Consider the following 57,671-nt stretch of genomic DNA (forward strand, 5'->3'; position numbering starts at 1 on the left):
TTTGGATAACCAATAATGAAACCCTGCCCGAAGGTTATGTCGCTCAGCGTCTGGCTGACTGTCAGTTTGTTGTCGCCGCTTCTCCGGAATATTTGGTGAACCATAGTACGCCTCATCACCCTCATGATCTGAGCGAACATAACTGTTTGATTTACCGAAGCTGGGAACGCGATTACACCAGCTGGGCGTTTGCGAAACCCCAACAGCATTTGAATGTTAAAGTGTCGGGCAATTACTCGGTCAATTTGGCAGAAGCGGTCCGTGATGCTGCTGTCGCAGGGTGGGGAGTCGCCTATCTAGCCACGTATTTGATTGGCGACGAATTCAAAACAGGTCAGTTGATCCAGCTTTTACCCGATTGGCTACCCAGTCAGAATATGCCGTTTTACGCGGTTTACCCGAGCCGCCGCTACCTATCAACGAAAACGACGGCGGTGATAGAGTTTATTAAACGCAGAATTGGTTTCCCCTGTTATTGGGATGAACAATTGGCCGCCTACCTTCGCCGACCTAACCGTTAACAGTACGATTAACTTTTTCTGTTTTCATAAACATCTTTTCCAAATGAAAAATAACCAACGACGCAAACGTTTATCTTCATGTAAAACAAAGTCTTATTTGGTTGGTGTTTGTTTGTACTATTGAAAATACACTTCATTAACAACTTAGATTTGCATCCGATTTTTATCTGAATATTATCCCTCGCCTTCTTCATCTCTCTTTTAAATCGGAACTCTTTATGAACTCGATACTTGGCATTGTGGCGGTGCTGGTCGTTGCTTGGCTATTTTCCACCAACAGGCAGACAATCAATCTTAAAACGGTGTTACTTGCTTTTGGTTTGCAGGTAGGGTTTGCACTACTTGTGCTTTATGTACCTTGGGGCAAGGAAGCGCTAAACAGCGTAACAAGTGTCGTCTCTAACCTGATAAATTATGGTCAAGAAGGCATTTCTTTTTTGTTTGGTGGTCTTGCAACGGGTGGATTCACGTTTGCCATTCACGTGTTAGGGATCATCATCTTTTTCTCAGCATTGATTTCAGGCTTATATCATATTGGATTCATGCCAAAGTTAATCAATCTCATTGGAGGGGCGCTGCAAAAGCTGCTGGGTATAGGCCGTGCAGAATCCTTGTCAGCGACCGCCAATATTTTTGTCGGTATGATTGAAGCCCCGTTGGTGGTTAAGCCTTATCTACGAGGCATGACGGACTCTCAATTGTTCGCCGTGATGACCGGTGGCCTTGCTTCTGTCGCTGGGGGAACCTTGGTGGGCTATGCTGCACTGGGCGTCGATTTAAACTTCCTTATCGCTGCCGCTTTTATGTCTGCGCCCGCAGGGTTACTGATGGCAAAAATTATGGTGCCAGAGACGCAGAAAATCGATGCTAACGTTGAGGTAGAACCTGAGGACGTTACCCGCGCGACCAATGTGGTTGAGGCGATGGCTGATGGTGCGATGTCTGGCCTGCGCATTGCTGTGGCAGTGGGCGCTACGTTACTTGCTTTCATCAGTGTGATTGCGATGCTTAATGGTTTACTGGGCTCGATGGGTAGTTTGGTCGGAATGGAATTGAGCTTTGAATTGATCCTTGGCTATGTGTTCGCACCGGTTGCTTGGTTATTGGGTGTACCGTGGAACGAAGCGATGACCGCTGGTTCATTAATTGGAAGTAAAGTTGTCGTCAACGAGTTTGTTGCTTTTATCCAGTTAATGGAAGTGAAAGATCAACTGAGTGAGCATTCGCAGGCGATTGTCACCTTTGCGTTGTGTGGATTTGCCAATGTATCCACGATGGCAATGCTGATTGGTGGCCTAGGGAGTCTCGTTCCTGAACGACGCAGTTTTATTTCGACCTATGGTTTTCGGGCTATTGCTGCTGGTGTTATGGCGAACCTAATGAGCGCTTCAATTGCGGGTGTTATATTGAGTTTCGCGTAAAGAAGTAAAGCCGCTTAAGTGATTAAGCGGCTTGTTATGTCATGTTTTCAAGTGTGGTAATGTGACTGAGAGCTTCTTGATTACTTGTTCCACATACATCAGGACAGGGTTTAAATTGATGACACACTTGGGGACGTTCTGGTTTACCGAATAACTGACACAAATTGTTGCTGTTGAGTTGAATACACCTTACACCCGCAGGCTTGCCTTGTGGCATTCCCGGGATAGGAGACGAAATACTGGGTGCAATACAGCAGGCTCCGCAGCCCAATCGACATTCCACAATTGATATCCTCATTAAAATCACCGCGCGATACTAACAAAAAAAACAACGAGTGGCAGCATAAAACCGATGAGGGTTAGGTCAAACAGTTCTCCCTTACATTGTTAATAACAAAAATGTCATCTATGCTTTTTAGTTAGGTAAGCGCTTTGATGATAACAGCGCCTAGGAGCCGAAACTGGGGTGGGTCATATGGCTGGTCCAACGAAAAAAAATGGCATGAACGGTGTCCTGATCTTTGTCGGGGTGCTCGCTTTTGCTCTGATTGGCGTAGGGATAAATTCCATCCTCACCTACCAGAAAGAGTCGGCACAACAAGAGCTGTATGGGTTGTGGCAAGAGTCCGATGTTGCGTCATATTCGGCGAATACGTTGCATGTTACGGATGAAGGTATCTATTGGAATGAAGATTTGGTGAGCACCCGTTACGACTTTGATGGAGAAATCCTTAAATTTAGTCTCGGTAACAAGCAGCAGCAATTTTACCTAGACTTATTGAAAGGTCGGCTTGTTCATCTCAACGGCAACTATAAAGCGAAATATCTTAAGCATTCGTCACTTGCGTATGCCCATTCGAGACGTACTCTGGGTCGCTGAGTGTTTCATGGCCACCCATTGGGCCACAGGCCAAACTTTAGAGTTGAAATTGTTGCGCCTTAACGGTATAAAATGCCCCCATTGTCCGATACGAAAATAATCGTTATGAACCAGCCATTTTGGGAAAGCAAATCACTAGAGCAGATGAACGAGCAAGAGTGGGAATCACTGTGTGATGGCTGTGGTAAATGCTGTCTCCATAAACTGATGGATGAAGACACGGATGAAATTTATTACACGAATGTTGCTTGCAGTTGGCTCAACAGCTACACCTGTTCGTGTAAAGACTACCCAAACCGATTTTCATCTGGGGAAGAATGCACCAAACTGACCCGAGAAGATATCGATGACTTTACTTGGCTACCTCATACTTGCGCGTATCGTTTATTGGCCGAAAAACAGGCGCTGCCTGATTGGCACCCTTTGATTACGGGTTCCAAAACCGCCATGCATGCCGCCGGAGAAAGTGTGCGTAATAAAGTGGTGTATGAAATCGATGTGATCAGCTGGGAAGACCACATTTTGAATCACCCTAACCGAGACTAGGCGCAGTAAGGTATACCAAGGCTTTGCTGGTACTCGCTTAATCAGTATTTATCAATATTACGAAAATGTGTGGACATAATGTCGACGCTTAGTCATAGCGAGAACCACTATAATCTTCCAACAAACGCAAAATAAAGTACTAGAGGCTGGCGTTGACCAGAGCCTGAATATAGCACTGTAGTGTTTTCGCTCTTTGTTCTACTTGACTTGGCATTGGCATACTACTGATCTGACTCATAAAATCGATGTTGAGAGTCGCCAGAGCACCAGCTAACTCGGCCAAAGGCAATGTCCATGCGTGGTTTGGGAAAGCATGGGCAAGTTTTTTCTCTATCATTTCGCTCAGTCTGAGTTTGAGCATTCGAACGGCTTGCGGCCAATCGCTGCCAAGCTGATAAGCCATCGTTGGCCGCCTTCCCGCTTTTTTTGCCGCGCTTTGCGCGGTTTCTATCAAAGATAAATGTGGCTCACAACGTAGCCAGTCTTCCTGAGTTCGAAAACTGTTCAAATACACTTCAAAAAATGCATCATGTACTTCAACAAACACATCCAACTTTCTATTGAAGTGACGATAAAACGTTGTTTTTCCGACACTAGCTTGAACAATGATGCTTCGTACCGAGATATTGTAATAGTCCTTGTTCTGCATTAATTCATGAAAAGCGCTCAAAATACGCTCACGGCTTGGTTGAGTGTTCTGAATCATGCAAAGTCCCAAGGGGGAAATAGAGAGGAAGTATAAAGCGTAGCTCGTCGCGATGACAAGGTTACAGGTACATTCTGGTACTTTTTTGCTCAATCGTTCCATTCGGAACCAAGCTGAACAATTGTCCCTTTGTCGGTGATATTTTTCTATGTAGATTGGAAGCTGGTTTATTCTAGTCTGGAGTCTTTATGGGTTATTGTTTCAATCGTCGACGTTTTATTCAATCGTTAGCCATGTCATCTGCGGTCGGTGTTAGTGGTTTGGCCTTGTCATCTATTGCAAAAAGTGATGAGCGATTAGATAAAAATAGGGGTTTAAGCCATCCAGTGTCGTTGGACGCCAATAAGATCAACATCGGCATCTTCGTTTACCCAACCGTCACTATGCTCGATGCGTATGCTCCGTTGCAAGTGTTGGTCGCTAGTCAGCAATTCAATGTTTTTACATTCAGCGAAACGGGAGGAAGGGTACCTTCGGACGCAAATGTGGACTTACTGCCTAACTATGGTTTTGACAACTGCCCAGATATTGAGGTGTTGATCGTCCCTGGGAGTGCCAATCCCATCGGGCAGATGACAGAGCCTAACGTTTTGTCTTTCCTACAGCGGGTAGGGAAGCAAGCCAAATACATCACTTCAGTTTGCACGGGGGCCCTAATCCTTGCAGAGGCAGGTTTATTGGACGGTTACACCACCACGGTGCATTGGGCTTATGCTGAGGTCTTGAAAAAGTATCCCCATGTTACCTATGTAGACCAACGAATTGTTAAGGATCGTAACCGTATTAGTGGCGGTGGCATAACGGCGGGTTTGGATTTTGCGATTACTTTGGTGGCCGAACTGGCCGATACTTATCAAGCCCAAGCGTTAGAACTTATACTAGAGTATGATCCCCAACCACCCTTTAAAACGGGTAATCACAACTCGGTATCAAAAGAATTAAAACAGGTGGTTCAAGGTAAAGTACATGCGCTTGCGAAAGATTTATTCATATAGATGTTGGGTACAGTAATAAACCCAATCAGATATAAATACCGCTGACGACATGACTTAAAAGTGGCACAAATCATAGTGGAGGTGAACCTAAATAGAATATGCAATAGCGGAATTATAAATATCCATCGTTGTAGAGAGTCAGCCAGAAAAATATGAACGAATATTGGGCAACATATTTCTGGAATTGCGCTGCTGTCTATGTAAAATAGGACGCGCCTAATACAGATACTATCCGAAAAAACAGGCTCAGTTGAAGAAGATCTTTATCAAAAAGGATTGATTAATAAGTAGTGTCTGATATTTTTCGGTGTCACCAAGGTTTCCAGGTTCATCAGAGCCTAGTTTCAAGAATCACTTGTTGCACGAGGTCAACATAATGACCAAGGCGTCAGACTGTTGTCGATAATATTGAGGAATTTGATGTTAGAACGTTTTGAGCAACACCCAAAATCAGATTTGATTATTTTTTTAGTCTTCTCTTTCTTAGCGTTTTGGATGCACCATCTTAGTCAATCTGCCATATTGATTTATTCTTTGAAACCCGTAGAAGTTTTTTTACATGAAGCATCTCACGGGCTTGCAACCTTACTTACTGGTAACCAAATCGAGAGCTTACATCTTGACTGGCGCGGCGGGCATGTCGTATCTCGTTTTCTGGGGGACAGCAGACTAGAGAGAATTATCGTTGCTTTCAGCGGTTACGCCGGCGCATCTTTTTGGGGGCTTTTGATATACGCGACAAGTGTGTATTCAAGTAAGATGATCAGAGTTCTTCTGCTTATGTTGAGTGCCTGTTCCTTCTTCCTTGTTGATGGTTTAATGACGGGACTCATTTTAGGTTTTGTTATTGTTCTGTTTGCCTTTGGCTGGTATTTCGATCGAGCTGGGAATTACTTTTTAAGATTTCTTGGTCTCTTTGTTATGCTCAATTCGATTTATTCTCCGACCTATCTTTTTTCTTACCATCAGACGGGCGATCATGTGTCTCTCAGTCAGTTGTCTTTTTTACCCTCTTTCGTCTTTATTTTGATTTGGGTAGCGATTGGGCTCTACACTTTGTGGCTGGCGTATCGTCTCACTCTGTCTAAATCAAAAACAGAGAGTGCCTCTGCTCGGACTTTAAAGGTGTCGACGTTCAAGTAATCGTGGTGGATGTATAGAGTACCTGAGATCTAGGGTGTTGTGCTTAAAGTCCTTTTTCCACTTTAGCGAGCCATTGAGGGATGTGTTGTTGGTACCAGTGAATACATTTTACTTTGTGTGGATTATTGCGCCCGACCAGTATATTGGTGACTTCAATGATCAACCAAGCTTTGGCTAGGATAAGTTGTTTTACCAACATGTGACCAGAAACTTGTGGGTTGTATAGCGTATACTGGCCGACCATCCATTCATAGTCATCAAGTGAACCTAGCCCTTTGATGAGCGGCGCCAAGTCAATCGCAGGGCTGCCAAAACCAAACCGCTCCCAGTCAAAAAGCACCAGTTCACCGTTGTGCTTGACCCCCCAATTCCCTTGATTCGTATCGCCGCTAACCAGTCTCTGAGATGAGAATAAATCTTGGCTGAGGTGCTGGATTGTTCGGAGGCTGTCATTGGTTATTTGCGGTAAATTCAACGAGTTCAGAGCTAAATCTGTGTTGCTCTCGGTCCAGTGATGTTGTTTAAGTGGGTGTGTTGGCTGGAAATCAGATTGGTGAATTCGAGCCAGCTGTTCAAAGGTCAGATTTTGGGCCAGTAATTCATCGAGTGTTATGGTGTTAGGAATATACTCGATATATAAGTCATCACCTTTAACATCCAGTAGTCTGGGTGTGTTGACACCATCGAGTTGAGGAGCAGAAAACTGGTAAAAATTCAGCTCCACCGGGCTGGCCCCTTGCTTGCGAATACAAGACTTACCGTTGATATCGACAACGGTGACCTGTGCTGGGCCCATTTGGGCTAGATTGGCTGTCATTATTGTCGATTTATTTCCTGTTGTAGGCTGGATCTGTTTTGGTGGTCCTATACCCAACGCTATTGAATATAATTGCGTATGCTACCGACCCAATAATCTTGAGTCAAGTTCGTCTGCCTTGGAGACCGGTTTTTCCTCCTGCGTTTAAGCCCACTTCTCGTTCTCGCCAAGGCGTGCGTCGTTGGCTTACCTTAGTCAGCTGGGTCCTTGATATTCAGCGCGTACAGAACGAAGACAGTTAAGACACCCTTTATGGCTACTTGAGAAAAAACTGTCTTAATACCCTAAAAACAAAGTCCCGATGGCGGAGAATAAAACGATTTTTTGGCAATCGTGAGCTTGAATATAGGACGGTTTTTGCCTTCGAGAAGGTGAGAAAACCCTCGTGACCATGATAATGCCCCATCCCTGAATTGCCGATCCCTCCGAATGGTGCATCGTCGGCTGCGACGTGCAGTGTGGTGTCATTGATCGCCACACCACCACTATGAGTTTGCTGAAGTAGGGTATTAATGACGGCCTGATCCTTCGACATAATGTAAAGAGCTAATGGTCGGTGTCTGTCATTGATGTACTTTACCGCTTCGGCAAGCGTCTCGTATGTCAGTATGGGTAAGATTGAACCAAAGATTTCTTCTTTTAAGATTTGCATATCCTGAGTCAAGTTTGTCACAAGGTGAGGATAGACCCGCCGCCCGCGATTGTTTTCGATCTCTTTGACCGGATGAAGTGTGCCTCCCTTGGCTTTGGCGTCCTCCAATAAACGCATCAACCTTGAATACTGATGATCGGAAACAATATGAGTTTGACCATTTTGGTTGGTGCCATGGATATGATATTCGTGATAACGAGCAATAAAAGCCTCGACGAATTCCGTTTCACGATCTTTAGGAACAAAGACATAATCAGGAGACACACAAATTTGACCAGAGTTGATAGATTTACCCAAAATGAGAGCATCAACCGCGATGTTGATATTAATATTTGAATCTATGATGGCCGGCGACTTACCCCCCAATTCTAGGGTCACGGGAGTTAGGTTGTCTGCGGCGGACTTTGCGACAAGCTTACCCACTTCTGAGGAGCCAGTGAAGAGCAAATGGTCGAAGGGTAAGGCGGAGAAGGCTGCCCCAATGTCTGCTTTGCCTTCGACCATTTTAATATGATCAGTGACGGTAAGTAATATCCGACGCAGGACCTGATTCGCATGTGGGGTGAACTCACTCATTTTAATCATGACGCGATTGCCGGCTGCAATCGCCTGAGTCGCCGGCCCTAACGCTAAGAAAAACGGAAAATTCCAAGGAGTGATTATCCCAACAACCCCCAGTGGCTGATAGTGTACTTTGATTTTAGAGGGGCTGAGCAAGAGACCGGAATGACGTTTCGAGGGTGCCATCCATTTTTTCAGGTTCTTGAGGGCGTAATTGATCCCAGAAATGCTTGGCAGTATGTCGGCGATCAAGGTATCGAATTCACTCCGATATCCATAATCCTGTTGAAGAGCGTCATAGATGGCCTGTTCGTTGGCAATAATGGCAGACTTCAGTTTTTTTAGGACCGCAATACGTTGATGGTAGTTGGGCGAAGGGGACCTGCTGCATGCGTTCTTTAGCTCAAAAAAGGCGTGTTGAAATGGCTTCTGTGTGACTTTTTCTATCATTGACATAATCAGTCTCTTTAGTGGATTAAGCCACGTTCACTCCAGTGGCACTCTGGGTAATAAAGGCCATGTGTCTAATGAGCCTTATTGGTGAATTTTTCAATCCGTTCCTTTTACCTGCTGTCATTAGCGTGTAGAGCACCCCAAAAGCATTTTCACCGGAGGCGAGGCCATGACGGTTAAAATATCTGACGCGCCGATGTTGAAAACGCAGTCGCCAAGCTTCTTCTGGAAAGTGGGTGTACTTCACAATCCGGTCTGTACATTCTGTTCCGTGTGATAACGAAATCAAAAGCGTTGAAATAGTGTCAAGGTTGGTCGCCACCAAAACGTTAAAAAGACGTGCTTACATGTCCGCCAAGTCACTGAATTAAAGCACGCTTCTTTAGAGCCATATCTTTTGTATAGAGATTGTCTTGATGGTGAGACCTTACATCTTATCAAACACTACACTGTCGTTTCATTTAGTCAACTTTGGCTTCACATAAAATCATTTAAGTTAAAATTCAATGATTTTTTAATATCATAAGCCATAAAAAGATTAACCTTTAAGGTTTAAAATAAATTAGTAGCCTAAATAAACCCAAAATCCAAAACCAAGCACCATATACCCCCCAAACCACCACCAAAGCCGTTTGTAAACCGTGTAGATTGAGCCAATGAAAAAACCAGGGATCATGGCGACAATAGATATAGAATCAAATAGGTTTTGAGAAATGAGTCCCGTTGGTTTTTTACCATCACCACTATATTCATACGTATCATCACGTAAAAAACCATCAGGGATGGGATCTATACCAAAAACCACACCCAGCCATGTTAATCCTAAAAAAAATAAAGGGATTAACAACAAGGAATATCGAAAAATTTTACTCATAATTCAAAATCTATTTTTGTTATAAATGGCTGATACCCGCACCCATTAAAATGTTGAAGCAAATACCAAGATCGAAAGCCTTCCAATTGTTCATACTGCTTTAAACCATCATTTAAATCGTGATTAATATCATTAGTGTCTAATCCAAAATGGTCCTGAATTTCATACTTAAACATTCCTCTAACTTGATCTCCTTTGTATTCAAGTTGTTCAACATAAACACGTAATGACCAAATATCGTGAACAGTAAGCACTGTCCCGTTATAAAGATCTTTCCCACTTGGACTTGTATCAAATTTAGGCAGCGGCTTCCCCTTATCACTCATCATATATCGACTCGAAACACTAACGATATCATCAGGCAATTTTCCATTTTTAAGATTATCTTCTAAGCATTTTTTTAGGGCTTCGTGAAACTTTTCTCGGTCGTCTCGTGCTCTTTAAGTGCATTGGTTAACAATGGGTTGCTGTAATATCCCCCCCTCGTTACGCTCAAATTTATTCACCATTTCAAAAAAATTGCGTTCGTTTCCCCTTTTGATGAAAAACCTCTCCCAAAAAGCAAATCATCAGCCAAACTCCGCATCCGCTTAAAATGCTCGCTTGCTGGTAATTTAAACTGATCTTCTGTGATGACATCATATCCTCTTGATGGAGAATAATAGGTTTTGTTCTTAAATGGTTGCGTAAAACCATAAGATTCGATATGAGAACGCTCTTCATCCCCAAAAGTCATATCAGGCGCATCAAAATCATCCATTTTCTTTTGTGTTTCATAAACCAATAGCGGGAAATTGCCTTCAACTGGTAGCCACTGCTCTTTGGAGGTCGTTTCTTGCTTTTCTTTCTCCATCGCTTCTTTTTGTGCTTGCTTTTTCGCCTTCATCTTTTGGGTCTTAGGCGAGATGAGCGGGTTATTCAGCATTTCTCTTTGTTTTTCGGTTTGCGCCTCAAACATGGCGACCGCTTCCTCATAGGTCGTCGTCGTACTTGGATCAGACCAATACATCGATCGGGAAGGAGGGAAAGGGTAGTTATCTTTAGCCATAAATCAGTTGCTCATTATTTTATTTAACAATGAGCATATCAAAATTAGTCATCGATTAGAAAAAGGAGAGGTATTATTATGATCTTATGTCAACTCAAAGTGATGTGTCTTTCGGGCCTTTGCCAGTGTGAGTGGTCAGGCGCACAAAAAAGCGCTCGGGACCGAGCGCTTTTGATTTTGCTCATCTTTCATCGAGCGGAATGTGCGAGTCCACTCTAAGAAATGACGCTTGTTATTTAACCTGTTCTTTGATGTATTCCCCCAGTTCTGAGTGATGCATGATCTTAGACACAGGAATAATCGATTCAGCAGGCCCCCATGCAAAAACATTGACGGGTGTATGGGTGTGTGTGCCAGTCCCCCAAACAATGTTTTGGCCAGTTGCTTGTTCACGGGCGAGTAGGTTGCCACGGTCGTTGTAGGGGAAGAAAGCATCGAAGTCGTTAATCGCAGGAATTTTCTCTGCTGAAAGGTATTTGTGGCCTGCAAGTTGGTACGGGTTCGGTTTGCTTGCTAGCACCTTAGCAGCTTGACCGGATGTGATCGGGAAGTCTGTATTCTTGTTGACTAACTCAGCAAATTTTGCCGCGGTTTGTTGATTATTGTCCAGCTTTTGAAATTCGTCGACAATGCCGTAGTAGCTCTTCTTCTGGTTATAAAGACCGTCTAGGATTTCGAACGCACCAAAGTTAAAGTTGGGCGCGTAGTTGCGAGTGGAGAAGGCTTCCCCTTGACGCGCTTGTGGCTTCGGTAAGTCTTGGGAAGAATAACTGAAGCCAAATGAGCCTGTTTCGTGGTCTGCGGTTACTATCACTATGGTATCGTCACGACCTTTCGCCCATTCATAAACCGCATTAATGGCCTCATCGAACTTAAGCAGTTCATGTAGCATGGTTCCGGCGTCATTACTGTGGCCAGCCCAGTCTATCTGGCCTCCTTCTACCATCAAGAAAAAGCCATCTTTATCCTTAGAAAGGATATCGAGAGCTTTATTGGTCATTTCTTTTAGGCTTGGCTGTGTGCGGTTTGGATCCGTCTTACTCATGCTGTAGGCGATGCCATCATTCATTCCAGAATAGGAAAAGAGGCCCAGCAGCTTGTCCCCTTTTGCATTGGCCATCATGTCGCGGTTAAACGCCAGTGTATAGCCTTGCTGTTGCGCTTCAGTGAGAAGGTTGCGGTCGTCTTTACGTTTGGATTTTAAGTAAACATCCCCTTGAGTGAGACGTTCAAGCTGCTGATAGGTGGTGCCTTTGTCGTTCGTGGACTTCGGGATCCAGTGACGTAGCCCTCCTGAGAGCATGACATCCGGCCCTGTTTTGAGCATATCTGAGGCGATGTCATTTTCCAAAGAACGGTGCGGCTGATGCGCTGCAAAAGCGGCCGGTGTTGCATGGGTTAAGCGCGTATCAGAGACTAGCCCGGTGGCCTTGCCCATTCTTTTGGCTTTTTCTAAAACCGTTTCGATATGATGCCCTTGACCATCAACCCCGATCACTTCCGAACCCGTGTAGACACCGGTTGAAAGCATGGTAGCAGAACAGGCTGAATCAACAACGATGGCATCTTCCGGATGGGTAAGAGATGAGCCGATAACCCCTTCCTGAGCAATCTTGAATAGGGCGGTAGAGTGACCTTGATAAACTGAATGAGGAGCATTGTTGGCATACGTTTCAAGTAAACCAACCTGCTGGGGGCCCATACCGTCGCCAATCATGAGAATCACGTTGTTAATTTGTGCAGAAAGTGCGTTGAAAGAGAAGGCTGAAGTCGCCACTGTCGCGATGAGAGTTTTCGTTAAGTATTTCACCGAATTATCCTTATTTATGAAAGCGTCCCGATTAAATCACTGTTACATTTCATATTTGTGTCATCAATGAATTAATTTGTAATGTTATGGTGACATAGGGTTTTTGTGGGATATGGCATGAAAAAAGCCCGTAAAAATGAGAGATATATTAAGAGTGGGTAGGGAGCGTGATGGGAATGGCAAACACAATCAGAGCGCGATCTGAATATTGGGATTCAAATGGAATGCCATACTTTAACGGCATCTTGGACAGACGCTAGAAAGTGAGGGCGAAGTGGTAAGAGTTGAACGCAGAAAACCGGACGTCAGCCGGTTTTCAAATAAGGGCAAGAAGTATTCCGCCTACCGTTGCCGCAGCGGAAAGATATTGCCCCGCTGAGTATGCGCCATCTTCCTCTTCTTTTATTTTGTCAGGTTGGTCTATGCCCAAAGCACCATGTGCAAATGATTCAACTTTATCGCCAACGGTTTTGTCTTCTTTGGCTTCTTTATCGATCTCTTGCAATGCGGCAAGCAAGGCTTTTCCTTCCTCGGAAAGTGTCACTTTATTCTGCTCAACTTTAAGAGGAGCCGGGCCTTTATCGGGGCCGCTTGTCGCTGTTTGAGGCTTTACCTGCTGGGCTGGCGTCAGCTTAGCTGGCTCCATTCCTACTGGTGTCATCGCGATCTCCTTACATCATCCTTGTTAGTGTATCGACCATGAAAAGTAAAACTTGACAAGTTTTGTATGAATTTTATGCAAGCACAAAGTGTGCCTGTTTTTTAAGTGCCAGACAAAAACCTGTTCAAAAAGTGGAGAATACGTCACGTGAATGAATAAATACCGAAATGACCGCGACGAATTTTGACCAAAAATTATGCAGTTAAACTAGCGCCATATTAATCAGCCAAAGATACGCATCAGAGACAGGTCAGGTCTTGATGACGTTGACTCAGTTTTTGGTAAGCCTTATTGCGATTCTCCCTCTGTTGATAACGTACGGGGAGATCGAGAACCTTCAGTTGGAAATCATGGCTATCAGTGCTGGGTTCCAAGACAGGCGATACGACGACGACATTGAGATCTGGGTTTCTATTAAGAATGGATGCTTTGGTCCCAAGCCCTTGCTCAATGTGAAAACGACCCGCGATGTGCAGCACTTGAGCATTTGGATACTGTTCGAGGTGATTGGTGATACTTTCCGCCATGGTTTCATCCCAAACCATTTGGGCTGCGAATTGTTTTTCAGTCTGGTCTGATTGCCCATGGTGCATTGAAGCCATAAACTTTTGTTTATACGGGCTGGGTGAGGTCTCAATATTTTTTGCGATATTGAGTCGTTGTTTTGGGCTGAGTTTGTCCAAATAATCAAGACCTTGTCTACCAACGCAGCGCACAATTGACTTTGGTGCATTGGCCGCAATGACATCGATCTGATGTGTTTTCGCCAATTCCATCAACGGGCGATAATCACTTTCGTAGTTAGGCCAAGCGTTGGCGTTTTGCATAAGTGTCTGTTCGCCGATTTGTCCGGACAGGTAGTTGTTCAAGACCGGCTGGCTCTCGCGGGAAAATTGTTCCATGGACAACGTGACGCGCTTTGATGACTGTGTTGCTGAAGCCGTCAGACGTTGCAGCAGATCCGTTTGAAAATGATGGATACCAGGATGAGTGTGGAATTCACCGACAAGGATAACGTCTGCATCAATGAGTTTGTTTGGTAACGCGGTGAGTGTCAGAGGTCTTGCATCAGGTGAATAGAGCTGATAGTCGTAGAAGTTACTGACCTTCGGTTCGGGAAGGGTGGAGCAGGCGGACAGCGAGAACGCTATCAGCGCTAGACTCGTCAATTTATGCATCAGTATGCCTCAAAATTTGTTTTGAGGCATAGTAATCGAGCTAGGGCTAGAACTCAATTTAAATGAGAATTGTTTACGTTTTTCGATAGGCTCGGATGAGAAAATCGGCGTCACAGGTAAAAGGGTCAGAGGACGCGAGAGTTTTACGTAGGGTATCGGTCGCTTTCCACGCAAACGGGGTCATCTGCAAAAGATCAAGGCCATCCCCATTGTGTAAGGTCATTGAGTAACTTAACTTGAGCTGTTCAACAAGTTCAAAGCCACTGAGTTGCTCGGCAGATTCACTGTGTAAACGGACGTCATCATAGATATGTTCCCTAAGCTGATATAGGTGTCGACTGGCAGGGGATACGGTGATGACAACCCCATTTGGCTTAAGCACTCGACACAATTCCTCGGCTTTACAGGGGGCGTAGATACGCAGCACCGCATCAAGGCCGCTGTCAGCGAAAGGCAGCCTGTGGCTTGACGCGACACTAAACAGGCAATTGGCATAGCGTTTGGCGGCATATCGAATGGCGATTTTGGAAATGTCTAAGCCGTAGGTCGAAGAATCGGGGTGCTGTTGGGCAAGATGTGTCGCGACTTCATTGGTGTAATAGCCTTCTCCACAGCCAATATCCAGTAATTGATGCGAGGTGTTTTTAAGGTACGCTTTGCAGACCTCGGCGACTTTATATTTGAGAGGATGATAATAGTCTTTTTCAAGAAAACGTCTTCGTGCCTGCATCATTTCTTTATTGTCACCTGGGTCGATAGACCGCTTATGCTGGACGGGCATCAGGTTGACATACCCCTCTTTCGCTAAATCGAAAGTATGGGCATTGTCACAGCGATAAGTCCTCTCATTCAGTGACAGGCTTAAATCGCATAAAGGACAGGTATATGACATAGTGAACTCTGAAAAAATATAGAGAATGAATGTTAACAGGAACAGGATGTGGACACTAGTCGAGTCACGGACATGAGGCTTCATAGAGGGCACGAGTAACGCGCACATTAAGCCGTTTTTCAACGCGATACTCATGATGCTTTAGTGGTGTTCAATCCCACCTAAGTTGGGGCATTATTGGACGCTAATGCGTGTAGAGAGCGGGTAACTTTCACCAGGTCGCAGGGTTTTGCCTTTTTCTAAACGGCTTGCATGCAGTGTCGACTCAACACACAGCATTGTTTGGTAGCCGTTGTCTGCCATATCGTTGATCAATTGGGCACCTGATGCCCAAGGGTTCCAAAGAACAGCGGCATTATGCCCTTGGTTTTCGACCCGTAGCGTTCGGTCAATGCGTGGATCTATGACAGCAATAACGTTGTCTGGTTGAGTATAAACGCGGTCAATAGCATGGTTTAACTGCAAGACATCACTTCCTTGGCATTGTTGACCTTGCTTGAGCTGATCAATATAGTCAAGGCCCATTCCAGTGGTTGTGACATCTTGGACATTGCCGACGTTAAGGTAAGTGTGAAGGGCCCCAGAAAATGTCCATTCTTGGCTATCGGTATTGGTCACATCGAGGGTGACCTTGAGCTCACTACCGACCTCAATAAGCAGACGTGCGCTGAACTGATAGGGCCAAATTTCTAATGTGTCTTCTGATGATTTGAGTTCAAGTACCAACATGATGTTTTGTGCGTCTTGTGTGAGCTCAGCGATATGCCATTCGCTGTTACGCGCAAAGCCATGTGCTGGTGTGGCAATGCGGCCAAACCAAGGCCAACATACCGGAATGCCACCTCGCAACGCCGCTTTACCATCGAAAATTGCCTGATCACTCATCCAGATGAGATCGTCTTGGCCTTTTGGTGCAAAAGAGACGACATGGCCGCCATGCAAAGCGATCCCCGCTGTCGCTTTCTCATGAATAATACGTACAATTTTCACGTTGTCCTTTTCGACAATAGTCACGTTGTCAGAAAGTACTGTGAGTACAGGAAGGGATAGTAAGTCCATTGGTCTCTCCAGAGTTTGAGAAATGACAGTTCAATACTCAGTGTGCGAGGGTGGAATAGCGGAGAAGAAGTAGCACCGCTTGAACCAGTATTGAGCTGTCATCTAAACACAAAATTCAGATAACAAAAAGGCGACTCAAGAGCCGCCTTTTTTATGTCTTATGCATCAAACACAAGTCACACTAATTGGTTACAAATCTCAATTACTTAGAGATGTGTGCAACTAGGTCTAGAACTTTGTTTGAGTAGCCAATTTCGTTGTCGTACCAAGATACAACTTTAACGAATTTGTCCGTCAGAGCAACACCCGCTTTAGCATCGAAGACTGAAGTTTGAACTTCACCGATGAAATCTTGTGATACTACTTGGTCTTCAGTGTAACCTAGAACACCTTTAAGCTCGCCTTCAGACGCTTCTTTCATCGCAGCACAGATTGCTTCGTAAGATGCAGCCGTCTTAAGGTTAACAGTTAGGTCAACGACAGAAACGTTAGCAGTTGGTACGCGGAAAGCCATACCCGTTAGAAGGCCATTCAGTTCTGGAAGAACAACGCCTACGGCTTTCGCTGCACCCGTTGAAGATGGGATGATGTTTTGAGAAGCACCACGGCCACCGCGCCAGTCTTTAGCAGAAGGACCATCAACCGTTTTTTGAGTTGCTGTCGTCGCGTGAACGGTAGTCATAAGACCAGATTCGATACCGAACTTGTCGTTAAGAACTTTCGCTACAGGCGCTAGACAGTTAGTCGTACAAGAAGCGTTAGAAACGATGTCTTGACCTGCGTAAGTAGCGTCGTTTACGCCCATAACAAACATAGGCGTTGCGTCTTTCGAAGGACCTGTAAGGACAACTTTCTTAGCGCCAGCAGTGATGTGTTTACGTGCTGTCTCGTCAGTTAGGAAAAGACCCGTTGCTTCAGCAACTACGTCTACGTCGATTGCATCCCATTTAAGATCTTCTGGGTTGCGTTCTGCTGTTACACGTACTGTTTTACCGTTAACAATCAGGTTTCCGCCTTCAACTTCAACAGTACCGTTGAAGCGACCATGCGTTGAATCGTACTTAAGCATGTAAGCCATATATTCAACGTCGATAAGGTCATTGATGCCAACAACTTCGATGTCATTGCGCTCTTGCGCTGCACGGAATACGAAACGACCGATACGGCCAAAACCGTTAATACCTACTTTGATAGTCATTATAGTTGCTCCACAACTTAATTTCTGATTAAAGATAACTGGTAGTAAAATTACAGAATCCAGTTAAAATCTGCAACAGATAATCGGACTTAACTTGTTTAAAGTCAAAAAAAAGCGTCGCTTTTTTTCACAATGAGTCACAATTGGCTATGTTTTGACCGGATCATGGGTTTCTTGTTCAAGCAGTTGAAGTAAAATAGGTCAGAGGGTCAATATGATGTTCAACCTGACACCCGTATTTAACTCTTACTGTCGTCGTTTAAAAGTATGTGTCACAACTGGTAAACTGCGCAAGTTTTTCGCACAGAAAGTTGGCGAACAGTGCTTAAAAATCGATATAAATCAAGGTGAAAGAATCAATGAAAAAACAATCAAAGCCAGATGAATACTGGCGTGAGACTCTCTCGGAAGAAGAATACAGAATTTGTCGTAGACAAGGGACAGAAGCGCCTTTTTCTGGGACGTTACTTCACAACAAAGACGCCGGTATCTATACGTGCACTTGCTGCCATTCTCCGCTGTTTCTATCCAATAATAAATATGATTCAGGGTGTGGTTGGCCCAGTTTTGATGCGCCAATTAACGATGAGGCGATAAGGTATTTAGAAGATCTAAGTCACGGAATGGTGCGTACTGAGATTCGTTGTGCAGCCTGTGATAGCCATCTTGGTCACGTTTTTAATGATGGGCCGAACACAACCGGTGAGCGATTTTGTATCAACTCTGTGTCGTTAATTTTCAACAATTCGAGTGAAAGCGGTGAATAATCCACCGATGTTTGTTTCATCCTTTCAGGCGCTATTTCTTATTTAGCGTCGCCAACAGGCTGCTGTTGTAGCGTCCTTTGCTGATTGCGCTCTCTACGTCACCGGCGAGATCGTCAAGTTGTGCGTACTTTTCTTTGCTAAAACCATAAAGCAAGTGTGTTTCCTGTAATGAAGGCATGCTGGCCTCGTCAAACTCGCTGGTAACCATTGCCCAGACATAGGCTTGTTCTTTTCGGCCAAGTTGATAATTGATGCTGGCAAGAGATTTAAAGATATCGAGGTTAATATTGTCCCCATTACCAAGCTCTAAGGATTTGTTAAGAAGCGTTAATGTTTTCTCTTGATCGCGGCTCGTATAGAAAGTAGCGAGTGCGTATTGCATCTCGGCAGTGTTGAGCGCTGGCGTTCCTTCTAGCTGTAAAAAGCTCCTTTTCGATGCGTCGTCCCCAGTTTGACTCCATAAGAAATACAGGGCTTCAGGGGCGCTAGACTCTCTTATCCGAACGACCAATGATTCAAGGTCGTCACCTGAGTTTACCAGAGCGTCAAAACGTTTTTGTTTTAAACCGGGTTGCTGAATGGGTTGAATTTGAGAGGCCAGTTCGAGACACTTTTTGTAGGCTGCTGCTAGGTGGTATTCTTTGATAAGATTGCTTGGTGTGGGTTGTTTGAACACTTCAAAACGATGCCATATTAGGTCGGTTCTGGGGACACGACATTGGCCATCGTCAAGGTTCATTCTTTCACATTGTAACTGTGGGTGCTTTTCACACAGTTGCTGGGTATTTTTTCTACCTTCAAAACACCCTGACAGCGCTAACGCTAAACTGATTATAAATAGTACTTTAAAATTATTCATAATTTGATTTGCTTGTGATCCGTTACACTTATTTTCCAATGCGGTCTTGACTCAAAGTGCAAGCTCGCTATTTTCTTCTCATATCACTTACCATTTAAGGATACACCATGGACGCAGAGCAGTTAATTCAAGCCATTACACCAGAGGCTTACGAGCGTCTTCTTTACGCCGTTGAAACCGGTAAGTGGCCCGAAGGTACTCCACTTTCTAATGATCAGCGAGATTCTTGTATGCAAGCTGTGATGCTGTATCAGTTTAAGCATAATGTAGAGGCGCAACATATGACAGTCGCTCAAAGCGGTGAGATTAGCTTTAAGTCAAAATCTGAACTCAAAAAACAATTTGATTCAGAGGATACGGATATTATCAGGGTAAATCCGAACCAAGATCAATAAGTTGACAGCAAACAGGAGAGTCTTCCTGTTTGCTTTAGAGATAGCATCATCCACAGCACTTTTTCCATTTTTTACCGCTGCCGCAGGCACAGGGGTCGTTACGCCCCAGTTTAGGGTGAGAAAGTGTTGGCGTCGGTCTTGATGCTTCATGCGTTTTTGGAAAAGTACCGTCAATGTAGTACCACAATCCCTTCACTTGAACGAATCGTGACCGTTCTTCAAGGCAGTGCTGAATGCCATCCTCTTCAAAAAAGGCTTTGAATGTGACATAGCCCTCATAATCATCACGGCCGGGCTCGGTGCTAACCACTTCAAGTTTGCACCAGCGGCTATCAATGGATTGCTCGATGGCGTCTCTTTGTTGCTCTGCATGGCAGCTGGGGTGGTAAGTTTCGACCACATAGTCGGCTAAGCATTTTACATGAGCGCTATAACGTGAACGCATCAGCTGCTCTGGGGTATGGGCTCTGGCGTGATCGGCGTGAATTGGCCCACAGCATTGCTCGTAGGGTTGCGGATGACCGCAAGGACATGGTGTCATGAATGCTCCGGATGAGCGTTACTTGGCAGACACAGAGAAAAGTTCGGCGGTCCACTGCACTGAAGCTTGGTAGTGGGTATTTAAATCATCAGAATTTAAGCCCATTTCTTGGCAGCCAAGTGCAACGTTTTCCCAGTCAGCCTGTTCGTAAGCTCTGGTTAGGGTGATAATGCCCCCTAGTATGCCTTCATTTTTTGTCAAAGCGAGCTTTATGGCCTCATCAATTGGAATTTCATTGACGATATTATCGAGAGACCGATCTAAAAGACTATCAAGAAGAGAAAACATCCCCGTTAGGAAAGCCTGCCCAGAGCCCAGTTGATCTCTAAAGTTGGCACCGATTAACTCGCAAAAGCGAGCACGCTGAATAGACAAACCATAAAGGTAATCAGGTTTACTGTCTTGAGAAGCGGCAAGGGCCACCAGTGAGATGAACTTACGCAGTTTTTCATCTCCTAGGTAAACTAACGCCTGTTTGAAAGAGTGAATTTCATTACTGATGATGGAAGATGAATTGACAAAACTGAGTAACTTGAATGAGAGGCCGACATCTTTACTGATAATCGATTCGATGATGGAGTAGTCCATTTGCTCCTTGGATATCTCAGTCATAAGCTGGATGACGGTCATAAATGAGGCTTCGAGTGATTTTTTACTGAGCATTTCGGGCTTGCTAAAAAAATAGCCCTGAAAGTATTCAAAACCCGCTTTCTTCGCTTGTTCAAACTCTTCATAGTTTTCCACTTTTTCGGCGAGGAACTGAATATGACTATTTCCTAGCCCCAGCATAAACATCTGAGCTTTTTCAATTGGAACCAGACGGATATCAAACTTGATTAACGCAATGTAGGGCAAAAACGCTTTCCATTCTTTATTGGGGATAAAATCATCGAGAGCGATTTTATAGCCCATTTCAGCCATTTCCTTGACTGCTTGGAGGAGCTCTGGGGTTGGTGGGCAATCTTCGAGCACTTCGACGACCATATTCTCCTTGGGAAACAAAGTGGGCACCTTGTTAATCAAACTTTGGTAAGGAAAGTTAATGAAACCTAATTTGTCGCCGAGCGTTTCGTAATGTGTATTCAAAAAGTGGTCGGAGAGCAGACGACTGGTCGCGTGCTCAGGATCGACGGCGGGAAAGGTATTTTTCGGCCCATCCCGAAACAAAAGTTCATAGCCGACCGTGTGTTTGTCACGATCTAAAATAGGTTGACGAGCAATATAAGAATAATTCACACCTAGCACCCACTTTTCGTTGGGCGAGGCCTCTATTAGCGCCAAACAAAGCCGTTATTTGCCTATAAATTGGTTGCCTTAAAAGGCCTAGCCTGTAACTGAAAACTGCTTTTAGCATAGACCAGAACTGAACCCTGAGTATACCAATCACCTAAAACAATTCGGGTTTTTGTTTCATTTTTGCTATTGAACGTATGGACATTGGGTCTGTGAGTATGACCATGAATCATCAGGTCAACATTATGTTGCCTCATGACCTTTTCAACCTCGCTTTGAGTGACGTCCATAATATCGAGGGATTTGGTGTTTTTGTCTGTGCGAATGTCGGACTGTACTTTTGCCACAATGCGTTTTTTGATCAGCATAGGGATACGGTTGAATATCCATTGTAGCCAAGGCTTATGCACGGTTTCTCTAAACTGGAGGTACTTGACATCTTCGGTGCACAAGGTGTCACCGTGCAAGACCACGGCTTTTTCACCATAGAGGTCAATAACGGTTTCGTCGCCGAGCAGTGTTACCCCAGTTTGCCGAGCAAACCTTTTTCCCACGAGGAAATCTCGGTTTCCCTGAGTGAAGTAGCAGGGTATACCCTTTGAAGTAAGGCGTTTAAATTCATGTCGGATCCGGTGAGAAAATTCGGAATTATCGTCGTCACCGACCCAGAACTCAAACAAGTCTCCCAAGACGTACAGGGCATCTGAGTGAATCGCCTCATCTCGCATAAACTTCACGAAACAGTCGGTTGTCTCAGGTGTTATCGGGGAAAGGTGGAGGTCAGCAATAAATAAAGTGGTCATAAATTTGTTCACCTGACAACAATCAGGAGAGCCAAAGGCTCTCCTGATTCGCTATTATGCTTCGATGGTGGTGCCAGTAATGACGACATCTTCTAACGGTACGTCTTGATGCATACCATAAGCGCCGGTGCTAACGCCTTTGATTTTATTAACAACATCCATTCCTTCCGCCACTTCTGCGAATACACAGTAGCCCCAACCGTCCATACTTTCGCTGCGAAAGTTAAGGAAGGTGTTGTCACTGACATTGATAAAGAACTGCGAACTTGCTGAGTGTGGTTCGGTAGTACGAGCCATGGCAAGGGTACCCACTTTATTACTCAGGCCGTTATTCGCTTCATTTTTAATTGGTGCGCGAGTGGTTTTTTCACTCAGACCTGACTCCATGCCACCACCTTGGATCATGAAACCATCGATAACACGGTGGAAAAGTGTGTTGTCGTAGAAACCATCGCGGCAGTATTGCAGAAAGTTTGCGCAGGTTTCTGGGGCTTGTTCTTCGTTCAACTGAATCTTGATGTCACCGAAGTTGGTGTGAAGGGTGATCATGATGATATCCTTTTTATGGCTTTAACTGTAAAAACTGAATTCTATATTAACTTCTCTTACTTTTGTACGTTAAAAATAGCACTATGTTGATGAATATTGGCCTCGGTGGTGGTTTTCTGAGCGTTTAAGGGATGACCTGATGGCTTGCCTATTGGTATACTGTCGGTCATTTTTTTCATCAAGATAATCAGATAGAGATCATGTTAAAGATTTATAACACACTCACACGACAAAAAGAGGAATTCGTCCCAATCGATGCCAACAAGGTTGGCATGTACGTCTGTGGGGTAACTATTTACGATCTCTGTCATATTGGTCATGGTCGTACCTTTGTGTCATTTGACGTAGTGTCACGCTACTTACGATACCTAGGTTATGATCTTAACTTCGTGCGTAATATTACAGATATTGATGACAAGATCATCAAAAGGGCGAGCGAGAACGGCGAGTCTTGTGATTCATTGACAGAACGTCTTATCGGTGAAATGCATTCAGACTTTGATGCGCTTAATATGAAGCGCCCTGATAGAGAACCGCGTGCGACAGAGTTTATTACTGAAATTATTGAGCTGGTTGAAAAATTGATCGACCGAGGCTTTGCTTATGTGGCGAGCAACGGTGATGTTATGTTTGAAGTCAGTAAGTTTGATGAATACGGTAAACTGTCAAAACAGGATCTTGACCAGTTGCAAGCGGGTGCTCGTGTCGATGTCGACAGCGCCAAACGCAGCCCACTTGACTTTGTGTTATGGAAAATGTCGAAACCGGGTGAACCGACATGGGCATCACCATGGGGAGCAGGACGTCCTGGCTGGCACATTGAATGTTCAGCGATGAACTCATCCATACTCGGAAATCACTTTGACATCCACGGTGGCGGAGCGGATCTTCAATTCCCTCACCATGAAAATGAAATTGCACAATCATGCTGTGCGCACGGCACTCAGTATGTCAATACATGGATGCACAGTGGTATGGTGATGGTGGACAAAGAGAAAATGTCTAAATCTTTGGGCAATTTCTTCACGATCCGTGATGTGTTGGCGCATTATGATGCTGAAACCATCCGTTACTTCCTGATGTCCGGCCATTATCGTAGTCAACTGAACTATAGCGAAGATAACTTGAAACAGGCGAGATCTGCTCTGGAACGACTTTACACATCGTTGCGCGGATTGGATCTCAGCGTGGCGGCCGCTGAGAGTGAAGACTATGTCACGCGTTTTAATCAAGCGATGAATGACGACTTCAATACACCAGAGGCCTACTCCGTGCTGTTTGATATGGCTCGTGACGTGAATCGTTTAAAATCAGACAATGTGCAACAGGCGAGTGCACTCGGTGTTAAGATGCGAGAACTCGCGGATGTGATTGGTATACTGCATCAGGATCCGGAAATCTTCCTTCAAGGCGATGCGGCAAGCGATGATGAAGTGTCTACAATCGAAGCATTAATTAAACTTCGTAATGACAGTCGTGCATCAAAAGATTGGTCGAACGCTGATATGGCGCGAGACAAACTCAACGACATGGGCATTGTTCTGGAAGATGGCCCAGACGGCACAACGTGGCGCCGTCACTGATCGTTTATTGCAGGGCTGTTAATACAGCCCTTTTTGTTTCTTTTAACATGGGTAGCAGTTTGTGGCTCAGATGTATTTCTACTACTCCGCGATGAATGCGGGTAAATCAACCACTCTTCTTCAGTCTTCTTTCAACTACCAAGAGCGAGGCATGACTCCGGTCATTTTTACTGCTGCGCTGGATGACCGATACGGCCTTGGCAAAGTGAGTTCCCGTATTGGGTTGCAATCAGACGCCTATCTATTTCGCGCAGATACTGATTTGTTTGAGGAAATCACTGCACTCAATGACGTTGAAAAGCGCCATTGTATTTTAGTCGATGAGTGCCAGTTTTTGACCAAACAACAGGTCTACCAGCTTACCGAAGTCGTAGATAAACTGAATATTCCTGTCCTGTGCTACGGATTGAGAACGGATTTTGTCGGTGAATTGTTTGAAGGAAGCCAATATTTGTTGTCTTGGGCAGACAAGTTGGTGGAACTAAAAACCATCTGTCATTGTGGTCGGAAAGCCAATATGGTGATAAGGACTGATGAAAATGGTCAGGCGTTAGCGCAAGGGGATCAGGTCGCTATTGGTGGCAACGAACGCTATGTGTCGGTTTGCCGTCAGCATTACAAACAGGCATTAAATAAGTAAACAACGATAAAAACAAAAAACGGAGCCAATGGCTCCGTTTTTTGTTTTCGCTAATCAGGGATTAACGAGCACGGAAGACGATGCGACCTTTAGACAGATCGTATGGTGTCATCTCTACAGTAACTTTGTCGCCAGTTAAGATACGAATGTAGTTCTTACGCATTTTACCGGAGATGTGAGCCGTAACTACGTGGCCGTTTTCGAGTTCAACACGGAACATTGTGTTTGGAAGAGTATCAAGGACGGTGCCTTGCATCTCAATTACGTCTTCTTTAGCCATTTAATCCTCGTTTAAAAATGGATATTTTTTTCGTCTAATCAAGCCGATAAAAATGAAAAAAGTAAAGTTGGGCCGTATTCTACCCTTGCCAACGCTGATTTACTAGCCTTTGATGACGCTGAAAGCGGACTTTATAATTCATTGCAGGGCATTGGTCGATTTGATAACCCAAATACAGCCATTGTTTTCCTTCTTGTTGACAGTACTTTAACTGGAACAAAATACCTAAAGTACCAAGAGATAACTCATGTTCTGGGTCGTAAAAGGTATAGAAGGCGCTCGCTGAATTAGACAAGGTATCAGTGACGGCAATAGCCACTAATTGATCTTGATCGTAAATATGCAGGTATTGAATGCGCAGCCAGTGACATTGGGAAAACTGAGCAAAATCGTTTTTGTTCGGCGGGTACATGGTCCCATCACGATGACGGGCGTTGATATATCGGGTATAAAGCTCGAACCAACCTGGTTCCATTTCTTCGCGCAATACCCATGTTAAATGTTGCGCTTTGCTGAGCAAGCGCTTCTGACTTTTAGACCAGTGAATATCGGGTACAGAAACGCGGATAGCCTGACACGCCTGACATTGGTCGCAGTGTGGTTTATAAATCGTATCACCACTGCGGCGAAAGCCATTAGCAAGGAGCAGCTCATAACTTGATGGGCTATGCATGCTGGGCTCGAGGGCGACGGCGACCCTTTCTTGCTGTTCTTTTAAATAGCTGCAAGTGTGGCTATCAGTTAGCCCGATACGTATCTGTTGCAAATCGGAACTCATTGACTCTCCTGTGAAGAAAAGGTGAGCCATTGGGGCTCAAAGCAGTTCTTCATCACCTCATTCTGTTTAAAGGATAGCAGGCTTTGCATGAAGGTTTGACGGTCGAGCTCCTGAGCCCCTAGAGAGAGCAAATGTGAATTGATGACTTGGCAGTCGATGAGCTGACCGCCGTGGACGTTGAAATGTTCGCAAAAGTACCACAACGCAATCTTGGAGGCGTTGGTCTCAAGACTGAACATTGATTCCCCGCAAAACATCTGGCCAATTGACAGTCCGTACAGGCCGCCAATCAGCTTTTCATTGTTCCACACTTCCACAGAGTGACAGTGGCCTAATCTGGCCAATTTTTTATAGGCTTTACGCATGTCCTCATTTAACCAAGTTTCATCGGCGGTTCTAACGGCAGCACAGTGATCGATCACTTGCTCGGTGACTCGGTTGATACTGATCTGGTAGCGATGTTTTTTTTGAAATTTCCTTAGACTCTTGGCCGGTTTGAATGCTTTAGGGTCAAACACTGCTCTAGGTGAAGGGCTCCACCAAAGCAGTGGTTCACCTGGCCCATACCAAGGGAAAATACCCTGCTGATAGGCGAGTAAAAGACGCTCGGGTGAGAGGTCTCCGCCGAATGCCAGTAGCCCATTAGGGTCATCCAAAGCCTCATCAGGGGATGGAAACCAGAGCGTGCTTTCGTCAAGTTCAGTTAGATAAATCGCCATGAATCAGGAGGACAAATTTGAAGAGGTGGTGATTGATTTTATTCATTTTTCCTCCATTTGCCAATGGAGGCTCAGAGACAAATATGGAAAGAACCGTGAATCAAGTGGTTTTGGAACAGTCCATTGTGGGGATGAGTGAGTCAGAAAGTGTTGCAACAAAAGCATTGGGCTGAGGAATGTGATTGGGTGCCGAGGCGGGGTGATTGGGCGGGAGGAGCGGTTACGCATTGGTAAGTTGGATCTCTTATGTTTCAACTCAGTTGTCGGGGAGGCAGAGTGATGGCACCAGTAAAAAGAGGTTCATTATTACTCACAAAAGATTGGGGTTATTTGTGACTTTGATCTGGTTTTAGGTGTCGATTTTCGTTAGGCTGCAATTATGAACAATTGTACATCGCTGGCTCAGGAAAGCTGGCGATCAAGGAATAGCGGAATTTAATGGAAAGCCTTACGTTACAACCAATCAACAAAGTCAATGGTGAGATCAACTTACCGGGGTCGAAAAGTGTGTCTAACCGAGCTTTATTGCTTGCGGCTCTGGCTTCGGGGACAACTCGCCTCACCAATTTGCTTGATAGCGATGATATTCGCCATATGCTGAATGCATTGACTAAGCTCGGTGTTCGCTACTCACTTTCGCAAGACAAAACGACATGTGAAATCGAAGGCTTGGGCCGAAACTTTGAGGCTCCACAAGCACTAGAGCTGTTTTTGGGTAACGCAGGGACGGCGATGCGGCCACTGGCGGCGGCCTTATGTCTAGGACAAGGCGAGTATGTTTTGACCGGTGAACCAAGGATGAAAGAGCGTCCTATTGGCCACTTGGTTGATGCTTTACGACAGGCCGGAGCGGATATCGAGTACCTGCAAAACGAGCATTACCCACCGATAAAAATTACAGGGACGGGGCTTAAAGGTGGGGTGGTAGAAATTGATGGCTCCATATCCAGCCAGTTTTTAACGGCATTTCTTATGTCAGCGCCGCTGGCTCAAGATGACGTGACGATTAAAATTGTTGGTGAATTGGTGTCTAAACCGTACATAGATATTACTCTTCACATTATGTCCCAATTTGGTGTTCACGTTGAAAACCACGACTATCAGGAGTTTGTTATCCACAAAGGTCAGTCGTATGTTTCTCCGGGTCACTTCCTTGTTGAAGGGGATGCGTCTTCAGCCTCGTACTTTCTTGCTGCCGCAGCAATAAAAGGGGGGGAAATCAAGGTCACTGGAATTGGCAGAAAGAGTATCCAAGGGGATATCCAATTTGCTGATGCGATTGAAAAAATGGGCGCAGTCATTGAATGGGGCGATGATTTTGTTATCGCTCGAGGAGGGGATCTCAACGCCGTAGATATGGACTTTAATCACATTCCAGATGCCGCGATGACCATTGCAACCGCTGCTTTGTTTGCCAAAGGTACCACGGTGATTCGCAATGTTTATAATTGGCGTGTCAAAGAAACCGATCGACTCACTGCGATGGCAACTGAGCTACGCAAAGTGGGGGCTGAAGTTGATGAGGGCGACGATTATATTTCCATCACGCCCCCTTTAGAGTTAAGGCATGCGGCAATTGATACTTATGATGATCATCGAATGGCCATGTGTTTTTCTCTGGTGGCATTGAGTGAAACACCGGTCACGATAAACGATCCCAAATGTACCTCAAAAACCTTCCCCGATTACTTTGAAAAGTTCGCTAGTCTGAGCGCTTAAAGGCAAGGTGATGAGACGAATTAACCCTGATGCTGATGAGCATCAGGGTTGATTTGTCTATGGTGGGGTCTGCGCCAAGCGGCGTACTAGGGTTGCAGTGTGAATTCTTTGGAAAGCCGAAGTGTTAGATATTTAAATATATTGAAAACCTTGGGTGTGTGAGTGCTTGGAAATCCATGCTTGTCGAGAAGGCAATCCCCCTTGAATACAACAACACCGTTTTGCTCACTAACACTGTCTGCCCGCATGTCAGGTAAATAATCGCTATGCTGTTGAATGAGGTGGTTGGCGATCAGTATCAGGTCGGACTTAGAAATTATTTGTTTTTTGTTCAATGTATTTCTCTCACTTTGTTATCGGCTAGTATCCTAGAGGTAGTGTAGGCTGGGTGAGCGGTAAGACATTGCGTGAGATCAATCCAGAATCATTCTAAGGGAAAGAAAACAAAACGATAGGTTTTGTGACCAAAGGCATAATTTCTTTTGTTCCACTGGCCGAAGATAATAGCCGAGTTTAGTATGTGGCACTTTCTGAATCTCGACAACGGCTCTATTCGATGATTTGTCGACCAGTCAATGTTGAAAATGAAAAAAGATATTGATCTTCTTGGTTTCTCGCTCAATAGTAAAAAAAGAAGCAATATTAAAAGTACGCTGTTCGATAATTCGATGCGTCATATTAAGGACACTTGAGGCAATATGGGTAAGTCACTCGTTATTGTGGAGTCGCCTGCCAAGGCTAAAACCATCAATAAGTATTTAGGTAAAGATTTTATTGTAAAATCCAGTGTGGGTCACGTGCGTGATCTTCCTACCGCTGGCCAGAGTACTGGTCAAAAGGCAGCGGCCGTTTCAACAAAGGGATTGAGCGCCGAAGAAAAAGCCAAAATCAAAAAAGCGAAAGACCGCAAAGCACTGATTAAAAAAATGGGCATCGACCCTTTTAATGATTGGGAAGCTAATTATCAGGTTCTGCCCGGCAAAGAAAAAGTCGTTGCGGAACTGCAAAGCCTTGCTGAAGATGCAGATTTCGTTTACCTCGCGACCGATTTGGACCGCGAAGGAGAAGCCATCGCTTGGCACCTTCGTGAGATCATCGGTGGTGATGAAGAGCGATACAAGCGGGTTGTGTTTAACGAAATTACCAAAAATGCCATTCAACAAGCTTTCCAAAAACCGGGTGAGCTAAGTATGGACGGTGTCAATGCACAACAAGCACGTCGCTTCTTAGACCGAGTTGTTGGTTTCATGGTATCACCGCTGCTGTGGAAAAAAGTCGCCCGTGGCTTATCAGCAGGGCGGGTGCAGTCAGTGGCCGTTAAGCTATTGGTTGAGCGCGAACGTGAAATCAAGGCGTTTACCCCAGAAGAATTTTGGGATATTCATGCTGACACTAAAACGGCAGACAAGACAGATTTTCGTCTTCAGGTTTCACAATGCAACGGTGTCGCGTTTAAACCGGCTAATCAGGCTGAGACGGATTCTGCCATCTCTGTCCTTGAGAAAGCGTCATACGAAGTGTGTAAGCGTGAGGACCGCCCGACATCGAGCAAACCATCAGCGCCTTTCATTACCTCAACTCTGCAGCAAGCCGCAAGTACTCGCCTGAGTTATGGTGTTAAGAAAACGATGATGTTAGCTCAGCGCCTATATGAAGCTGGCTACATTACTTATATGCGAACAGACTCGACCAATTTAAGCAAAGAAGCAGTTGAGACATTACGCGAATTTATCGGCGATGAGTTTGGTGATGCTTATCTTCCTAGCAAGCCTACCCTTTATGGCAGCAAAGAAGGTGCTCAGGAAGCACACGAAGCGATACGCCCGTCAGACGTGGCGGTAAAAGCGGATGATTTACAAGGAATGGATGCGGACGCCCACAAGCTGTACGCCCTGATATGGAATCAATTTGTTGCGTGTCAGATGACACCAGCAAAATATGATTCTACCACCGTCAGTGTGAAAGCGGCCGAATACACACTAAAAGCCAAAGGCCGTATCTTAAAGTTTGATGGTTGGACTCGTGTGCAGCGTCCTCTAGGCAAGAACGAAGACCAAATCCTGCCAGCGGTGCAGGTTGGTGATAGCATTAATCTTATTCACCTCGATCCTAAGCAACATTTTACTAAGCCGCCTGCCCGTTTTACCGAAGCGGCGTTAGTGAAAGAATTAGAAAAACGAGGTATTGGTCGTCCATCAACGTACGCTTCGATTATCTCAACGATTCAGGATCGTGGTTACGTTAAAGTGGAGCAGCGACGTTTCTTCGCCGAAAAAATGGGAGAGATTGTTACTGACCGTCTTGACGGTAGCTTCGATGAACTGATGAATTACGAGTTCACGTCTCGAATGGAAGAGAAACTTGACCAAATTGCCATTGGTGAAGCGAGCTGGAAGCAGGTACTTGATAATTTCTTCAATGATTTTACAGGCGATCTAGAGAAGGCTGAACAAGACGAAGAATTGGGCGGTATGAAACCTAACAATATCGTATATACCGATATTGAGTGCCCAACATGTGATCGGCCTATGGGTATCCGCACTGCTTCTACCGGTGTATTCCTTGGGTGTTCTGGTTACGCGTTACCTCCTAAAGAACGTTGTAAAACGACCATTAACCTCGGTGACGAGGATGGCGTGATCAACGTGCTTGAGGAAGACGTCGAAACGGCGGCTCTACGTGCCAAGAAGCGTTGCCCTATCTGTGAAACAGCAATGGATGCTTACCTCATCGATGACAAACGTAAGGTACATGTTTGCGGCAACAACCCCAATTGTGATGGTTATGTTGTAGAGCACGGTGAGTTTAAAGTTAAAGGTTATGACGGGCCGGTGGTCGAGTGTGACAAGTGCCAAAGTGATATGGTGCTTAAAAATGGTCGTTTTGGCAAATATATGGATTGTACGAGTGAAACGTGTAAGAACACTCGTAAAATTTTGAAAAATGGAGAGGTCGCACCGCCGAAAGAAGATCCGGTTCATTTGCCGGAACTGCCGTGTGAAAATTCAGACGCCTACTTCGTGTTGCGCGATGGCGCATCGGGCCTATTCCTTGCCGCTAGTACTTTTCCTAAATCGCGTGAAACTCGCGCACCTTTGGTGGAAGAGCTGGTTCGATACAAAGACCGAATCTCTCCTAAATTTCATTATTTGGCCAGTGCGCCGGAAAAGGACCCAGATGGTCTGCCAATGGTGGTGCGCTTTAGTCGTAAATCGAAAGAGAACTATGTTCGCTCAGAAGTCGATGGGAAACCTTCGGGCTACACAGCGCTCTACGTTGATGGCCAGTGGGAGGTAACTGACAAACGTAAGAAGCCAGCGAAAGACTCGAAAAAAGAGTAAGGCCTGAAGATCAAACAAAGAGCAGTCATTTTTATGGCTGCTTTTTTTATGCCGATCTCCACCCGGCTCACCCCGATGTTTGCCGACGATACTGTTAGGCAATTAAAATCCCCCTCAAACAGATACGTCGCTCTTTCGCTCATCCACCGGTGAGACGTCGGTCACTCAAAGACAGAATACATGTTCATTAAGTCGGTAACGGTTCACGAATTGTGTGACTTGCTTCGGGGCCCAGTAAAGCAACTTAACGTCCCCTCATGGTATGACATCTTTTGAATTGTAAATTTACCCAAATCCGGTAGTTTATAGTATACAAGATGCATATTTAATAAGAATAACCATGAAGTAACAAAACGGATTTTGTCCTACTCAATGGCCAGTTGATTCACACGTTTCTTACTGTTGACGTCAATGTTGTTATCAAAGAAGCCAGATGCTTGCCAAATAATAGATATATCAATGATTAAGTAATTATTATGGAGAAGAAATAATGTCTGGTGTTCTAGGAATGATACTTGCCGGAGGAGAGGGATCACGCCTTCGTCCGTTGACAGAATCTCGCAGTAAACCCTCCGTTCCTTTCGGTGGTAGTTATCGCCTGATAGATTTTGCTCTCAATAATTTTATCAATGCTGATTTGATGCGCATCTATGTACTGACCCAGTTTAAATCTCAATCCCTTTTTCACCATTTGAAAAAAGGCTGGAACATAAGCGGGATAACCGACAGGTTCATCGACCCCATTCCTGCCCAAATGCGCACTGGTAAACGTTGGTATGAGGGGACGGCAGATGCGATCTACCAAAACTTACGCTTTATGGAGTTGGCGGAACCTGACCAAGTGTGTATTTTTGGTTCTGACCACATCTATAAAATGGACATTAAGCAGATGTTGGATTTTCACAAGGAAAAACAAGCATCATTGACGGTATCGGCGCTTCGGATGCCAGTAGCAAAAGCGTCTCAGTTTGGGGTGATTGAAGTTGACTGTGATGGCCGTATGATCGGCTTTGAAGAAAAGCCCGCGGCTCCAAAACCTATTCCCAATGATAGTGAGTATGCCTTGGTGTCAATGGGTAATTATGTGTTTGAGGCGCAACCCTTATTTGCTGAGTTGGTGGAAGATGCGGATAATCCGAATTCATCTCACGACTTTGGCCAAGATATCATTCCGAAAATGTTTCCTCGGGGGGATGTCTTTGTTTATGACTTCAGTACCAACCGGATTTCAGGTGAAAAAGAAGACGTCTATTGGCGAGATGTGGGGACGATAGATGCTTACTGGCAGGCGCATATGGATCTGCTGACTAAAGACGCGCCTTTTTCGCTGTACAATCGTAAGTGGCCATTGCATACCTTTTACCCCGCTCTGCCCCCCGCAACGTTTAGTGATTCAGATAACGGTCGTGTCCAGATCATCGATAGTTTGGTTTGCAATGGCAGCTATGTTCGAGGCTCTAGGATTGAGAAGTCGGTATTGGGTTTTCGCAGTAATATTGCATCGACCTGCGATATCATTGAATCGATTCTCCTTGGGGATGTAAAGGTCGGAGAAAACTGCGTGTTGCGCCGAGTTATTATTGACAAAGACGTTGATATTGCGCCCGGAACTCAAATAGGGATTAATTTGATGAAAGATAAAGAGACATACCATGTCTCAGAAGACGGTATCGTCGTCATACCAAAGGGAGCTCGTGTTGGCTATTAAGCGTTTGTCGATTTTATTTGTTGTCTCGGAAGTGGAAGGCCTGATAAAGAGTGGGGGGCTTGCGGATGTCGCTCATGCTTTACCTAAGGCACTTGATGAACTTGACCAAGATGTTCGCTTAACGTTGCCAGCCTATCGTCAAATCCCAAATATTGATTGCGCTCCTGTCCTGCTAACGACTCAACTGGATCTCTGGCCGCATACGGAATATAAAGTACGGCAGTTAGAGTCCGCCGGCGTGACAGCCTATGCGATTGATTGTGAGAAGTATTTTGATCGATCGGAAATGTACGCGGAGGACAATCAGGCGTACAGTGATAACGGGGAACGTTTTGCGTTCTTTAGTGCAGCGTGCCTTGATATGCTGCCGAAACTGGGCTTCCAGCCAGATATTGTGCATGCGAATGACTGGCACACGGGGTTGGTTCCTTTTTTAATCAACCATCGTTATCGCAAAGCGGGTTTCTTCTCCCAGACCAAGAGTATTTTCTCCATTCATAATGCGGTATTTAAGGGCGTATTTCGCTACGACGAGTTGAAAGTGCTACCAGAAATGCACCCACGCAGTGCGCCCGATGCGGCCGTCAGCGCTACCCACATCAGTATGCTAAAAGCAGGGGTAATGAGTGCGGATAAAATCAACGCTGTAAGCCCAACGTACGCGCAAGAGTTGAAAACCGAGTTGGGCAGTCATGGCATGGCGCAAGATTTCAGGCAACGGCAGAATGATTTGGTGGGCATACTTAATGGTTGCGATTATACGGCTTGGAATCCCGAGACCGATGAGTACCTGCCAAAGAACTATTCCGCTGAGCGCAATAGCATGGTGCAAGGTAAACAGGCTTGTAAGCTCGCTTTGCAAGAGATGCTGGGTTTCGCAAAAAAAACCTTGCCTGTCTATGGGATGGTGTGTCGATTAACGAGTCAAAAGGGCCTACATTATCTTCTGCCTATTTTAGAGGCCTTTCTTCGTCATGATGTGCAGTTAGTCATTGTTGGAACCGGGGATCCAGTTATTGCCTCTAAGCTTATTGATATCGAGGCGTTACATGGCGAAAGATTCAAGTTTGTTAACGCCTACGACAATCGAATGGCGCACCTTGTTGAAGCGGGATCGGATTTCTTCCTTATGCCTTCAGAATTTGAACCCTGTGGCCTTAACCAGATTTACAGCATGGCTTATGGGACATTGCCAATTGTGCGCGGGGTAGGGGGCCTGAAAGACAGTGTCAACGATTACGATACCAATCCCGCGCAAGCAACCGGGTTTATTTTTGAGCAACCCACCCCCGAGTCCTTGTTGCTTGTCTTACAACGTTCCTTACTGTTGTACTTGCAGCAACCTGATGAAATCAAGCGTGTTCAACTTTATGCCATGCGACAAGACTTTTGCTGGAAGAGGTCAGCGACTGAGTACTTGAAGATATACCATAGCGCTTTCTAACATAAGTTGGGCAAAAAACAGGCAGGCTCTTTACTCTTTTTATTGGCTATTTAGGATTTAATAAACTAAAAAGATCAAAGCAGAATTTAAATGTTAGCGGTGTATGATATCCTGTCACCCCGACTGTCCTGACCTGAAAGTAAAGTATGAGTAAATCGTTACTGTTTCACAAAACGTACTTGCACCCAACGAGCAAAGAGTGGGTGGTATTTGTGCATGGTGCGGGCGGCAGTTCGTCTATTTGGTTTAAACAAGTCAAAGCGTACCGAGAGCACTTCAACTTGTTGCTCGTTGACTTACGCGGGCACGGAAAGTCGAGTCCCTTACTCAAAGAGTTAATCGCTAAGCGATATACCTTTAAAGCCGTGACGGCAGATATTCTTAAGGTCCTTGATCACCTCAAAATTTCTTCGGCTCACTTTGTGGGTATGTCCCTTGGAACCATTATTGTTCGTAATCTTGCCGAGATGTCATCTGGGCGGGTAAAGTCAATGGTCCTAGGAGGCGCTGTAACACGGTTTAACACTCGCTCTCAGGCCTTGGTAAGGGTAGGCAACCTATTAAAGCACATTGTCCCTTACATGTGGTTATATCGCTTATTTGCTTATATCGTTATGCCCCTTCGTGCGCAGAAGCAGTCACGGCATTTGTTCATTCGAGAAGCGAAGAAGTTGTGTCAGAAGGAATTTAAGCGCTGGTTTACCCTTACGGCAGAGGTCAACCCTCTTATGCGCTACTTTAAAGACCGTGAGCTTCCTATCCCCACGCTATATTTGATGGGTGAGCGTGATTACATGTTTATCCGCCCCGTGAAAGAAATGGTTGCTGTTCATCAGAAAAGCACGCTACTTGAAATCCCAGACTGCGGACACGTCTGTAATATAGAGCGGCCAGAAGTCTTCAACCAGCATTCCATCGACTTTATTATACGTCAGAGCTAGGCAGGCGACTCGGTACTGAATCGCCCACATTGCCAGCAGGCGGCAAACTGGACCTCATTCATCTCATTGCAGTTTTGACATTGCCAGTCATCCCCTACCGGGGTGCTTTTGTGCGTGTCGATGACGGCTTGTGCTTGCTCACGTTGCTCTGGGTTCAATAGCCATACATAAGGCTGGGCATTGTCGCAGAAAGGGATCTCTCCTTGTAGGCCGAACAGAGCTTCCCCTCTGACTTCACAGTCAATGTGATTTGTTTTTAGAAGCTCACAGATGATGTGAGCTTCTGGTGGTGTATCGGCAATGTATAGTTTCACGTTTGAGGGACGCCTTTCACTTTGCTCATTACCCATTTGGCGATAACAGGAAAAAGGCCAAGGAGTGCGAATGAGGCTAACACGGTAGGGGACACAATACCCGACAAGCTGTCGATTTGCGCTAGCTGAGTCCCTGCATTGAGGTAGACGGCGGTCCCAGGCAGCATGCCCAACTGACTGACGAAATAAAAGCGAGCGGCCGAGAGAGGGGTTAACCCCATCAGAAGATTAATTAGGAAAAATGGAAACACTGGGATTAGGCGTAACGAAAACAGATAAAATGCCCCATCGCGCTCCACGCCTTGGTTAATCGCATTGAGGCGGTCACCAAATTTATTTTGTACCCAATCACGCAACAGAAAACGGCTGCTGAGAAAGGCGAGAGTCGCACCTATTGTGCTGGCGAAAGAGACCAACACTAAGCTGGTCCAAAAACCAAATAAAGCCGCCCCGAGTAAGGTGACGACAGCGGCGCCGGGAATGGAAAAGGCGGTGATAGCGATGTAAGCCAAAAAATAAACCACGGCGGCGAGTGCAAAGTTATTGCTGATAAAATCGGATAACGCGGTTTGTTGTACTTTGGCATTTTCCAATGTTAGATATTGACCAAAATTAGCGCCAAGGAAGATAATCAGTCCCACCAGAACGACCCCAAAAACAAGTTTTTTATTCATAACGATTCCCATAGATTATTCTTCAAGCCCTAAAATTGTTAACAGATAAGAACGGTTTGGCAAAGGTTAAATTTCATAAAAAATAAAAAAGCCAATCCATCGGATTGGCTTTTTAAAGAGACGGTTATTGATGCTTAGTTCTCAAGCTTACTGGCCAACTCCTCTCGACGTTGTGTGGAAACCACCGACCAGTGTTTACCATTTAGCGCGCCCTCAAGGGCCCACAAGAGTTCTAATGAAACATCAGATGAGTGGGTTGCTTTGATGGCTTTAAAGGCTTCAACAGAACCGGCTTGTTCTAAATGCTCCACGCTGCCTATACCTGCTTTTTTGAGCATACGCTCAGTGGCAAGACGGAGGTTGGGTAAATCCTTAAGACGATTAGGTTTATTTTGTGCCTGAGACGTTTTTTCTTGCTTGGCAATCGCTAACGCGTTTTGTGCTATTTCAAAAGCACGAGCTGGACAAGAAGCAATGTCATCGGTTAAAGCAAAATATTTAGTAACGACCGGGAAACCCCTTTTTTTATAAATGTAAGGTTCTAGGCCTTCAGATTTGAATTGACTAGCCAGTGCGTTGTCTGCTCGGATATGGAGCTTATCGTTGACGACCAAAGCGAACATCGTATCGTCTGAGAAAATGCCAAATCCGCCGAACATCGAACGGGATTTTATACGACCAAGTGGATCAAAAAGTCGCATCGAGTCTTTAAGTATTGGTTTATCCATGCTGTGTTATCTCGGTGTATATATTTATACGCCACCAACTATAGGTCCGAGAGACTAGCAAAATAATGCAGAGACTGTGTCAATAAAGTGTTTTGTACGTTTAAAATTTGACTACTTACTCTACTGCTATAAAAACAGAGAGTTAGAGGCATTCTTCAAACGATGTAAAACGTTTGCATTTTTGCCCATCGGCAACCCCGCTACCTTTCAGTTTCCTGATTAAGGCCGGAAGCTTTGCGTCCCATCCTTTCAAATGGTTTGCCCTGTTCGTGGCATTGATCGAACACATAAAGGGTAAATAAAATTTGAGGTAGGCATCACATCTTGATTGACAAAACGTGATATTAGTTCAGAGAAATTGCACTTAAATGATAAGTCTGACTAATAAATCACGTTATTTGCCAGACTTTCAACAATGTTAAGCACCCATTTTGCAAACCGTATCACGTACGACGACTTCAGGATGCATCTCGAATACACGCTTATCGTGTTCTTTATCTTTGATGCGTTCGAGCAAAATTTCAAACGCGTTCTTTCCTACTCGCCGTTTAGGTTGATGGACGGTGGTCAGAGGGGGAGAAAAGTACTCGGCCAGCTCAATATTGTCGTAGCCGATAACGGAGATGTCGTGTGGCACTTTGAGCCCCTGCTGTTGCAAGCGACTGATTAAACCGAGCGCCATCGTGTCATTAAAACAAAATACCGCGGTGGGCTTTTTGTCCATGGCGACGATTTTGTCCGCAGCGAGGACCGCGGTATCACATTCGAAGTTACCTTCGAGAATCCAGTCTTCGTTGACGGTGAGCTCTGCTTCTGCCATCGCACGTCGGAAGCCCTGAATACGTTCTTGACACGCGGCTTTTTCGAAATGACCACTCAAACAGGCAATGTGCTGATGCCCGTTTTCGATCAAATGTTGCGTCGCCAGATACCCCCCTTCTTCAGAGTTGTCGATGATCTTATCGGCTTGTGAGCTTTCTGGCCCCCAGTCCATGACCACTTTCGGGATATCCTTGTGACGGTCGAGCATTTCGCTCAATTCTTCAGTTAAATCTGAACACATCACGAGGATGCCGTCGACTCGCTTCTCCGCCAGCATACGAATGTAGTCACGCTGTTTTTCGTAAATACCGCCAGTGTTACAGAGAATCAAGGTGTAGCCTTGACGATAGCAGTAGCTCTCAACACCATCAATCACTTCCGAAAAGAACAAGTTGGTGGACTGCGTTACTAGCATTCCTATTGTTCGGGTCGTGTTACATTTTAGGCTTCTGGCTACGGCACTGGGGGCGTAGTTGAGCTCAGTGACCGCTTCCATCACCTTTTCTTGAGTGGCTTCAGCAACAAAGCGCGTCTTATTGATGACGTGTGAAACCGTTGTCGTCGACACGCCTGCTAGGCGTGCCACATCTTTTATAGTGGCCATAAGGTTTTGTCCTGTTGATGACTTCCTGACAACATATTCAACATATAGAAGAGATTGGCAGGAAGTATCAGAAACACAAAAACCGCCGTAATCAGCGGTTTGTCTCTAGTTCATTCATTTCTGTCATTTTCGGTCCCGATTCTAGACTGATAGGACCAGAAGCGCAAACAAAAACGGTGAGGTGGGATAGAGTGAGATCTTAAGTAATCACTAAGTCTTTGTTGTGCATCAGGGGTGGGACGATATAAAAAACCACACCGAGCATGGCCCGGTGTGGCGACTTTTTAAAGACTGCTTTCGGAGGGTTCGATCGCTGTTTCATCGTAACCGGAAGCCCAGTCACGTAAAGATTGCCACAGATACCCCAGTGTTTCGTGCCAATAACGCTCGGTTTGCTCTAGGTATACTGCTTTAGGAGAATACTTTGACCAAAATTGGGTTACCTTATCATGGGCAAGGTAATTGGTTGGCGCAGGATAGGGTTTCAGGCCAGCAGAATGAAATTCGTGTAACGCTCTTCTCATATGGCTGGCAGACGTCACTACAACCAGTTTTTTACGTTTAACAAACGCGGCCGCCTGTCGGGCTTCTTCCCAAGTGTCTTTGGCGGTTTCCAACAAGATAATGTCTGACTTAGAGACCCCTAAAGCGAGCGCCACCTTAGCCATCATACGAGCGTTACTGACATCAGACCCACCCGCGTAGCCCGATAAAATTAATTTAGAACCCGGATAAATACGCATGACTCGGATACCTTCGGATAACCGCATCAGACCGGTGCGGCTCAGCTCAGAAGTCGGAGGGATCTCATCATCCACGACATGACCACTACCCAAAACCATGACGTAGTTGATTGGTTCATCCACAGGGAAGAACGCAGAATATTGACGCTCCAAAGGCATTAATAGCCGCGACGACACCGGTTGAAAGGCAATAAGAAAAATACCGACCAAAGAGAAAAGAACAATGAAGCAGCCAGACTTTTGCTTTCTTGTAAACATAATCAGCATCAAGCCCATCAAACCGATGATCAGCAACGCTGGCAAAGGCATTAACAAGGAAGACACTACTTTTTTCAGCTCAAACATACATAAATAGTCCGAAAAAACACCAATTGATTTTAAATTAAGAGAATCCCTGTTTATATCTGCCTTCGTTGTGACAGAATAGCAGTAAGACTCGACATGATAACCCAAGCTATTGTGACTACAGACCGTAATTTCGACGATATTGCCCACAAATTTGCAAAAAACATCTACGGCTCCGATAAGGGAGAAATACGCCAAGCCATTGTTTGGGAAGAATTAGAACAATTACTTTGCGCGCTTAATGGTAGCAAAAAAAAACTGGATGTGCTCGATGCGGGCGGGGGTCTAGCACAAATGTCGCAAAAACTGGCTAAACTCGGACACCAGATTATATTATGTGATCTATCGTTGGAAATGTTGAAACTCGCCGAACAGGACATTGAAAAAAATGGCTTGCTTGAGCAATATCGCCTGATTCATTCATCAATACAGAACATTAACGCACACTATGAGCCTAAGGTTGATGTGGTTCTTTTTCACGCGGTAATGGAATGGTTAGTGGATCCCAAATCAGCACTGGAAGTGGTGCTGAATAAAGTGAAGCCGGGTGGAGCCGCCTCAATAATGTTCTATAACCATCATGGCTTAGTGTATAAGAATGTTGTCTGTGGCAACATTCCGCACGTCCTTAATGGAATGCCGCACCGTAAACGATTTAAGTTACAGCCACAAAAAGGGCTGAAACCTGAAATGGTTTATCAATGGCTTGAAGAGGCAGGCTTTGAAATAGGTGGAAAGGCAGGGATTCGTTGTTTTAGTGATTACATCGGAGACCGGCAATATTTGGGTGATTATCAAATTGAAGATGTCGTGGCACTTGAAAAACAGTTGTGTCGACAGGAACCCTACCTCTCACTGGGTCGATACATACACGTATGGGCTAAAAAGAAAGAACAACAGGAACAATGATGAGTGAGATAACTCTCAATGCTGCTGAACAACCACTGGATGAGTTGGTTGGTTGGGTCAAGCAGCACGATTTCTCATTGAATCTAACGACAGAGCGCTTGGCATTCCTTATTGCGATTGCAGTGCTCAGTAACGAAAGATTTGATGATGAGCTGGGTGAAGGTGAGTTGCATGACGCGTTTACCATCGTCACTCGACTTTTTGACAATACTGGCGAAGCATCGGCTTTTCGTGCAAATAACGCGATCAATGAAATGGTCATGCAGCGATTGATAAGCCGCTTTACCAGTGAAATTAACGACGGTGCAAGTATTTACCGTTTGTCGCCATTGGCGATTGGTATCACGGATTATTATGTCCGCCACCGCGAATTTTCTAAGCTGCGCTTGTCCATTCAGTTGTCAATGGTAGCGGATGAAATGGCTAAAGCATTGGAATCCGCCCAACAGGGTGGAACAACAGGGCATTGGAAGAAGAATGTTTACGGAGTACTCAAGTACTCGGTGGGTGAAATCTTCGATCAAATTGACCTCAATCAACGCGTGATGGACGAGCAGCAGCAGTCAGTTAAGCTGAAAATTGCACAACTGCTCAACAACGATTGGCGTGAGGCGATCAATAACTGTGAAGCCTTGTTATCGGAGACGTCAAGTACGTTAAAAGAGCTGCAAGATACGCTTCAGGCGGCCAGCGATGAACTGCAAACCCAAATTCTGGATATTCAGGAAATTGTTTACGGCAACGCACAACTTGAGTTCATTGAGGAAGCCATATTTGTCTTGCAGATGAAGCTTGACCGGATTACCAGTTGGGGGCAACAAGCCATTGACCTTTGGATTGGATACGATCGTCATGTCCATAAGTTTATCCGCACAGCGATTGATATGGACAAGAACCGAGCGTTTAGTACTCGTTTACGACAATCGGTCAAAGACTACTTCGAGATGCCTTGGTACCTGACGTTTGCCGATGCGGAAAGGTTAGTGGACCTGCGTGATGAGGCATTGGTTTTACGTAACGCAGAAGTGACGGGCCAGGTTCCCCGAGAAGTAGAATATGAAGAATTCCAAAAAGTGAATGATGAGTTGTCGGACAAGATTGGAGAGATGCTCAAAGTGCATAAAGAGCAGGGAACACCCATTCATTTAGGGGCGGTGTTGCGCGATTATCTGGCGCAACATCCTCATACTCATCATTTCGATTTAGCCCGTATTGTCATTGATCAGGCGGTACGCCTTGGTTACTCAGAATCTGACTATCAAGCGATTCAACCTGACTGGCAAGCGATCAACGAATACGGGGCAAAGGTACAGGCAAATGTCATCGATAGATACTAATGAATACTTGTCAGAGAATCTGGCAAAAGCAATCTCAAACCCACTATTTCCCGCGTTGGACAGCCAGCTAAGGGCAGGGCGCCATGTTTCAAGCGACGATTTGGATAACCACGCGCTGTTGTCCGATTTTGAACTGGAGCTTAGTGGATTTTATCAACGCTATAATACGGAGTTAGTGAAAGCGCCTGAGGGCTTTTTCTATCTTCGTCCTCGCTCGACGTCTCTTATCAGCCGAAGTGTGTTGTCAGAGTTAGATATGCTGGTCGGGAAAGTACTGTGTTTTCTTTACCTCAGTCCTGAGCGTTTGGCACATGAAGGTATTTTCACCAATCAAGATCTGTACGAAGAATTAGTCGCTCTGACTGATGAAAAGAAATTGATGAAGTTGGTGACTAATCGAGCCACGGGCTCCGATTTAGACAAAGAAAAGCTGTTTGAAAAAGTGCGGACTTCTCTGCGTCGCCTGCGCCGAATTGGCATTATCATCAATATCGGGGAGACAGGTAAGTTCAGCATCAGTGAAGCGGTTTTTCGCTTTGGGGCTGACGTACGGATCGGTGATGACATGCGCGACGCACAACTGCGTCTTATCCGTGATGGTGAAGCCGTGGTTCACACTAAAGAACCAAGTCAGGGGAGCCTGCTACCCGACTCTGAGGTGGGAGATGACCTGTCTCAGTCAGAACAAATAGAAGAAGGTGAAGCATGATTGAAAGAGGTAAATATCAATCACTGACCATGGTCAACTGGAACGGTTTTTTTGCCCGAACATTTGATATTGATGGTTTGGTAACCACGCTCTCTGGCGGAAACGGAGCAGGTAAGTCGACGACCATGGCGGCGTTTATCACAGCCCTGATCCCGGATCAAACCTTGCTTCATTTCCGTAACACCACAGAAGCAGGAAGCAGCCAATCATCCCGTGATAAAGGCTTATACGGTAAGCTTCAAGCTGGGGCTTGTTATGCCGCATTGGATGTGGTGAATTCACGTAATCAGCGCCTGCTGTTTGCGGTAAAGCTACAGCAGGTGGCTGGCCGTGACAAAAAAGTCGATATTAAACCTTTTGTTATTCAGGGTTTGCCAAGTCACGTTAAGCCGACCGATATTCTGATTGAAAGTGTTTCTGCCACTCAGGCACGCGTGCGTCAAATTAATGAAGTCAAAGACTCTGTTGCTGAGTATGAAGGTGTTCAAGTAAAAACGTTTACGTCGATCGTCGATTATCACGCACAGATGTTTGAGTTTGGCGTCATCCCTAAGAAGCTCAGAAATTCAGGTGACCGATCTAAGTTCTATCGTTTGATTGAAGCTTCACTGTACGGCGGTATCTCTAGCGCGATTACCCGCTCCCTGCGTGATTACCTCTTGCCGCAAAACGGTGGAGTAAAGAAAGCGTTTCAGGATATGGAATCCGCTTTGCGAGAGAATCGCATGACGTTGGAAGCGATTAAAACGACTCAGGCAGATCGAGACTTGTTCAAACATCTTATCACTGAGTCCACTCATTACGTTGCGGCGGATTATATGCGCCACGCGAATGAACGGCGCAGTAAACTCGAACAAACACTGGCGTTACGCAATGAATTGTTTGGATCTCGCCATATCTTGATAGAGCAGAATAAACAGTTGAATCGAGTCCAAGAAGAACTGGAATGTTTGGTTGAATCCGAATCGGCTCTAGAACAAGATCATCAAGCCGCATCCGATCATTTACAGTTGGTACAAAATGCCCTTCGCCAACAAGAAAAAATAGAACGTTATCAAGAAGATCTTGAGGAACTCAGTGAGCGTCTTGAAGAGCAATTGATGGTGGTCGAAGAAGCGCAAGAGCGTGTCCTGTTGATGGAAGAACAGTCGCTGGTCGCCGAGGAAGAAGTGGATAGCCTCAAAACACAATTGGCCGATTATCAGCAGGCATTGGATGTGCAGCAAACGCGAGCGCTGCAATATCAGCAAGCCGTAGACGCATTAGAGAAAGCCAGACAGCTGTTGGATGACGATTCCTTGACCGCGCAAGGTGCACAGGCACGAATTGGTGAGCTTAAACAACAAGAGTCTCAATGCACAGCAGAATTGCTTTCGGTTAAACATAAACTGGATATGTCATCGGCGGCATCACAACAGTTCGATGCTGCGTTGCAGTTAGTGCGGACGATTGCGGGGGCATCGATTGAACGGCATGAGGCGTCAGACGTCGCTAGAAAATCGATCAGGCAAGCACAACAAGCGCAGCAAATTGCTCACAATGAGCAGCAATGGCAAGCGCAGCACAGAGACATTGAGCGACGTATACAGCAGCAAAACCAAGCCCGTGAATTGGTGGAAGGGTATCGTGCTCAGTATTACGTCGAGCTTAGTGACGAACTGGTCTTTGAACAAGAGCGTGAGCGTCATACAGAGCAGATTGACACTCTGGAAGTGGCGCAGGAGACGTTGCGCGAACAACGCAGTGAATTGCGTCGCGCTGAGCAAGACTGCTTATCTGAAATCACTCAGTTGGAAGCGATCGCTCCGACTTGGATTGCTGCAAACGATGCGCTGGAATCATTGAAAGCGCAAAGTGGGGCAACCCTAAATGACAGCCATGCTGTGATGACTCATATGCAGTCGGTCTTAGAACAGGAAAAGCAGCACTCGAGGGCAAAAGACAAACTCGCCGAGCGACGCAGTCAGCTGGAAAGCGACATTGAGCGCCTCGCCTCTCCTGGTGGCTCGAACGACCCGCGCCTGAAAGGTCTGGCAGATACCTTGGGAGGGGTGCTTCTGTCAGAAATTTATGACGATATCACCCTAGATGATGCACCGTATTTCAGCGCCATGTATGGACCTGCGCGACATGCGATCGTGGTGTCTGACCTGTCTGATATTGAACAGAAGCTGGTTGAACTGGATGATTGCCCCGAAGATTTGTATCTGATCGAAGGTGATATTGATGCCTTTGATGACAGCTCGTTTGATGCAGAAGAGCTCGGTGGTGCTGTGTGTGTTCGGATGAACGACCGTCAAATACGTTATTCTCGTTTCCCTGAAATCCCCTTATTTGGACGTGCGGCGCGTGAGCAGCGTTTAGAATTACTGCGGAGTGAGCGTGAAGATGTGGTTGAGCAATATGCAAAAACCGCGTTTGATGCACAAAAACTGCAACGTCTTTACCAGTTAATGAATGACTTTGTGGCCCGACATATTCAGGTTGCATTTGCTGCTGATCCTGAACAATCGCTTGCTTTAGTGCGTGATAAACACACTCAGGTATCAAGAACACTGTCTGATTTGGAAGGGCAAGGACACCAGCAACGCGCTCAGCTGAAAAACAGTAAGCAAGCGTTATCTGCATTAGCTAAATTAGCACCGATCATGGCGTTGGTTGAAGATGACGCGCTGGGCATGCGTTTTGACGAGTTAGAAAGTAAACTGGCTGAGCTTGGCGAATCGAAAAATTTCCTCGCTCAACATGGAAAAGCGGTGGAAGCGCTGGAAAAAGTGGCTTCTGCACTTGATGCGGACCCCGAACATTTTGAGGCACTAGAGGCCAATTACATAACCGCAGATTTGCAGCTCCAGACGCTGAAGAAACATATTTTTGTTTTGTCTGATGTGGCGGAGCGTCGCCATTATTTCGCTTACTCCGATTCTGTCGACTTGCTCAATCAAAGCAGTGAATTGAGTGAACAACTGAAGATAAAATTGGTCGAGGCCGAGCGGCAGAGAGCCCGTTCACGTGATGAGTTAAAGCAGTCACAGGGACAAATGAATCAGTACAATCAGTTACTGGCTTCATTAAAGAGTTCGCATCAGGCGAAGCTCGAAACCGTTCAGGAATTTAAACAAGAACTGCAAGAGTTTGGTGTGAACCCCGATGAAGGGGCTCAAGAGAGAGCCATGCGTCGTCGTGATGAATTGCAACAACGCTTGCAAACGTCACGGACCAGAAAGAGCGACTACGAACGCACTATTACGTCGACAGAGCTGGAAATGAAAGGTCTGGCTAAACGATTGAAGAAAGTGCAGAAAGCGTACATTGAGCTGCGCACGTTTGTCGTTGCAGCAAAAGCAGGGTGGTGCTCGGTACTGCGCTTGGCTCGAGACAACGACGTAGAGCGTCGCCTTCATAAACGTGAGCTCGCTTATTTGTCTGGTGATGAACTCAGATCAATGTCGGATAAATCATTGGGCGCACTCCGCCTTGCTGTCTCGGATAACGATGATCTTCGTGATGCACTGCGTCTGTCTGAAGACAATGCGTACCCTGAGCGTAAAGTTCTCTTTTACATTGCGGTTTATCAACACCTTCGCGAACGTATTCGTCAGGATATTATTCGCACCGATGACCCAGTCGAAGCAATCGAAGAAATGGAAGTGGAACTGGCTAGGCTGACAGAAGAGCTAACTCAACGAGAGAATCGTCTGGCGATCAGTTCAGAATCGGTTGCGAGCATCATCAACAAAACCATACAGCGTGAGCAAAATCGTATTCGCATGTTGAATCAAGGCCTGTCGAATATTGCGTTTGGTCAAGTCAAAGGGGTTCGCCTCAATGTGAAGATCCGCGAGAGTCATGAAATGCTACTCAAGGGGCTGGCGAGTCAACAGGATCAGCACAAAGATTTGTTTGAGTCTTCACGCTTTACTTTCTCGGAAGCCATGGCCAAATTGTTCCAGCGAGTCAATCCTCATATTGATATGGGTCAGCGTAGCCCCCAAGTGCTGGGAGAAGAACTGCTCGACTACCGCAATTATCTGGAATTAAGCGTTGAAGTCAGTCGAGGGTCTGATGGGTGGTTGCAAGCTGAGTCTGGCGCACTGTCGACTGGAGAAGCGATTGGTACGGGTCAGTCGATATTGTTGATGGTGGTACAAAGCTGGGAAGAGGAGTCGCGCCGCTTGCGGAGCAAAGACATCGTGCCATGTCGCCTGCTGTTCTTGGATGAGGCCGCTCGTCTGGACACCAAATCAATTTCGACCTTGTTTGAACTCTGCGATCGCCTCGATATGCAGTTATTGATCGCGGCGCCTGAAAACATTAGCCCAGAAAAAGGCACGACCTACAAATTGGTTCGTAAAGTGTTCAAAGATCACGAGCATGTTCATGTGGTGGGATTGCGCGGATTTGGTCAGGTTGATCAGAATCGTACAGAGGCCGAGGCCGTGTTAGAAGAGTTGTGATACGGTTAAGATAAAAAAGCCCTGCGAGTCTCGCAGGGCTTTTTTGATGACTCAAAACTGAGCTTTTGAACCAAACATTTTAGCGGCATAGGCCACCCGTTGCTCTGCGGTGGGAGGTGTTTTTAACACGCCCAAAGATTCAATATGATGGAGTCTGGGCAGCAGTCCGGCGCCATTGGCAATCTGTATGGCCAGCCCTGGCCTGGCATTTAACTCTAGCACCATAGGACCTTCGTCTTTGTCGAGCACCATATCTGTTCCCATGTAACCAAGTCCCGTCATTTCCCATGCACTGGAAGCGAGGACTAATAGGCGTTGCCAATGCGGAATCTGAAGCTTAGAGAGGTCTTTGTTGGTATCGGGATGGTGTGTGATCGGCTGATCAAACTGAACAGCACGGATGGCTTGTCCGCTGGCAATGTCAATCCCAACCCCAACCGCACCCTGATGCAAGTTAGCTTTCCCATCTGAGGCGGCGGTCGAGCAGCGCATCATTGCCATTACAGGGTAACCTTTGAAAACAATAATACGGACATCTGGCACACCTTCGTAACTGAACCCCTCAAAACATTCATCAAATTTAATGAGATTTTCAACCACAGCGACATCATTCTTACCACCCAACGAAAAAAGGCCAGCCAACGCATTACTGATATGCCGTTCTACATCTTGTTGATGAATGGTTGAACCAGAAGGCTTGGTATAGAGACCGTCTTTGTGAGAAGTGATCACCAATATACCTTTTCCGCCACTTCCCTGTGCGGGTTTAATCACAAAACCTGGCCAGTCTTTGACCATATTATGGATGGTTTTGACTTCCGCCTGACTTCGTATGACCCCAACCAGTTTTGGGACCGTTGCACCTGCCGCTTGAGCGATGATTTTGGTTTTAAGTTTGTCGTCAACCAAGGGGTATTTAGAGCGATCATTGTAGCGACCAATAAAACTATGGTTGCGTTGGTTCATGCCCATAATGCCCTTGTGACGAAGCTTACTGGGTGACGTAAATTGCGCAGCGAAACGTGTCAGCATGGTTAATCCTCCGCGAGTGGCTTAAAGCGGCGCAGCTCGGTCAGGCGATAACCTGTATAGGTACCAAGCAGCAAAATAGCGGCCAAGACGATTAGCTGAAGGCCAATAAAGTTGAACGTCAGATGTTGTATATAGGCATTGGTCATGGTGAGGTAGACCAGTACGGCGGTTGCGAGTGATCCGCCCCCTTGCAATATGACCTCTTTTGCCCCTTCTTCTTCCCACAAAATAGACATGCGTTCAATGGTCCATGACAAAATGATCATCGGGAAGAACGTAATAGATAACCCTTCCGTTAAGCCAATCTTGAAGGCGACCACGGTGAATAACGATATGATCATAATGACGGTAATGATGACCGCTGATATCCTAGCAACTAGGAGTAAATTTAGCCTTGAAAGGTAACTTCGAATCACCAATCCTGTGCCGACGATCAGCAAGAAACCAACAATCCCAGTAATGAGCTGTGTTTGTACAAAGGCAACCGCGATCAGGATCGGCATAAAGGTGCCGGAGGTTTTCAGGCCAACAATGACCCGAAGGAACACGACCAGTAAAGCGCCGATCGGAATCAACATAATGGTCTTAAACATGGCTTGCTCTTCAAGCGGCAAACTATGAATGGAGAAGTTCAGCAGGCCATCGGCTTCGACTTTATCCAAGGTGGCTTGCTTGGGCGAGACTTCCTGCGCAATCATCGAAAAATGAACCTGACTATTTTGCCCTCCAACTAAATCGAGGAGCGAGACATTGGATTCATCCCATACCAAAATATTGTCAGCAATGACTTGATTCTGGCTTTGTGGATTAAACAGCACCCATTCATCGCCGTCCCAAACCTGATTCATGGGTTGAACCGTCTGGCGACGACGCCCATCTTTCAGTTCAATGACCCCCACGACTTTACTCGCTATTTTCGCATAGGCGAGAATCTTATCAACGGCGTCGACTTTGGACATTGTATTCAGGAGTAAGGAGGCGTTTTGGCTGTCGGTATCATTGAGAGTTTTAATGAGCTCTCGGGCGAAAGTCACGTCATCAGCCGAACGCTGGCTTGCTTTTTCAATCAGAGCAATGACCGCGGCCTCTGCTGGGCCATCAAAAGTCGGCGGGGTAATCTCTTCACTGGGGGGCATTGGGTCGACTTTAGCCTGCGGGTCAACCAAAAATTGCGCTTTGTAGTAAATGGTCTGAGCGCCAGTCGCGTGTCGGATTGACCATTCAGCCCGGCGACCAGTATCTGTTTTTATATAAGAGACGCCATAGCCAGGGGAAGACGAAGACTCGCTAATCAAGGTAAAACCGTTTTGCGTATGAGGTGCCGCTAGCGATGCTTTGACGGGTTTATCCTGAGCATTAAACTCAACCCGGGCTTCAATGTCCCACACCTGCCGAGTTTCTCCCGGAGTCCATGGCACACCATAGGTTTGGTGACGGAACAGACTCAAAGCAAGACCAGCAATGATCAGTACAACCACTGATATATAGAATGGGACTTTAGACGTCATAATCTACCTTATTGTTTTTGTTCGGTTTCGTTTTGGATGTATTTTTTACTGACATCAACGATGGCTATGTCTCGGATAAACTCACGACCCAGCAACACAGGATGGGACATAAGCGAGCGATCTGCCAAAGTAAACTGCGCTTTTTCGTGAATATCTCCCAACCTTACCCACAATTCAATGACAGCACGCCGTTCCATTTGTTCATTAGTGGACTGACGAATTTTAACAAAACGAAGGATGGGAGATTCGATCCAATTGGTATCATCAAGCGGTGTCGCGCCGTCTGACAAATGGAAACGTACCCAATTTTTGCCATTGCGCTCAAATTCTTCTATATCGACCGCGTTAAGCGATGAAGTCGTGGCGCCCGTATCAATACGCGCATCAAATGTCTGTTTTATAGAATCTATCGTGACTTTTTCTATTTCACCCAGCATCACTCCATGAGAGGGGGAAGGTTGAGAGGGTGTTGGCATAGATTCGACTCTGGGCGGCTGCATTCTATTGATAGCAGCCATCGCCTCGGCTTGGAAATTGTTCAGCGACTTATTTAAAGAATTGATTTGGTTCTGCAAAGAATCAATGTGCTTATCGCGATCGGTTGTCTGTTGCTCAAGACGATGTATTTGTGTGGTGAGATTTGTTTCTGATGCGTTGATCGCTTCAAGCGTATCCTGATGGTAACGCTCACTGGTGGTGAGTGTACAACCGGAAAGTAGAGCAATTGCAATGACCGGAGTCAATCTGGTAAACATTGAAAATCCTGAGTTAGACTAAGTTGCTTAGAAATTAGAAGTTTAGATCATTGCCCAATCGACCTACAAGACTAAAGCGCGTTGATGGAGAGGATTGGGCAACGATTAGTGATGTACTGCAAAAATAGGATGCACAACACCATCGAAATTCTAGATTTTTTTCGACTTGATAATAAATGACTAACGGAGAAAACGCGTTAGATGTTTGTCAAGAATTAGGTTTTCGTGCAATAAGCACTGCTCGGCGAGGAGCGGGATGTCCTTCAAGCGTTCTTGAAGGGTCTTGCGGGTCGAGGTAATCTGGCAACGAATTGTGCGTCATCCACTCAGTGGTTCTCTGTTCGCCAAGGGTAGTGGTGTTTTCACTAACGATACGAACGTCCTCAAAGCCAACTTGTTCTAGCCAGACTTTGAGCGCTTTTGCTGATGGGAAGAAATACACGTTGCGCATTTGGGCATAACGATCGACGGGAACGAGTACTGAGGTTTCATCCCCTTCAATCACTAAGGTTTCGAGGACGAGTTCTCCGCCTGCGACCAATTGGTCCTTGAGCTGAATCAGATGATCGAGCGGGGAGCGGCGATGGTAGAGCACCCCCATACTGAAGACAGTATCAAACGCGTCTAGTTTTGGCAGTTGTTCGATACCAAGTGGTAATAAATGCGCTCGTTGATCATCGCCCATGAGCTTGCGAATCGCTTCAAACTGAATAAGAAACAAGTGTGAAGGGTCAATTCCAACGCACAAACGAGCCCCTTCTCCTAACATACGCCACATGTGGTAGCCATTGCCGCACCCGACATCGAGGACATTGCGATGTTTGAGTGGCGTAATGTGAGGCAAAACCCTGTCCCACTTCCAATCACTTCGCCATTCGGTGTCAATATGAATATCGTGAACATGGAACGGGCCTTTACGCCAAGGGTGGAAGGTTCTCAGCAGGTTGTCTAATTTTTTGAGCTCACCAGCAGGCAGGCTTTGGTGATTGGAAAGGGACACTGAATCTTTTAGATTGATCGTGTCTGGCGTGCCTTGGGGGATCTTATTGAGCGCTTTCATCCAACGGCCAAAATCACCGTGTTCTGCATTTTGCCAGTCAGTCAGTTGCTGAGGAAGCGTGTTGAGCCAAGGTTGTAGACGAGAGTCCTGAGCAATGAGCTGATAAAAATTAGCAAAATTAAACATGGGTAATTAATCACTTAATCAAAAATAGGAAGTTGTTGTCTTTACACGGTACTTATTTGATGGCGAACATCGAGCCAAAGTTAAAACACTGGAACCAAACATCAAAGCTACTAAAACCAATTTTGGCAAACCGTTGTTGATGTTCTTTCTTGGAATCTGGACGCATCACATTCTCAATCGCGCTGCGCTTTTGACTGATTTCTAGCTCACTGTAACCGTTGGCGCGTTTGAATTCATGGTGCAGATCGATCAATAAATCATTTGAGACTTGATCGTCGAAAACATATTTCTCGGACAAAATGAGAATGCCGCCAGGGCGTAGGCCCGCATAGATTTTCTCTAACAATGTGTCTCGATCCGCAGGGGAGAGGAACTGCAACGTGAAATTAAGCACTACGACCGATGCGTTGTCGATTTCAATATCGCGAATATCGGCTTCAACCACATTAACGGGGGTATCGCTGCGGTATGCGTTGACGTGCAGCTTGCAGCGTTCGACCATGGCAGAGGAATTGTCGACAGCGATAATTTGGCAGCCTTCCTGTTCAATATGGCGACGCATCGATAAGGTGGCAGCGCCTAACGAGCAACCTAAATCATAGATATTAGAATGGGGCTTGACGAAGCGCTCTGCCAACATGCCAATGGCGGAGATAATATTACTATAACCGGGCACTGAACGTTGAATCATATCAGGGAAGACTTCTGCGACACGTTCATCAAACGTGAAATCACCGATCTTGTCGATTGGCGCCGAAAAAATCGTATCTGGGTTGCTTTTAGGGTTCATAACCGTCTCTCTGACTCAAACTACACTGGTCGTAAAAAGGCGCATATTTTATGAGAAATTTGCGCCTGTGTCATGTTTTGTCAGCATTCAAGTTAGAACATGGCCAGCTGTGAGTGACCATCACTGGCAGGAAACGTGTTTAAGTCCGGCAATGGGGTGTGCTTTTGAAGCATTTTATAGACATTGCTGGCAAGGTTTGGGGCAATCAGGTTGTCTGCGGTATGGATCATGAGATAAGGCTGTTTCCCTTGCTTAATCCATTCAGGCAGTTTGGTTAGCCATGGAATAAGAAAGGCATCATTCTCTGCCTCATTGGGGTGCCCAATATAGCGGACCATTGGGTGCGAGCCAGTGGCAATCGCATGAACTGGCACTTTTGGTTTTTTATTTTGGGCATCGATAATAGCGTCAGTATCGGGCTTGGCCGCGAACACTGGGCGGCTGTCCATGATGATGCGATCATAACCCTCTTTCACTAACCATTGGTTCAGTTGGCGCTCGGCTTCTCCTTTAGCAAAAAAAGCAGGATGCCTGACTTCAATACCCATTGAGAACCCGGGCGGGAAACGCCGACAGAACTTCTTTAAATCATCAAAATGGTCGGGGCCGAAAGCCGCGGGTAATTGGATCGTCCATTGCCCTACACGATCATGTAAGGGGCTCATGATTTGCATAAATTCACTTAGCGATGCAGCACTTCCGCGCAACATTTGTTGGTGAGTGATCGCTTTTGGTAGTTTGAACGTGAATTTAAAATTTTCATGAGTAGCGGCGCGCCAATTTTTTACCGTCGACGTATTTGGAGTGGCATAGAAAGTGGTGTTGCCCTCTACGGTGTGAAAAACCTGAGCATACTTTTCCAGCCTTTCGCCCGGTTTGGTTCCTCGGCCATAAAAGCCTTCTTGCCAGTGGTTGTGTGACCACATGGTCAAACCGAGTCTGAGTGGTAATGGGTCCATTGCGAGAGTCTCTTTGATCGGGTGAAACACGCTTTGCGAGGCACTGTATAGAATAAGATATTTTCGGATGATAATCAGCGCCGATTGTTGTTTGTGATCGCTTTTGTCGTTTTATTGCTCTAAAAAGCACCAAAACAGGATAAATAGCAATAAATTGTCTCCTGAATAGTCGATTTTGAGTCACTTTCAGCGTATAAAAGGGGCTTTAATAAATCGACGATTAGATCATTGGAACTAAGCGTTATATAAATTTTTAAGAGGTTGGGAAATTCATTATGCGTACCCATTACTGTGGTCACCTGAACAAGTCCCTTACAGGGCAAACTGTAGAACTATGCGGCTGGGTTAATCGCCGTCGTGATTTAGGCGGTGTTGTTTTCATCGATATGCGTGATCGCGAAGGTATCGTTCAGGTAGTAGTAGACCCAGATATGGCGGATGCGTATGACGTGGCAAGCACGTTACGCAATGAATTCTGTATCAAACTCACGGGTGAAGTTCGTGTTCGTCCTGATAGCCAAGTCAATAAAGACATGGCGACGGGTGAAGTGGAGATCATTGCCAAAGAGCTTGAAATCATTAATCGTGCTGATGTGTTGCCACTGGATTTCAACCAAAACAACTCGGAAGAGCAGCGTCTGAAATACCGCTACCTTGATCTGCGCCGTCCTGAGATGAGCGATCGCATTAAGCTGCGAGCAAAAGCGTCAAGTTTTGTTCGTCGTTTTCTTGATGACAATGGCTTTTTGGATATTGAAACCCCAGTATTGACCAAGGCCACGCCTGAAGGTGCACGTGATTATTTGGTACCAAGCCGTGTGCACAAAGGGAGCTTCTACGCACTTCCTCAGTCTCCGCAGCTATTTAAGCAACTGTTAATGATGTCGGGCTTTGACCGATACTACCAGATCGTTAAATGTTTTCGTGACGAAGACTTGCGTGCCGACCGCCAGCCCGAATTTACTCAAATCGATATCGAAACCTCGTTTATGAGCGCAGAGCAAGTTCGTGCGACCACTGAGAAAATGGTTCGTGATATGTGGCAAGAACTGCTTAACGTTGAGTTGGGTGACTTTCCGATCATGCCATTTAGTGAAGCGATTCGTCGTTTTGGTTCAGATAAACCGGATCTCCGTAACCCATTAGAGTTGGTTGATGTTGCGGATCTCGTTAAAGATGTCGAATTCAAAGTGTTCTCTGGTCCTGCGAATGATGAAAAAGGTCGGGTTGCGGTGATTCGAGTACCTGGCGGTGCATCACTGACACGTAAGCAGATTGATGGCTATGGTGAATTCGTTGGCATTTACGGTGCGAAAGGCTTGGCGTGGATGAAGGTCAATGATCGCGCTGCCGGTCTTGACGGTATCCAATCTCCTGTGGCTAAATTCCTTACCGAAGACGTGATCAACGCTATTTTGGATCGTACTGAAGCGCAGAGTGGTGATATCATTCTATTTGGCGCAGACAAAGCCAATACGGTCGCCGAAGCGATGGGTGCGCTGCGTCTGAAGTTGGGCAAAGACCTTGATTTGACGAACGACAGTGCTTGGGCGCCATTGTGGGTTGTCGACTTCCCGATGTTCGAAGAAGATGATGAAGGTCATCTGCATGCGATGCACCACCCGTTTACGTCACCTTTGGATTTGACGGCGCAAGGGTTAAAAGACAACCCAGCCAGCGCACTCTCTAATGCCTACGATATGGTGATCAACGGCTACGAAGTGGGTGGCGGTTCAGTACGTATTCACAATGCAGAGATGCAGGAAGCGGTCTTCGATCTCCTAGGTATTGAAGCCGATGAACAACAACTCAAATTTGGTTTCCTACTCGATGCTCTAAAATTTGGTACACCTCCACATGCAGGGCTGGCTTTTGGTCTAGATCGGCTGGTTATGTTGTTGTGTGGTACAGAGAACATTCGAGATGTTATCGCGTTTCCTAAAACGACCGCAGCCTCATGTTTGTTAACCGATGCCCCTAGTCTGGCGAATCCGGCAGCACTTGAAGAGTTGGCGATTGCAGTAACCGCTGCTCAAGAAAAAGACAGTGAATGATAAGATGTAAGTGATTTTACTGAAGAAAAAGCGCCATATAAAGTGGCGCTTTTTTGTTGATGTTCACTTAACAATTTAAGGGTGTTCAAGGGTAATCAATCTCTTTCCACTCACCAGGCTGCAATCCCGCCAGATCGAGGCTTCCCATTGAATAGCGGATCAATCTTAGGGTCGGAAAACCTATATGAGCGGTCATCCTGCGAACCTGACGGTTGCGTCCCTCAACGATGGTTATCGCCAGCCAAGTTGTCGGTATGTTGGCTCTAAATCGCACCGGAGGGTGCCTCTCCCATACCAGTGGCTCTGGTATTGTCTCCACCTTCGCGGGTAACGTCATTCCATCCTTTAGCTCAACGCCTTGCCTAAGCAGGTCAAGGTTTGCTTCTGTGGGCGCACCGTCAACCTGAACCCAATAGGTTTTTGGAGATTTGGACTTAGGTTGCGTTAATTTGGCTTGCAAGACACCGTCGTTTGTTAAGACCATCAGCCCTTCGCTGTCTCGGTCTAGCCTTCCTGCCGCATAGATGTCTTTGATGGGAATGTAATCCGCTAATGTGTTACGGCCTTGACCATCGGTGAACTGACTTAAAGTATCGAATGGCTTGTTAAACACAATTACTTTACGCGCTTCAGGTGCTATCTTTGGTTTACTGCTGCGTGGCTTAGTTCGCTTACTTGAAGACGATGAACTCGATTTATGAGCAGAGGTAGGGCGTTTAAAACTCGGCTTTTTTTTCTGTAAAGAAGGGGCGGAGGGTACACGAAGTGGTCGTGGTGACATGTTAACTACCTTGCAAAAATGTAAACGAAGTGTGGGCCAAAGTTTCGAATTTATCAGTTTTACGCTATTATCTGCGCGCGCGAAAACAAGATTGTTGCACAAGATGATAGATTATTCAGCTGATTTTGTTTAACTATAATAAGCGCATTTCTCACGGATCTTACGTTTCAGACCTTAATGTAAGCAAAAAAATTGAAGAGACAATAAAATCGCCAACAAGTATGGGAACAATCATTGAACTTGTTAGCGAACACACAACACGAAGCCTTTACCCACTTGGCTTTGTATGAACAATAGGGAAATTTCATGCCTACAGAAAAACCAACGATCATTTATACCATTACTGATGAAGCACCTGCGCTAGCGACGTACTCGTTGCTGCCTATCATCCAGTCATTTACGGCTTCTTCCGGTATCGATGTGGACACTCGTGATATCTCTCTCGCTGGGCGTATTATTGCAAACTTCCCAGAGCATCTCACTGAAGAACAACGTATTGGTGATGCATTGGCAGAGCTTGGTGAACTGGCTAAGACGCCAGACGCGAATATCATTAAACTACCGAACATTTCAGCTTCTGTGCCCCAGCTAAAAGAAGCGATCAAAGAACTTCAAGGCAAGGGCTACAGCTTACCAAACTATCCAGAAGAGCCGAGCACTCAAGAAGAGACAAAGATCAAAGCGACTTACGATAAAATTAAGGGGAGCGCGGTCAACCCTGTATTACGTGAAGGAAACTCCGATCGTCGAGCGCCTCTTTCTGTTAAAAATTATGCAAAGAAAAACCCGCATTCGATGGGGGCTTGGTCATCTGCATCTCAGTCGCATGTATCGAGCATGTCTGGTGGTGATTTTTTTGGTAGTGAAATATCCCACACTGTTGCGGGCCAAACCGACGTCAAGATAGAGTTTGTATCGGCAGAGGGTTCGGTAATTGCACTTAAAGAGTCATTTCCACTGCAAGACAAAGAAATCATCGATTGCTCGGTAATGAGTAAAAAAGCACTGATTGAGTTCTTCGAGAAAGAAATCGCTGATGCGAAAAAACAGGGTGTGCTTTTGTCATTGCATATGAAAGCGACCATGATGAAAGTGTCGGACCCAGTGATTTTTGGTCATGCGGTCAAAGTGTACTACAAAGACGTCTTTGCTAAATATGGTGATGTTTTCGACTCGTTAGGCGTTGATGTTAACAATGGTCTGGGTGATGTATACGCAAAAATTGACGCTTTGCCTGCCGAGCAGAAAG

Annotated in this window: 54 protein-coding genes, 1 pseudogene and 1 riboswitch (2 of these 56 cut by a window edge); of the genes and pseudogenes, 21 read left to right on the plus strand and 34 right to left on the minus strand. The window is 45.7% G+C overall.

The genetic code is table 11. The annotated features are described in order from the left end of the window. A protein-coding gene (locus HLM86_RS06615; RefSeq protein ID WP_076587584.1) for a LysR family transcriptional regulator crosses the window boundary here: on the plus strand, positions 1-521 show its 3' portion. The gene continues 427 nt to the left of window position 1, outside the view; only the last 521 of its 948 coding nucleotides appear in the window; its start codon lies off the left edge, out of view; the stop codon is at positions 519-521. 218 nt (positions 522-739) lie between these two features. After that, the gene (locus HLM86_RS06620) at positions 740-1,942 is read left to right on the plus strand and encodes a NupC/NupG family nucleoside CNT transporter (RefSeq protein WP_076587257.1); all 1,203 of its coding nucleotides are present in this window, start codon (positions 740-742) and stop codon (positions 1,940-1,942) included. 34 nt (positions 1,943-1,976) lie between these two features. On the opposite strand, the gene HLM86_RS06625 is transcribed toward HLM86_RS06620, so the two are convergent. Further along, on the minus strand, positions 1,977-2,225 hold the full coding sequence (locus HLM86_RS06625) for a YkgJ family cysteine cluster protein (RefSeq protein WP_076587256.1): 249 nt from the start codon (positions 2,223-2,225) through the stop codon (positions 1,977-1,979). A gap of 192 nt (positions 2,226-2,417) precedes the next feature. Between HLM86_RS06625 and HLM86_RS06630 the strand changes: the two genes are divergently transcribed. Next, complete coding sequence (locus HLM86_RS06630) at positions 2,418-2,822, plus strand: DUF2850 domain-containing protein (RefSeq protein WP_076587254.1); 405 nt, start codon at positions 2,418-2,420, stop codon at positions 2,820-2,822. 105 nt (positions 2,823-2,927) lie between these two features. Next, positions 2,928-3,368 carry a YcgN family cysteine cluster protein gene (locus HLM86_RS06635; RefSeq protein WP_170882439.1) on the plus strand — a complete coding sequence of 147 codons (441 nt, stop codon included), beginning with the start codon at positions 2,928-2,930 and terminating at the stop codon, positions 3,366-3,368. A gap of 139 nt (positions 3,369-3,507) precedes the next feature. Here HLM86_RS06635 and HLM86_RS06640 read toward each other — a convergent pair whose 3' ends face one another. Then, positions 3,508-4,074, minus strand: a complete 567-nt coding sequence (locus HLM86_RS06640; protein WP_170882440.1) for a TetR/AcrR family transcriptional regulator — start codon at positions 4,072-4,074, stop codon at positions 3,508-3,510. A 188-nt stretch (positions 4,075-4,262) separates the two neighbouring features. Here HLM86_RS06640 and HLM86_RS06645 point away from each other — a divergent pair, with 188 nt between their 5' ends. After that, positions 4,263-5,069, plus strand: coding sequence for a DJ-1/PfpI family protein (locus HLM86_RS06645; RefSeq protein ID WP_217702106.1), 807 nt, complete (start codon positions 4,263-4,265; stop codon positions 5,067-5,069). Between the two features lie 420 nt (positions 5,070-5,489). Then, positions 5,490-6,212, plus strand: coding sequence for a M50 family metallopeptidase (locus HLM86_RS06650; RefSeq protein ID WP_170882441.1), 723 nt, complete (start codon positions 5,490-5,492; stop codon positions 6,210-6,212). Between the two features lie 43 nt (positions 6,213-6,255). Here HLM86_RS06650 and HLM86_RS06655 read toward each other — a convergent pair whose 3' ends face one another. The 11 genes and pseudogenes from HLM86_RS06655 to gap all read right to left on the minus strand — a co-directional run bounded on the left by HLM86_RS06655 (position 6,256) and on the right by gap (position 17,415). Continuing rightward, a complete protein-coding gene (locus tag HLM86_RS06655) occupies positions 6,256-7,032 on the minus strand; it encodes a phosphotransferase (protein ID WP_143678154.1) in 777 nt (258 codons plus the stop codon). A 253-nt stretch (positions 7,033-7,285) separates the two neighbouring features. Continuing rightward, positions 7,286-8,710 (minus strand): annotated as a pseudogene (locus HLM86_RS06665) (coniferyl aldehyde dehydrogenase); the annotation flags it as partial. Positions 8,711-9,257: 547 nt separating this feature from the next. Continuing rightward, positions 9,258-9,569, minus strand: a complete 312-nt coding sequence (locus tag HLM86_RS06670) for a hypothetical protein (protein ID WP_170882443.1) — start codon at positions 9,567-9,569, stop codon at positions 9,258-9,260. After that, entirely contained in the window at positions 9,566-9,898 is a 333-nt protein-coding gene (locus tag HLM86_RS20180; RefSeq protein ID WP_170882248.1) for a DUF3289 family protein, read from the minus strand. Before HLM86_RS20180 ends, HLM86_RS06670 begins: the two co-directional genes overlap by 4 nt. A gap of 173 nt (positions 9,899-10,071) precedes the next feature. Further along, on the minus strand, positions 10,072-10,617 hold the full coding sequence (locus tag HLM86_RS20185) for a hypothetical protein (RefSeq protein WP_254868764.1): 546 nt from the start codon (positions 10,615-10,617) through the stop codon (positions 10,072-10,074). A gap of 232 nt (positions 10,618-10,849) precedes the next feature. Beyond that, positions 10,850-12,427, minus strand: a complete 1,578-nt coding sequence (locus HLM86_RS06685) for an alkaline phosphatase (protein WP_076587238.1) — start codon at positions 12,425-12,427, stop codon at positions 10,850-10,852. A 316-nt stretch (positions 12,428-12,743) separates the two neighbouring features. After that, complete coding sequence (locus HLM86_RS06690; RefSeq protein WP_245798170.1) at positions 12,744-13,073, minus strand: hypothetical protein; 330 nt, start codon at positions 13,071-13,073, stop codon at positions 12,744-12,746. A 254-nt stretch (positions 13,074-13,327) separates the two neighbouring features. Next, positions 13,328-14,266 carry a ChaN family lipoprotein gene (locus HLM86_RS06695; RefSeq protein WP_170882444.1) on the minus strand — a complete coding sequence of 313 codons (939 nt, stop codon included), beginning with the start codon at positions 14,264-14,266 and terminating at the stop codon, positions 13,328-13,330. Positions 14,267-14,339: 73 nt separating this feature from the next. Beyond that, positions 14,340-15,158, minus strand: coding sequence for a 23S rRNA (guanine(745)-N(1))-methyltransferase (gene rlmA, locus HLM86_RS06700; protein WP_076587232.1), 819 nt, complete (start codon positions 15,156-15,158; stop codon positions 14,340-14,342). Between the two features lie 174 nt (positions 15,159-15,332). Then, a complete protein-coding gene (locus HLM86_RS06705) occupies positions 15,333-16,217 on the minus strand; it encodes a D-hexose-6-phosphate mutarotase (protein ID WP_170882445.1) in 885 nt (294 codons plus the stop codon). 202 nt (positions 16,218-16,419) lie between these two features. Then, complete coding sequence (gene gap / locus HLM86_RS06710; protein ID WP_076587227.1) at positions 16,420-17,415, minus strand: type I glyceraldehyde-3-phosphate dehydrogenase; 996 nt, start codon at positions 17,413-17,415, stop codon at positions 16,420-16,422. Positions 17,416-17,774: 359 nt separating this feature from the next. On the opposite strand from gap, the gene msrB reads away from it, so the two are divergent. Next, positions 17,775-18,182, plus strand: coding sequence for a peptide-methionine (R)-S-oxide reductase MsrB (msrB, locus tag HLM86_RS06715; RefSeq protein ID WP_217702107.1), 408 nt, complete (start codon positions 17,775-17,777; stop codon positions 18,180-18,182). A gap of 31 nt (positions 18,183-18,213) precedes the next feature. Here the strand turns inward: msrB and HLM86_RS06720 are convergent, their stop codons facing one another. Next, entirely contained in the window at positions 18,214-19,041 is an 828-nt protein-coding gene (locus tag HLM86_RS06720) for a DUF2989 domain-containing protein (RefSeq protein ID WP_076587223.1), read from the minus strand. Positions 19,042-19,148: 107 nt separating this feature from the next. On the opposite strand from HLM86_RS06720, the gene HLM86_RS06725 reads away from it, so the two are divergent. Continuing rightward, positions 19,149-19,436: a YeaC family protein gene (locus tag HLM86_RS06725; RefSeq protein WP_076587221.1), complete on the plus strand. Its 288-nt coding sequence runs from the start codon at positions 19,149-19,151 to the stop codon at positions 19,434-19,436. 46 nt (positions 19,437-19,482) lie between these two features. Here the strand turns inward: HLM86_RS06725 and HLM86_RS06730 are convergent, their stop codons facing one another. From HLM86_RS06730 to HLM86_RS06745, 4 genes are all read right to left on the minus strand, one after another. Next, positions 19,483-19,977, minus strand: a complete 495-nt coding sequence (locus HLM86_RS06730) for a YchJ family metal-binding protein (protein ID WP_076587219.1) — start codon at positions 19,975-19,977, stop codon at positions 19,483-19,485. 18 nt (positions 19,978-19,995) lie between these two features. After that, positions 19,996-21,213 (minus strand): EAL and HDOD domain-containing protein, encoded by a 1,218-nt coding sequence (locus HLM86_RS06735; RefSeq protein WP_170882447.1) that lies wholly within the window; start codon positions 21,211-21,213, stop codon positions 19,996-19,998. Positions 21,214-21,275: 62 nt separating this feature from the next. Next, positions 21,276-22,013, minus strand: coding sequence for a UDP-2,3-diacylglucosamine diphosphatase (lpxH, locus tag HLM86_RS06740; RefSeq protein ID WP_170882448.1), 738 nt, complete (start codon positions 22,011-22,013; stop codon positions 21,276-21,278). Positions 22,014-22,067: 54 nt separating this feature from the next. Next, a complete protein-coding gene (locus HLM86_RS06745) occupies positions 22,068-22,562 on the minus strand; it encodes a peptidylprolyl isomerase (protein ID WP_076587215.1) in 495 nt (164 codons plus the stop codon). A gap of 200 nt (positions 22,563-22,762) precedes the next feature. Between HLM86_RS06745 and cysS the strand changes: the two genes are divergently transcribed. Next, positions 22,763-24,145 (plus strand): cysteine--tRNA ligase, encoded by a 1,383-nt coding sequence (gene cysS, locus HLM86_RS06750; protein ID WP_170882449.1) that lies wholly within the window; start codon positions 22,763-22,765, stop codon positions 24,143-24,145. A gap of 61 nt (positions 24,146-24,206) precedes the next feature. Then, positions 24,207-24,785, plus strand: coding sequence for a thymidine kinase (locus tag HLM86_RS06755; protein WP_076587210.1), 579 nt, complete (start codon positions 24,207-24,209; stop codon positions 24,783-24,785). Positions 24,786-24,846: 61 nt separating this feature from the next. Here the strand turns inward: HLM86_RS06755 and infA are convergent, their stop codons facing one another. From infA to aat, 3 genes are all read right to left on the minus strand, one after another. Continuing rightward, positions 24,847-25,065: a translation initiation factor IF-1 gene (gene infA / locus HLM86_RS06760; protein WP_001040192.1), complete on the minus strand. Its 219-nt coding sequence runs from the start codon at positions 25,063-25,065 to the stop codon at positions 24,847-24,849. A 79-nt stretch (positions 25,066-25,144) separates the two neighbouring features. Next, positions 25,145-25,843, minus strand: coding sequence for an arginyltransferase (locus HLM86_RS06765; protein WP_170882450.1), 699 nt, complete (start codon positions 25,841-25,843; stop codon positions 25,145-25,147). After that, positions 25,840-26,562: a leucyl/phenylalanyl-tRNA--protein transferase gene (aat, locus tag HLM86_RS06770; RefSeq protein ID WP_170882451.1), complete on the minus strand. Its 723-nt coding sequence runs from the start codon at positions 26,560-26,562 to the stop codon at positions 25,840-25,842. The genes HLM86_RS06765 and aat overlap by 4 nt, the downstream gene beginning before the upstream one ends. A gap of 438 nt (positions 26,563-27,000) precedes the next feature. Between aat and aroA the strand changes: the two genes are divergently transcribed. Then, positions 27,001-28,281 (plus strand): 3-phosphoshikimate 1-carboxyvinyltransferase, encoded by a 1,281-nt coding sequence (gene aroA, locus HLM86_RS06775; protein WP_076587204.1) that lies wholly within the window; start codon positions 27,001-27,003, stop codon positions 28,279-28,281. Positions 28,282-28,367: 86 nt separating this feature from the next. Here aroA and HLM86_RS06780 read toward each other — a convergent pair whose 3' ends face one another. Further along, the gene (locus HLM86_RS06780) at positions 28,368-28,616 is read right to left on the minus strand and encodes a DUF2498 family protein (RefSeq protein WP_076587203.1); all 249 of its coding nucleotides are present in this window, start codon (positions 28,614-28,616) and stop codon (positions 28,368-28,370) included. A 363-nt stretch (positions 28,617-28,979) separates the two neighbouring features. Between HLM86_RS06780 and topA the strand changes: the two genes are divergently transcribed. The 4 genes from topA (at position 28,980) to HLM86_RS06800 (ending at position 35,715) form a co-directional block, all read left to right on the plus strand. Next, entirely contained in the window at positions 28,980-31,622 is a 2,643-nt protein-coding gene (gene topA, locus HLM86_RS06785) for a type I DNA topoisomerase (protein WP_076587201.1), read from the plus strand. Positions 31,623-32,112: 490 nt separating this feature from the next. Then, complete coding sequence (gene glgC / locus HLM86_RS06790) at positions 32,113-33,330, plus strand: glucose-1-phosphate adenylyltransferase (RefSeq protein ID WP_170882452.1); 1,218 nt, start codon at positions 32,113-32,115, stop codon at positions 33,328-33,330. Continuing rightward, positions 33,320-34,774: a glycogen synthase GlgA gene (glgA, locus tag HLM86_RS06795; protein WP_170882478.1), complete on the plus strand. Its 1,455-nt coding sequence runs from the start codon at positions 33,320-33,322 to the stop codon at positions 34,772-34,774. Before glgC ends, glgA begins: the two co-directional genes overlap by 11 nt. A gap of 146 nt (positions 34,775-34,920) precedes the next feature. Further along, positions 34,921-35,715, plus strand: coding sequence for an alpha/beta fold hydrolase (locus tag HLM86_RS06800; RefSeq protein WP_076587195.1), 795 nt, complete (start codon positions 34,921-34,923; stop codon positions 35,713-35,715). Here the strand turns inward: HLM86_RS06800 and HLM86_RS06805 are convergent. From HLM86_RS06805 to elyC, 5 genes are all read right to left on the minus strand, one after another. Then, positions 35,712-36,029 carry a putative signal transducing protein gene (locus HLM86_RS06805; protein WP_076587193.1) on the minus strand — a complete coding sequence of 106 codons (318 nt, stop codon included), beginning with the start codon at positions 36,027-36,029 and terminating at the stop codon, positions 35,712-35,714. The two genes, HLM86_RS06800 and HLM86_RS06805, sit on opposite strands and share 4 nt — an antisense overlap. Then, on the minus strand, positions 36,026-36,703 hold the full coding sequence (locus HLM86_RS06810) for a TVP38/TMEM64 family protein (RefSeq protein ID WP_076587578.1): 678 nt from the start codon (positions 36,701-36,703) through the stop codon (positions 36,026-36,028). The genes HLM86_RS06805 and HLM86_RS06810 overlap by 4 nt, the downstream gene beginning before the upstream one ends. Positions 36,704-36,837: 134 nt before the next feature. Beyond that, positions 36,838-37,431 (minus strand): TfoX/Sxy family DNA transformation protein, encoded by a 594-nt coding sequence (locus tag HLM86_RS06815; RefSeq protein WP_076587191.1) that lies wholly within the window; start codon positions 37,429-37,431, stop codon positions 36,838-36,840. A 187-nt stretch (positions 37,432-37,618) separates the two neighbouring features. Further along, positions 37,619-37,704: riboswitch (cyclic di-GMP riboswitch) on the minus strand. 145 nt (positions 37,705-37,849) lie between these two features. Further along, complete coding sequence (gene purR, locus HLM86_RS06820) at positions 37,850-38,857, minus strand: HTH-type transcriptional repressor PurR (protein WP_076587189.1); 1,008 nt, start codon at positions 38,855-38,857, stop codon at positions 37,850-37,852. Positions 38,858-39,141: 284 nt separating this feature from the next. Then, positions 39,142-39,945, minus strand: coding sequence for an envelope biogenesis factor ElyC (gene elyC / locus HLM86_RS06825; protein WP_170882453.1), 804 nt, complete (start codon positions 39,943-39,945; stop codon positions 39,142-39,144). Between the two features lie 96 nt (positions 39,946-40,041). On the opposite strand from elyC, the gene cmoM reads away from it, so the two are divergent. From cmoM to mukB, 4 genes are read left to right on the plus strand one after another with little or no spacing between them, the layout of a single operon-like run. Beyond that, positions 40,042-40,854, plus strand: coding sequence for a tRNA uridine 5-oxyacetic acid(34) methyltransferase CmoM (gene cmoM, locus HLM86_RS06830; protein WP_170882454.1), 813 nt, complete (start codon positions 40,042-40,044; stop codon positions 40,852-40,854). Further along, positions 40,854-42,191, plus strand: a complete 1,338-nt coding sequence (gene mukF, locus HLM86_RS06835; RefSeq protein WP_076587185.1) for a chromosome partition protein MukF — start codon at positions 40,854-40,856, stop codon at positions 42,189-42,191. Before cmoM ends, mukF begins: the two co-directional genes overlap by 1 nt. Continuing rightward, complete coding sequence (mukE, locus tag HLM86_RS06840; protein ID WP_076587183.1) at positions 42,172-42,900, plus strand: chromosome partition protein MukE; 729 nt, start codon at positions 42,172-42,174, stop codon at positions 42,898-42,900. The genes mukF and mukE overlap by 20 nt, the downstream gene beginning before the upstream one ends. Further along, positions 42,897-47,357 carry a chromosome partition protein MukB gene (mukB, locus tag HLM86_RS06845; protein WP_170882455.1) on the plus strand — a complete coding sequence of 1,487 codons (4,461 nt, stop codon included), beginning with the start codon at positions 42,897-42,899 and terminating at the stop codon, positions 47,355-47,357. The genes mukE and mukB overlap by 4 nt, the downstream gene beginning before the upstream one ends. A 51-nt stretch (positions 47,358-47,408) precedes the next feature. On the opposite strand, the gene HLM86_RS06850 is transcribed toward mukB, so the two are convergent. The 6 genes from HLM86_RS06850 to HLM86_RS06875 all read right to left on the minus strand — a co-directional run bounded on the left by HLM86_RS06850 (position 47,409) and on the right by HLM86_RS06875 (position 53,587). After that, positions 47,409-48,389, minus strand: coding sequence for an alpha-L-glutamate ligase-like protein (locus tag HLM86_RS06850; protein ID WP_076587179.1), 981 nt, complete (start codon positions 48,387-48,389; stop codon positions 47,409-47,411). 2 nt (positions 48,390-48,391) lie between these two features. Then, positions 48,392-49,897: an inactive transglutaminase family protein gene (locus HLM86_RS06855; RefSeq protein ID WP_076587176.1), complete on the minus strand. Its 1,506-nt coding sequence runs from the start codon at positions 49,895-49,897 to the stop codon at positions 48,392-48,394. Positions 49,898-49,905: 8 nt separating this feature from the next. Then, complete coding sequence (locus HLM86_RS06860) at positions 49,906-50,652, minus strand: ATP-dependent zinc protease family protein (protein ID WP_076587174.1); 747 nt, start codon at positions 50,650-50,652, stop codon at positions 49,906-49,908. 208 nt (positions 50,653-50,860) lie between these two features. After that, positions 50,861-51,838 (minus strand): tRNA 5-methoxyuridine(34)/uridine 5-oxyacetic acid(34) synthase CmoB, encoded by a 978-nt coding sequence (gene cmoB, locus HLM86_RS06865; RefSeq protein ID WP_076587171.1) that lies wholly within the window; start codon positions 51,836-51,838, stop codon positions 50,861-50,863. A gap of 52 nt (positions 51,839-51,890) precedes the next feature. Beyond that, positions 51,891-52,628, minus strand: a complete 738-nt coding sequence (gene cmoA, locus HLM86_RS06870) for a carboxy-S-adenosyl-L-methionine synthase CmoA (RefSeq protein ID WP_076587169.1) — start codon at positions 52,626-52,628, stop codon at positions 51,891-51,893. 92 nt (positions 52,629-52,720) lie between these two features. Further along, on the minus strand, positions 52,721-53,587 hold the full coding sequence (locus HLM86_RS06875) for a DUF72 domain-containing protein (protein WP_170882456.1): 867 nt from the start codon (positions 53,585-53,587) through the stop codon (positions 52,721-52,723). 275 nt (positions 53,588-53,862) lie between these two features. On the opposite strand from HLM86_RS06875, the gene aspS reads away from it, so the two are divergent. Beyond that, positions 53,863-55,641, plus strand: a complete 1,779-nt coding sequence (gene aspS, locus HLM86_RS06880; protein ID WP_076587165.1) for an aspartate--tRNA ligase — start codon at positions 53,863-53,865, stop codon at positions 55,639-55,641. An 85-nt stretch (positions 55,642-55,726) separates the two neighbouring features. Here the strand turns inward: aspS and HLM86_RS06885 are convergent, their stop codons facing one another. Continuing rightward, complete coding sequence (locus tag HLM86_RS06885) at positions 55,727-56,422, minus strand: pseudouridine synthase (protein ID WP_076587163.1); 696 nt, start codon at positions 56,420-56,422, stop codon at positions 55,727-55,729. Positions 56,423-56,728: 306 nt separating this feature from the next. On the opposite strand from HLM86_RS06885, the gene HLM86_RS06890 reads away from it, so the two are divergent. Next, positions 56,729-57,671 carry the beginning of an NADP-dependent isocitrate dehydrogenase gene (locus tag HLM86_RS06890; RefSeq protein ID WP_170882457.1) on the plus strand. Its footprint extends 1,283 nt past the window's final position, so only the first 943 of its 2,226 coding nucleotides appear in the window; it begins with the start codon at positions 56,729-56,731; the stop codon falls past the right edge of the window.

This window comes from Vibrio ostreicida (assembly GCF_013074385.2).
GTDB lineage: Bacteria > Pseudomonadota > Gammaproteobacteria > Enterobacterales > Vibrionaceae > Vibrio > Vibrio ostreicida.

What these genes read in the sequence shown, in the direction of transcription:
- HLM86_RS06620 (WP_076587257.1), top strand. Translation starts at nt 740, where the DNA reads ATGAACTCGATACTTGGCATTGTGGCGGTGCTGGTCGTTGCTTGGCTA.
- HLM86_RS06630 (WP_076587254.1), top strand. Translation starts at nt 2,418, where the DNA reads ATGGCTGGTCCAACGAAAAAAAATGGCATGAACGGTGTCCTGATCTTT.
- HLM86_RS06635 (WP_170882439.1), top strand. Translation starts at nt 2,928, where the DNA reads ATGAACCAGCCATTTTGGGAAAGCAAATCACTAGAGCAGATGAACGAG.
- HLM86_RS06640 (WP_170882440.1), bottom strand. Translation starts at nt 4,074, where the DNA reads ATGATTCAGAACACTCAACCAAGCCGTGAGCGTATTTTGAGCGCTTTT.
- HLM86_RS06645 (WP_217702106.1), top strand. Translation starts at nt 4,263, where the DNA reads ATGGGTTATTGTTTCAATCGTCGACGTTTTATTCAATCGTTAGCCATG.
- HLM86_RS06650 (WP_170882441.1), top strand. Translation starts at nt 5,490, where the DNA reads ATGTTAGAACGTTTTGAGCAACACCCAAAATCAGATTTGATTATTTTT.
- HLM86_RS06670 (WP_170882443.1), bottom strand. Translation starts at nt 9,569, where the DNA reads ATGAGTAAAATTTTTCGATATTCCTTGTTGTTAATCCCTTTATTTTTT.
- HLM86_RS20180 (WP_170882248.1), bottom strand. Translation starts at nt 9,898, where the DNA reads ATGATGAGTGATAAGGGGAAGCCGCTGCCTAAATTTGATACAAGTCCA.
- HLM86_RS20185 (WP_254868764.1), bottom strand. Translation starts at nt 10,617, where the DNA reads ATGGCTAAAGATAACTACCCTTTCCCTCCTTCCCGATCGATGTATTGG.
- HLM86_RS06690 (WP_245798170.1), bottom strand. Translation starts at nt 13,073, where the DNA reads ATGGAGCCAGCTAAGCTGACGCCAGCCCAGCAGGTAAAGCCTCAAACA.
- HLM86_RS06695 (WP_170882444.1), bottom strand. Translation starts at nt 14,266, where the DNA reads ATGCATAAATTGACGAGTCTAGCGCTGATAGCGTTCTCGCTGTCCGCC.
- rlmA (WP_076587232.1), bottom strand. Translation starts at nt 15,158, where the DNA reads ATGTCATATACCTGTCCTTTATGCGATTTAAGCCTGTCACTGAATGAG.
- HLM86_RS06705 (WP_170882445.1), bottom strand. Translation starts at nt 16,217, where the DNA reads ATGGACTTACTATCCCTTCCTGTACTCACAGTACTTTCTGACAACGTG.
- gap (WP_076587227.1), bottom strand. Translation starts at nt 17,415, where the DNA reads ATGACTATCAAAGTAGGTATTAACGGTTTTGGCCGTATCGGTCGTTTC.
- msrB (WP_217702107.1), top strand. Translation starts at nt 17,775, where the DNA reads ATGAAAAAACAATCAAAGCCAGATGAATACTGGCGTGAGACTCTCTCG.
- HLM86_RS06720 (WP_076587223.1), bottom strand. Translation starts at nt 19,041, where the DNA reads ATGAATAATTTTAAAGTACTATTTATAATCAGTTTAGCGTTAGCGCTG.
- HLM86_RS06725 (WP_076587221.1), top strand. Translation starts at nt 19,149, where the DNA reads ATGGACGCAGAGCAGTTAATTCAAGCCATTACACCAGAGGCTTACGAG.
- HLM86_RS06730 (WP_076587219.1), bottom strand. Translation starts at nt 19,977, where the DNA reads ATGACACCATGTCCTTGCGGTCATCCGCAACCCTACGAGCAATGCTGT.
- lpxH (WP_170882448.1), bottom strand. Translation starts at nt 22,013, where the DNA reads ATGACCACTTTATTTATTGCTGACCTCCACCTTTCCCCGATAACACCT.
- HLM86_RS06745 (WP_076587215.1), bottom strand. Translation starts at nt 22,562, where the DNA reads ATGATCACCCTTCACACCAACTTCGGTGACATCAAGATTCAGTTGAAC.
- cysS (WP_170882449.1), top strand. Translation starts at nt 22,763, where the DNA reads ATGTTAAAGATTTATAACACACTCACACGACAAAAAGAGGAATTCGTC.
- infA (WP_001040192.1), bottom strand. Translation starts at nt 25,065, where the DNA reads ATGGCTAAAGAAGACGTAATTGAGATGCAAGGCACCGTCCTTGATACT.
- HLM86_RS06765 (WP_170882450.1), bottom strand. Translation starts at nt 25,843, where the DNA reads ATGAGTTCCGATTTGCAACAGATACGTATCGGGCTAACTGATAGCCAC.
- aat (WP_170882451.1), bottom strand. Translation starts at nt 26,562, where the DNA reads ATGGCGATTTATCTAACTGAACTTGACGAAAGCACGCTCTGGTTTCCA.
- aroA (WP_076587204.1), top strand. Translation starts at nt 27,001, where the DNA reads ATGGAAAGCCTTACGTTACAACCAATCAACAAAGTCAATGGTGAGATC.
- topA (WP_076587201.1), top strand. Translation starts at nt 28,980, where the DNA reads ATGGGTAAGTCACTCGTTATTGTGGAGTCGCCTGCCAAGGCTAAAACC.
- glgC (WP_170882452.1), top strand. Translation starts at nt 32,113, where the DNA reads ATGTCTGGTGTTCTAGGAATGATACTTGCCGGAGGAGAGGGATCACGC.
- HLM86_RS06800 (WP_076587195.1), top strand. Translation starts at nt 34,921, where the DNA reads ATGAGTAAATCGTTACTGTTTCACAAAACGTACTTGCACCCAACGAGC.
- HLM86_RS06810 (WP_076587578.1), bottom strand. Translation starts at nt 36,703, where the DNA reads ATGAATAAAAAACTTGTTTTTGGGGTCGTTCTGGTGGGACTGATTATC.
- HLM86_RS06815 (WP_076587191.1), bottom strand. Translation starts at nt 37,431, where the DNA reads ATGGATAAACCAATACTTAAAGACTCGATGCGACTTTTTGATCCACTT.
- purR (WP_076587189.1), bottom strand. Translation starts at nt 38,857, where the DNA reads ATGGCCACTATAAAAGATGTGGCACGCCTAGCAGGCGTGTCGACGACA.
- elyC (WP_170882453.1), bottom strand. Translation starts at nt 39,945, where the DNA reads ATGTTTGAGCTGAAAAAAGTAGTGTCTTCCTTGTTAATGCCTTTGCCA.
- cmoM (WP_170882454.1), top strand. Translation starts at nt 40,042, where the DNA reads ATGATAACCCAAGCTATTGTGACTACAGACCGTAATTTCGACGATATT.
- mukF (WP_076587185.1), top strand. Translation starts at nt 40,854, where the DNA reads ATGAGTGAGATAACTCTCAATGCTGCTGAACAACCACTGGATGAGTTG.
- mukE (WP_076587183.1), top strand. Translation starts at nt 42,172, where the DNA reads ATGTCATCGATAGATACTAATGAATACTTGTCAGAGAATCTGGCAAAA.
- mukB (WP_170882455.1), top strand. Translation starts at nt 42,897, where the DNA reads ATGATTGAAAGAGGTAAATATCAATCACTGACCATGGTCAACTGGAAC.
- HLM86_RS06850 (WP_076587179.1), bottom strand. Translation starts at nt 48,389, where the DNA reads ATGCTGACACGTTTCGCTGCGCAATTTACGTCACCCAGTAAGCTTCGT.
- HLM86_RS06855 (WP_076587176.1), bottom strand. Translation starts at nt 49,897, where the DNA reads ATGACGTCTAAAGTCCCATTCTATATATCAGTGGTTGTACTGATCATT.
- HLM86_RS06860 (WP_076587174.1), bottom strand. Translation starts at nt 50,652, where the DNA reads ATGTTTACCAGATTGACTCCGGTCATTGCAATTGCTCTACTTTCCGGT.
- cmoB (WP_076587171.1), bottom strand. Translation starts at nt 51,838, where the DNA reads ATGTTTAATTTTGCTAATTTTTATCAGCTCATTGCTCAGGACTCTCGT.
- cmoA (WP_076587169.1), bottom strand. Translation starts at nt 52,628, where the DNA reads ATGAACCCTAAAAGCAACCCAGATACGATTTTTTCGGCGCCAATCGAC.
- HLM86_RS06875 (WP_170882456.1), bottom strand. Translation starts at nt 53,587, where the DNA reads ATGGACCCATTACCACTCAGACTCGGTTTGACCATGTGGTCACACAAC.
- aspS (WP_076587165.1), top strand. Translation starts at nt 53,863, where the DNA reads ATGCGTACCCATTACTGTGGTCACCTGAACAAGTCCCTTACAGGGCAA.
- HLM86_RS06885 (WP_076587163.1), bottom strand. Translation starts at nt 56,422, where the DNA reads ATGTCACCACGACCACTTCGTGTACCCTCCGCCCCTTCTTTACAGAAA.